This window comes from Lichenicola sp. (assembly GCF_965198575.1).
In the GTDB taxonomy this organism is placed as follows: domain Bacteria; phylum Pseudomonadota; class Alphaproteobacteria; order Acetobacterales; family Acetobacteraceae; genus Lichenicola.
This window is the reverse complement of record NZ_OZ240671.1, coordinates 2,138,372-2,196,042: the sequence shown is the minus strand read 5'-3', so window position 1 is coordinate 2,196,042 and position 57,671 is coordinate 2,138,372. Positions and strand designations below refer to the sequence as shown.

At 67.4% G+C, this 57,671-nt stretch carries 43 protein-coding genes and 4 tRNA genes (2 of these 47 running past the window's edge); 24 read left to right on the top strand and 23 right to left on the bottom strand.

From position 1 onward, the window contains the following. The 4 genes from ACOEQ2_RS10015 to grpE all read right to left on the bottom strand — a co-directional run. A protein-coding gene (locus ACOEQ2_RS10015; protein ID WP_419727844.1) for a substrate-binding domain-containing protein crosses the window boundary here: on the bottom strand, positions 1-885 show its 5' portion. The gene continues 123 nt to the left of window position 1, outside the view; only the first 885 of its 1,008 coding nucleotides appear in the window; its start codon is at positions 883-885; its stop codon lies off the left edge, out of view. Positions 886-939: 54 nt separating this feature from the next. After that, a complete protein-coding gene (locus ACOEQ2_RS10010) occupies positions 940-1,947 on the bottom strand; it encodes an ABC transporter permease (protein ID WP_419727843.1) in 1,008 nt (335 codons plus the stop codon). A gap of 19 nt (positions 1,948-1,966) precedes the next feature. Then, positions 1,967-3,448, bottom strand: a complete 1,482-nt coding sequence (locus tag ACOEQ2_RS10005) for a sugar ABC transporter ATP-binding protein (RefSeq protein WP_419727842.1) — start codon at positions 3,446-3,448, stop codon at positions 1,967-1,969. Positions 3,449-3,776: 328 nt separating this feature from the next. After that, entirely contained in the window at positions 3,777-4,274 is a 498-nt protein-coding gene (grpE, locus tag ACOEQ2_RS10000) for a nucleotide exchange factor GrpE (protein WP_419727841.1), read from the bottom strand. 205 nt (positions 4,275-4,479) lie between these two features. Here grpE and ACOEQ2_RS09995 point away from each other — a divergent pair, with 205 nt between their 5' ends. From ACOEQ2_RS09995 to ACOEQ2_RS09985, 3 genes are read left to right on the top strand one after another with little or no spacing between them, the layout of a single operon-like run. Then, a complete protein-coding gene (locus ACOEQ2_RS09995) occupies positions 4,480-5,193 on the top strand; it encodes an HAD family hydrolase (protein WP_419727840.1) in 714 nt (237 codons plus the stop codon). Continuing rightward, on the top strand, positions 5,190-7,481 hold the full coding sequence (locus tag ACOEQ2_RS09990; protein WP_419727839.1) for a glycoside hydrolase family 65 protein: 2,292 nt from the start codon (positions 5,190-5,192) through the stop codon (positions 7,479-7,481). Before ACOEQ2_RS09995 ends, ACOEQ2_RS09990 begins: the two co-directional genes overlap by 4 nt. A 55-nt stretch (positions 7,482-7,536) precedes the next feature. Next, positions 7,537-8,508, top strand: a complete 972-nt coding sequence (locus tag ACOEQ2_RS09985) for an alpha/beta hydrolase (RefSeq protein WP_419727838.1) — start codon at positions 7,537-7,539, stop codon at positions 8,506-8,508. Here ACOEQ2_RS09985 and ACOEQ2_RS09980 read toward each other — a convergent pair. Next, positions 8,505-9,719 carry an acetate/propionate family kinase gene (locus ACOEQ2_RS09980; RefSeq protein WP_419727837.1) on the bottom strand — a complete coding sequence of 405 codons (1,215 nt, stop codon included), beginning with the start codon at positions 9,717-9,719 and terminating at the stop codon, positions 8,505-8,507. The genes ACOEQ2_RS09985 and ACOEQ2_RS09980 overlap by 4 nt on opposite strands. Before the next feature lie 336 nt (positions 9,720-10,055). On the opposite strand from ACOEQ2_RS09980, the gene ACOEQ2_RS09975 reads away from it, so the two are divergent. The 3 genes from ACOEQ2_RS09975 (at position 10,056) to ACOEQ2_RS09965 (ending at position 17,549) form a co-directional block, all read left to right on the top strand. Then, positions 10,056-14,489 (top strand): chemotaxis protein CheB, encoded by a 4,434-nt coding sequence (locus tag ACOEQ2_RS09975; RefSeq protein ID WP_419727836.1) that lies wholly within the window; start codon positions 10,056-10,058, stop codon positions 14,487-14,489. 124 nt (positions 14,490-14,613) lie between these two features. Further along, entirely contained in the window at positions 14,614-16,023 is a 1,410-nt protein-coding gene (locus tag ACOEQ2_RS09970) for an alpha/beta hydrolase (protein WP_419727835.1), read from the top strand. Then, complete coding sequence (locus ACOEQ2_RS09965) at positions 16,020-17,549, top strand: GMC family oxidoreductase (protein WP_419727834.1); 1,530 nt, start codon at positions 16,020-16,022, stop codon at positions 17,547-17,549. The genes ACOEQ2_RS09970 and ACOEQ2_RS09965 overlap by 4 nt, the downstream gene beginning before the upstream one ends. An 18-nt stretch (positions 17,550-17,567) precedes the next feature. Here ACOEQ2_RS09965 and ACOEQ2_RS09960 read toward each other — a convergent pair whose 3' ends face one another. The 4 genes from ACOEQ2_RS09960 to ACOEQ2_RS09945 all read right to left on the bottom strand — a co-directional run bounded on the left by ACOEQ2_RS09960 (position 17,568) and on the right by ACOEQ2_RS09945 (position 25,770). Further along, positions 17,568-17,867 (bottom strand): hypothetical protein, encoded by a 300-nt coding sequence (locus tag ACOEQ2_RS09960; RefSeq protein ID WP_419727833.1) that lies wholly within the window; start codon positions 17,865-17,867, stop codon positions 17,568-17,570. 178 nt (positions 17,868-18,045) lie between these two features. Beyond that, positions 18,046-21,339 carry an efflux RND transporter permease subunit gene (locus tag ACOEQ2_RS09955; protein ID WP_419727832.1) on the bottom strand — a complete coding sequence of 1,098 codons (3,294 nt, stop codon included), beginning with the start codon at positions 21,337-21,339 and terminating at the stop codon, positions 18,046-18,048. Positions 21,340-21,350: 11 nt separating this feature from the next. Next, complete coding sequence (locus ACOEQ2_RS09950; RefSeq protein WP_419727831.1) at positions 21,351-24,503, bottom strand: efflux RND transporter permease subunit; 3,153 nt, start codon at positions 24,501-24,503, stop codon at positions 21,351-21,353. Between the two features lie 10 nt (positions 24,504-24,513). Further along, positions 24,514-25,770: an efflux RND transporter periplasmic adaptor subunit gene (locus ACOEQ2_RS09945; protein WP_419727830.1), complete on the bottom strand. Its 1,257-nt coding sequence runs from the start codon at positions 25,768-25,770 to the stop codon at positions 24,514-24,516. A 411-nt stretch (positions 25,771-26,181) separates the two neighbouring features. On the opposite strand from ACOEQ2_RS09945, the gene ACOEQ2_RS09940 reads away from it, so the two are divergent. Beyond that, positions 26,182-27,624 (top strand): PQQ-dependent sugar dehydrogenase, encoded by a 1,443-nt coding sequence (locus ACOEQ2_RS09940; RefSeq protein WP_419727829.1) that lies wholly within the window; start codon positions 26,182-26,184, stop codon positions 27,622-27,624. A 4-nt stretch (positions 27,625-27,628) separates the two neighbouring features. Here the strand turns inward: ACOEQ2_RS09940 and ACOEQ2_RS09935 are convergent, their stop codons facing one another. The 4 genes from ACOEQ2_RS09935 to ACOEQ2_RS09920 all read right to left on the bottom strand — a co-directional run bounded on the left by ACOEQ2_RS09935 (position 27,629) and on the right by ACOEQ2_RS09920 (position 34,629). Then, on the bottom strand, positions 27,629-29,680 hold the full coding sequence (locus ACOEQ2_RS09935) for a prolyl oligopeptidase family serine peptidase (RefSeq protein ID WP_419727828.1): 2,052 nt from the start codon (positions 29,678-29,680) through the stop codon (positions 27,629-27,631). Then, positions 29,680-30,432 (bottom strand): hypothetical protein, encoded by a 753-nt coding sequence (locus ACOEQ2_RS09930; RefSeq protein ID WP_419727827.1) that lies wholly within the window; start codon positions 30,430-30,432, stop codon positions 29,680-29,682. The genes ACOEQ2_RS09935 and ACOEQ2_RS09930 overlap by 1 nt, the downstream gene beginning before the upstream one ends. A 105-nt stretch (positions 30,433-30,537) precedes the next feature. Beyond that, the gene (locus tag ACOEQ2_RS09925; protein WP_419727826.1) at positions 30,538-31,968 is read right to left on the bottom strand and encodes a YkvA family protein; all 1,431 of its coding nucleotides are present in this window, start codon (positions 31,966-31,968) and stop codon (positions 30,538-30,540) included. A 402-nt stretch (positions 31,969-32,370) separates the two neighbouring features. Continuing rightward, positions 32,371-34,629, bottom strand: coding sequence for a primosomal protein N' (locus ACOEQ2_RS09920; RefSeq protein ID WP_419731190.1), 2,259 nt, complete (start codon positions 34,627-34,629; stop codon positions 32,371-32,373). Positions 34,630-34,721: 92 nt separating this feature from the next. Here ACOEQ2_RS09920 and ACOEQ2_RS09915 point away from each other — a divergent pair, with 92 nt between their 5' ends. From ACOEQ2_RS09915 to ACOEQ2_RS09890, 6 genes are all read left to right on the top strand, one after another. Further along, complete coding sequence (locus tag ACOEQ2_RS09915; RefSeq protein WP_419727825.1) at positions 34,722-35,468, top strand: hypothetical protein; 747 nt, start codon at positions 34,722-34,724, stop codon at positions 35,466-35,468. Next, the gene (locus ACOEQ2_RS09910; RefSeq protein ID WP_419727824.1) at positions 35,465-36,451 is read left to right on the top strand and encodes a tyrosine recombinase XerC; all 987 of its coding nucleotides are present in this window, start codon (positions 35,465-35,467) and stop codon (positions 36,449-36,451) included. Before ACOEQ2_RS09915 ends, ACOEQ2_RS09910 begins: the two co-directional genes overlap by 4 nt. 7 nt (positions 36,452-36,458) lie before the next feature. Beyond that, positions 36,459-37,472: a prolyl aminopeptidase gene (gene pip, locus ACOEQ2_RS09905; RefSeq protein ID WP_419731189.1), complete on the top strand. Its 1,014-nt coding sequence runs from the start codon at positions 36,459-36,461 to the stop codon at positions 37,470-37,472. Positions 37,473-37,526: 54 nt separating this feature from the next. Next, the gene (locus ACOEQ2_RS09900) at positions 37,527-38,456 is read left to right on the top strand and encodes a VOC family protein (protein ID WP_419727823.1); all 930 of its coding nucleotides are present in this window, start codon (positions 37,527-37,529) and stop codon (positions 38,454-38,456) included. Then, positions 38,453-38,857 (top strand): hypothetical protein, encoded by a 405-nt coding sequence (locus tag ACOEQ2_RS09895; RefSeq protein ID WP_419727822.1) that lies wholly within the window; start codon positions 38,453-38,455, stop codon positions 38,855-38,857. Before ACOEQ2_RS09900 ends, ACOEQ2_RS09895 begins: the two co-directional genes overlap by 4 nt. 62 nt (positions 38,858-38,919) lie before the next feature. Continuing rightward, positions 38,920-39,837 (top strand): aspartyl protease family protein, encoded by a 918-nt coding sequence (locus ACOEQ2_RS09890; RefSeq protein ID WP_419727821.1) that lies wholly within the window; start codon positions 38,920-38,922, stop codon positions 39,835-39,837. 65 nt (positions 39,838-39,902) lie between these two features. On the opposite strand, the gene ACOEQ2_RS09885 is transcribed toward ACOEQ2_RS09890, so the two are convergent. The 3 genes from ACOEQ2_RS09885 to ACOEQ2_RS09875 form a co-directional block, all read right to left on the bottom strand. Next, the gene (locus ACOEQ2_RS09885) at positions 39,903-41,081 is read right to left on the bottom strand and encodes a zinc-dependent alcohol dehydrogenase (protein ID WP_419727820.1); all 1,179 of its coding nucleotides are present in this window, start codon (positions 41,079-41,081) and stop codon (positions 39,903-39,905) included. Positions 41,082-41,236: 155 nt separating this feature from the next. Then, positions 41,237-42,640, bottom strand: coding sequence for an ammonium transporter (locus ACOEQ2_RS09880; protein ID WP_419727819.1), 1,404 nt, complete (start codon positions 42,638-42,640; stop codon positions 41,237-41,239). Between the two features lie 14 nt (positions 42,641-42,654). Next, positions 42,655-42,993, bottom strand: coding sequence for a P-II family nitrogen regulator (locus tag ACOEQ2_RS09875; RefSeq protein WP_419727818.1), 339 nt, complete (start codon positions 42,991-42,993; stop codon positions 42,655-42,657). A gap of 280 nt (positions 42,994-43,273) precedes the next feature. On the opposite strand from ACOEQ2_RS09875, the gene ACOEQ2_RS09870 reads away from it, so the two are divergent. Further along, the gene (locus ACOEQ2_RS09870) at positions 43,274-44,533 is read left to right on the top strand and encodes a UbiH/UbiF/VisC/COQ6 family ubiquinone biosynthesis hydroxylase (RefSeq protein WP_419727817.1); all 1,260 of its coding nucleotides are present in this window, start codon (positions 43,274-43,276) and stop codon (positions 44,531-44,533) included. Positions 44,534-44,582: 49 nt separating this feature from the next. Further along, positions 44,583-45,497 carry a serine O-acetyltransferase gene (gene cysE, locus ACOEQ2_RS09865; RefSeq protein WP_419727816.1) on the top strand — a complete coding sequence of 305 codons (915 nt, stop codon included), beginning with the start codon at positions 44,583-44,585 and terminating at the stop codon, positions 45,495-45,497. A 177-nt stretch (positions 45,498-45,674) separates the two neighbouring features. Here the strand turns inward: cysE and ACOEQ2_RS09860 are convergent, their stop codons facing one another. Beyond that, the gene (locus ACOEQ2_RS09860; protein WP_419727815.1) at positions 45,675-46,043 is read right to left on the bottom strand and encodes a DCC1-like thiol-disulfide oxidoreductase family protein; all 369 of its coding nucleotides are present in this window, start codon (positions 46,041-46,043) and stop codon (positions 45,675-45,677) included. Positions 46,044-46,097: 54 nt separating this feature from the next. Between ACOEQ2_RS09860 and ACOEQ2_RS09855 the strand changes: the two genes are divergently transcribed. Beyond that, complete coding sequence (locus ACOEQ2_RS09855; protein ID WP_419727814.1) at positions 46,098-47,048, top strand: NAD(P)/FAD-dependent oxidoreductase; 951 nt, start codon at positions 46,098-46,100, stop codon at positions 47,046-47,048. 11 nt (positions 47,049-47,059) lie between these two features. Further along, positions 47,060-47,224 carry a DUF2256 domain-containing protein gene (locus tag ACOEQ2_RS09850; RefSeq protein WP_419727813.1) on the top strand — a complete coding sequence of 55 codons (165 nt, stop codon included), beginning with the start codon at positions 47,060-47,062 and terminating at the stop codon, positions 47,222-47,224. Here the strand turns inward: ACOEQ2_RS09850 and rlmB are convergent. Next, complete coding sequence (gene rlmB, locus ACOEQ2_RS09845; RefSeq protein ID WP_419727812.1) at positions 47,197-48,213, bottom strand: 23S rRNA (guanosine(2251)-2'-O)-methyltransferase RlmB; 1,017 nt, start codon at positions 48,211-48,213, stop codon at positions 47,197-47,199. The two genes, ACOEQ2_RS09850 and rlmB, sit on opposite strands and share 28 nt — an antisense overlap. 113 nt (positions 48,214-48,326) lie before the next feature. On the opposite strand from rlmB, the gene ACOEQ2_RS09840 reads away from it, so the two are divergent. Further along, positions 48,327-48,412: transfer RNA gene (locus ACOEQ2_RS09840), tRNA-Tyr, on the top strand. Positions 48,413-48,455: 43 nt separating this feature from the next. On the opposite strand, the gene ACOEQ2_RS09835 is transcribed toward ACOEQ2_RS09840, so the two are convergent. Continuing rightward, positions 48,456-48,529 (bottom strand) — tRNA-Gly (locus ACOEQ2_RS09835). A gap of 214 nt (positions 48,530-48,743) precedes the next feature. Here ACOEQ2_RS09835 and ACOEQ2_RS09830 point away from each other — a divergent pair. From ACOEQ2_RS09830 to nusG, 3 genes are all read left to right on the top strand, one after another. After that, positions 48,744-48,820: transfer RNA gene (locus tag ACOEQ2_RS09830), tRNA-Trp, on the top strand. 90 nt (positions 48,821-48,910) lie between these two features. Then, positions 48,911-49,105, top strand: a complete 195-nt coding sequence (secE, locus tag ACOEQ2_RS09825) for a preprotein translocase subunit SecE (protein ID WP_419727811.1) — start codon at positions 48,911-48,913, stop codon at positions 49,103-49,105. Positions 49,106-49,148: 43 nt separating this feature from the next. After that, a complete protein-coding gene (gene nusG, locus ACOEQ2_RS09820; protein ID WP_419727810.1) occupies positions 49,149-49,679 on the top strand; it encodes a transcription termination/antitermination protein NusG in 531 nt (176 codons plus the stop codon). 24 nt (positions 49,680-49,703) lie between these two features. On the opposite strand, the gene ACOEQ2_RS09815 is transcribed toward nusG, so the two are convergent. The 3 genes from ACOEQ2_RS09815 to ACOEQ2_RS09805 are packed head-to-tail and all read right to left on the bottom strand — an operon-like array spanning position 49,704 to position 53,538. After that, the gene (locus ACOEQ2_RS09815) at positions 49,704-50,339 is read right to left on the bottom strand and encodes a PqiC family protein (protein WP_419727809.1); all 636 of its coding nucleotides are present in this window, start codon (positions 50,337-50,339) and stop codon (positions 49,704-49,706) included. Between the two features lie 8 nt (positions 50,340-50,347). Continuing rightward, positions 50,348-52,063, bottom strand: coding sequence for an intermembrane transport protein PqiB (locus ACOEQ2_RS09810; protein WP_419727808.1), 1,716 nt, complete (start codon positions 52,061-52,063; stop codon positions 50,348-50,350). Continuing rightward, positions 52,060-53,538, bottom strand: coding sequence for a paraquat-inducible protein A (locus tag ACOEQ2_RS09805; RefSeq protein WP_419727807.1), 1,479 nt, complete (start codon positions 53,536-53,538; stop codon positions 52,060-52,062). Before ACOEQ2_RS09805 ends, ACOEQ2_RS09810 begins: the two co-directional genes overlap by 4 nt. 176 nt (positions 53,539-53,714) lie before the next feature. Here ACOEQ2_RS09805 and ACOEQ2_RS09800 point away from each other — a divergent pair. The 3 genes from ACOEQ2_RS09800 to ACOEQ2_RS09790 all read left to right on the top strand — a co-directional run bounded on the left by ACOEQ2_RS09800 (position 53,715) and on the right by ACOEQ2_RS09790 (position 55,992). Beyond that, positions 53,715-53,789 (top strand) — tRNA-Thr (locus tag ACOEQ2_RS09800). A 547-nt stretch (positions 53,790-54,336) separates the two neighbouring features. Continuing rightward, positions 54,337-55,083, top strand: a complete 747-nt coding sequence (locus tag ACOEQ2_RS09795; RefSeq protein WP_419727806.1) for a protoglobin domain-containing protein — start codon at positions 54,337-54,339, stop codon at positions 55,081-55,083. Between the two features lie 36 nt (positions 55,084-55,119). Beyond that, the gene (locus ACOEQ2_RS09790; RefSeq protein WP_419727805.1) at positions 55,120-55,992 is read left to right on the top strand and encodes a methyl-accepting chemotaxis protein; all 873 of its coding nucleotides are present in this window, start codon (positions 55,120-55,122) and stop codon (positions 55,990-55,992) included. A gap of 182 nt (positions 55,993-56,174) precedes the next feature. Here ACOEQ2_RS09790 and ACOEQ2_RS09785 read toward each other — a convergent pair whose 3' ends face one another. Next, on the bottom strand, positions 56,175-57,671 hold the 3' portion of the coding sequence (locus ACOEQ2_RS09785; protein WP_419727804.1) for a tetratricopeptide repeat-containing sulfotransferase family protein. 489 nt of this gene lie beyond the right edge of the window; the window shows 1,497 of its 1,986 coding nt (coding positions 490-1,986); its start codon lies beyond the right edge, outside the window; its stop codon occupies positions 56,175-56,177.

Here is a 57,671-nt window from a genome sequence, read left to right as displayed (position 1 = left end):
GATGTCGGACTGCGGCTTGAAGCTCGCGCCTTCGACCGCGCGCACCGCGACATCCATCGAGCCCTGCGCCTGCGCATTGGCGTCCTGCAGGATCGACGTCATCTCGCCGGCCTTGACCGCCAGCAGCGCGTCGGTGATGCCGTCGATGCCGGCAATGGCGAAGCTGCTCACCTTCAGGTTGGCGCTCTTGATCGCCTCGATCGCGCCCAACGCCATCTCGTCGTTCTGGCCGATGATGCCGTTGATGTGGCCGGGGTAACGCGTCAGCCAGTCATCCATCAGCGTCTGGGCTTCGGCGCGCGACCAGTTCGCGGTCTTCATCTCGAGCACCTTCACCGTCGGGCACTCCTTGAGCGCCTTCAGGTTGCCCTGGCGGCGCTGGATCTGCGCGGAGATGCCGATCGGGCCCTCGATGATGACGACGTTGCCCTTGCAGCCGATCTTGTCGAGCACCGCCTTGGCCTCGAGATACCCCGAGCGGGTGTCGTCCGAGCCGACATAGGAGGTCAGCAGGTCGGTGTTCGCCTTGGTGTTGGTGCCGATCACGGGAATGCCGGCCTTGTGCGCGGCCTCGACCGCGGTGACACCCGCATCGGCGTCGATCGGCGCGAAGATGATCGCGTCGTATTTCTGGCTGATCATGGTGTCGAACTGGTTCTGCTGCACCAGCGAGTCGTAGCGGCCGTCGAACACCGTGACCTCGACGTTGCCGTTCTTGACCTCGGGGCTCTGCTTCACGGATGCGGCCCACAGCTGCATGAACTCGGCCTTCAGGCCATACAGATCGACACCGATCTTCAGCTTCTTGGCCGGATCGGCATGCGCCGCCCCGACCGTTGCGAACAGGACGGCGGTTCCTGCGAGACAGGCTTTACGGAAACTCATGGTGTTCTCTCCCTTGGGTTGTGGCCGACTTGGCTGTCGGTTCCTCGGTTGTTGTCAGTGGGCCTCGCCGCGACGTGCGGAATCGAGCATCACGGCGCCGACGATCATCAGCCCCTTGAAGATCTGCTGGTAGTTGGAGTCGACCCCGAGCAGGTCGAGCCCGTTATTCATCACCCCGATGATCAGGGCTCCGAACAACGTGCCGGTGACGCCACCGACGCCGCCGGACAGGCTGGTGCCACCGATCACCACCGCGGCGATCGCATCGAGCTCATACGAAATGCCGGCCTGCGTGAGTCCCGACCCTGTGCGCGCTGCGAGCATGATCCCGGCGAGTGCCGCCAGGCCGCCCGAGATCAGGTACACCAGCAGCCTGACCCGCGACACGTTGATGCCGGACGACGTCGCCGCACGCGGGTTGCCGCCGGTGGCATAGACCTGACGGCCGAACCGGGTGTAGCCCAGCACCCACCAGGCGATCCCGAAGACCAGCACCAGCACCAGGATCGGCAGCGGGATCCCGACCACCTCCGCGGTGCCGATCCAGCGGAATTGCGGCGTCAGGTTTGGGATCGGCCGGCCGCCGGCGTACAGCAGCGTCAGGCCGCGCGCGGTCGACAGCATGCCGAGCGTGACCACGAACGGCGGCACCCTGAAGCGCGTGACGATGCTGCCCGACACGCCGCCACTGATCAGCCCGACCAGCAGCCCGACCGCGATCGCCAGCAGCGCCGGATACGGTGCGCCTGGGATGCCGGCGATCGCGGAGCGGGTGGCGAACGAGGTGGCGACAATGCCCGCCAGCGCCGCCACCGAGCCGACCGAAAGATCGATGCCGCGGGTCAGGATCACGAACGTCATGCCGATCGCCAGCACGCCATTGATCGAGGTCTGGCGCAGCACGTTGACGATATTGCCGACGGTAAGAAAATAGTCGGACACGAAGCTGAGCACGATGCACAATGCAAAGAACGCGGTGACGATGCCGTAGCGCTTCATGTACTGCACGGCGACGCGTGCACCCGCCATCCGCTGCCCGCTCTCTATCCTGGTCGCACTCATGCCGTCCTGCATCCGTCGTTCATGCGGCGAGATGCAGCATGGTCTGTTGATCCGCGTCCGCGCGCTCGAGGATTGCCGCGATCCGGCCCTGGCGCATCACCACGATGCGATCGCACATGCCCAGGATCTCTTCCGCCTCGCCCGACACCATCACCACGGCGCCGCCTTTCGACGCAAACTCCGACATGATCGCGTAGATCTCGCGCTTGGCGCCGACATCGACACCGCGTGTGGGCTCGTCGAACAGGAACACTTTCGGCGTGGTCATGTCGAAGCGGCCGATCACCACCTTCTGCTGGTTGCCGCCGGACAGGCTGGCGACTGCAAGAGCATCGGTGGCCGTCCTGATCCCGAAGCGCTGGATCGCCGCAGCCGCCAGGCCGGATTCGCGTTTGCGGTCCATCACGCCACGCGGCGACAACGACGGCAGCATCGCCAGGCTGAGATTCTCGCGCACCGAACTGGTCAGCACCAGCCCGCTCTGCTTGCGATCCTCGGTGACCAGCGCCAGGCCGGCATCCATGGCGGCGCGCGGCGATGCGGCCCGGACCGGCACGCCATCGACCGACATCCGCCCGGTCCAGCCGCGCGACATCCCGAACAGGCATTCCATCAATTCGGTGCGTCCGGCGCCGAGCAGCCCGTAGAAGCCGACGATCTCGCCGGCCCGCACGTCGAACGAGATGTCGCTCAGCGTGCCCGGCAGCGACAATCCCTCGACTGCAAGCCGCGTCGTTTCACCCGGAACATTGGTCTTGACGTACTCGTCGCTGAGCGCCCGCCCGACGATCATGCCGATCAGCCCGGCGCGGTCGATATCGGCGACGCGGCCGCTCGACACGTAGCGGCCGTCGCGGAACACCGTGTACTCGTCGGCAAGACCGAATATCTCGGTCAACCGGTGCGACACATAGATGATGCCCTTGCCCTGGTCGCGCAGCCGTTTCACCGCGGTGTAGAGCTGGCCGACCTCGGTCTCGCCGAGCGCCGAGGTGGGCTCGTCCATGATGATGATGCGCGCGTCATGGCTGAGCGCCTTGGCGATCTCCACCAGCTGAATTTGCCCGATCGACAACGAGCGCATGATCGAGCGCGGGTCGATGACGAAGCCCAGCTGCTGCAGGAGCTGCTCGGCATCGCGCCGCATCGCACCGAAATCGACACGCCCGAACGCCGCCATCGGCTCGCGTCCGAGGAAGATGTTCTCCGCCACGGTGAGGTCGAGCACCGGGCTCAATTCCTGCTCGATGATGGCGATGCCGTTGGCGAGCGCCTGCGACGGATGGCTGAACGAGACCGGGCGGCCATCCACCTCGATGGTGCCGCCGTCGCGCTGCTGGATCCCCATGACGATCGACAGGAAGGTCGACTTGCCCGCGCCATTACCGCCGCACAGCGCATGCACCGTGCCCGGCTCGAGCCGGAAACGTCCGTCCGCCAGGGCAACCACCCCGTCGAACGATTTCGTCAGCCCGATGACGTCCAGCAACGCCGAAGACAACGGATCATGCCTCCCGGGCGATCCCTGCCCTGTTCCGGGCAGTCGATGACACGGCACTCGATGTGCCTCAGTCATGAATCCCGTGGTTTGGAACGGATGTCAACCCGGTTGGGCATCTGTGCATCGGCGTCAGGCGCAGACCGCCCCTTCTGGCGGAAATTTGACGCACAGCCCTATCGTCGGGCCTGTCCGGCGGATCCGGGAGGCACGTCTGCACGAACGTGCCGCGTCGATGAGCAAACGATCGCGGGGCGGACCACTGCAGCAGGAACCCGGGGACGGAAGCCTTGCGGCATCCGGCCTGTCACTGCGCGCAACGCTGCAAGGCTCAGTCTCCTGGCGAGCAGAAGGAAAGGCTCGCCTCCATCGGCGGCGCATGCGCGTCGGCCGGCGGTGCCGAGACGACCACCATTGCCGGACGAAGAAGCTGGCCGTTCAGCGTCCAGCTCGACGATATCGTCCGCACGACCGTGCCGGGCGCTTCGGCGGGCACGCATCGTTCGGCAACCTTCTGGTGGATGCGGGGATCGAACTGCGATCCGGTCGGGTCATCCCGCTCGATCCCGTTGCGGGCAAGCAACGTCGTCAAGCGGGCCTCCAGCTGCATCAGGGCGGAAGGCCGGCCATCCCTGCCCTCAGCCTCGGAGGCACGCGGAACCGCCTGGCCGCGATGCAGCTCCTCGGCGAAATCGATCATGTCCGCGGCGATCTTCTGCATCGGCCACTGCTCGACGAACTCCGGAACCCGGGGCTGCCCGACCGGCATCGCCATGACCGGTGACGGCCGCAGGACCTGATCATCTGGCCGCCCGAGAGTCATGTCCATGGCTGGATCCACCGTTGCGCGACCGGTGCCAGGGTCGGCCGCGGTCCAGATCATCGTAGCCGCGCGGTCGGACCGGCGAGAGCATCGGAAACTACCTAACTGGCAGTGCGGCTTGAGTAGTTTCCGAGCCTGCCGCGCCGCATCCCGATGCCGCACCGTCTCCGCTCCGGGACACGCACCCGATCAGCACCGACCCCGGGGCCTCATGATCCAGCGCGAGCGACCAGCCGCCGCTATCTTCGACGTCGACGGCGTGCTGCTGGCATCGCCGCATGAACAGGCCTGGCGCGGGGCGCTTTCGGGTTTCGCCGACCCCGCGGGCTTCACGACGGCGGTGTACCAGGCCGAGGTGGCGGGCAAGCCCCGGGTTGCGGGTGCGTTTGCGGCTCTCCGGGCTCTGGGTGTTGCGGATGCCGACCGCCAGGCGCCGCTCTATGCCGCTGCCAAGCAGGCGCTGCTCGAGACACTGATCCGGTCCGGGGCGGTGGAGGCATTCCCGGACGCGCTCCGCCTTGCAGCCGCGATCGCGGCACTCGGCTGGCCGATGGCGGTCGCCTCGTCATCCAGGAATGCGAACGCGATGCTGCAACCGGTCCGGCTGCCGGATGGCCGGTCGCTCCTCGCGCTGTTCGCCGGAAACGTCTGCGGGCGGAGTTTCCATGAGGGCAAACCGAACCCGGAGATCTTCCTCGCCGCAGCATCGGAATTGCGGGTCGATCCGATCCGCTGCCTGGTGATCGAGGATGCACCTTCCGGCATCGAGGCAGCGCGTGCCGGGAACATGACCGCCCTCGGCATCGCGCGCCTGCACGACGACACGCTGCTGCAGCAGGCCGGCGCCGACCTGGTCGTGGACAGCCTCGATGATGTCGATCTCGAGGCCCTCGCCGCCGGCCGTCTCGGCGTCCGACCGTCATGAACGCCCCACCCACCCGCGATGCCTTGGGAGCCACGCCCGATCCGGCCTGGACCATCGAGCAGCACGGCTTCGACGCGCTCCGCGACAGCTCGCGCGAGTCCAGGTTCGCGATCAGCAACGGCTTCCTGGGCGTCCGCGGCGGCCGTGCGGTGAATCGCCGCCAAGAGTGTGGTGAACATCCCCACACCCTTGTCGCCGGGCTGTTCGACACCGCGGGCAGTGACCAGCCGATCCCCGGCCTCGTGCAGGCGCCGGGATGGTTGCGGGTCCGCCTGTCGCTGCCGGGCGCGCTGCCGGCGCTGCATGTGGACGACAAGCACATCCACCAACGCACCCTCGACCTGAAGCGCGGCGCCCTGCTGACCAGGGGGCGTCTGGCAAGCCCGACCGGTCTCGCCGTGGCGCTGCGGATGCTGCGGCTCGTCTCGATGCATGACCGGGCCCTCGGCCTGCAGGTGATGCGCGTCGAGATCGAGGCCGGCGCGGGCGACCTCACGCTCGAGGCGAGCTTCGACGGCCTGGAGTTCGGGCTCGCGATCGACCGGCTCGATGCGGAGCTGGGCGTCTGGCGTACCGCGACCACCGGCCGGCGCCTGGCGATCGCCGAAACCGCCGCGCTCTCATCGGACGGCACCGTGCTGACGCCCGAGCAGGTATCGCCCTTCAGCCGGCGCTGGCGCTGGAACGCCGAGGCCGGCCAGGTGCTGTGGTTCGAGCGCATGATCGCCGTCGCCCACGCCAAGGCCGGTGATGCGGATCCGGTGGAGTGCGTCGGGACCGCGCTGGGTCGCGCAAAGGCCATCGGATGGCGGCAATGCGTGGCCCGGCACGAGGCAGCCTGGTCCGCGCGCTGGACGTGCAGCGACGTCACGATCGACGGCGATCCCGAGGCGCAGAAGGCCCTGCGTTTCGCTGCCTACCACCTGAACGGCGCCGCGAACCCGGCCAACGAGCATGTCTCGGTCGGCGCCCGCGGCCTGACCGGAAACGATTATCGTGGCCATGTCTTCTGGGACACCGAGATCTTCCTGCTGCCTTTCTACAGCCTGACCTGGCCGGAAGCCGCGCGCTCGTTGCTGATTTATCGCTATCACACGCTCGACGGCGCGCGCGAAAAGGCCCGTCGCCTCGGCTGGCGTGGCGCGCTGTATGCCTGGGAGTCGGCCGATACCGGCGCCGAAACCACGCCCGAGCATGCCATCGCCGCGGATCGGCAGGTCGTCGACATCCTGTGCGGCACGCAGGAGCAGCATATCGCCGCCGACGTCGCCTACGCGGTCTGGCAATACTGGCAGGCGACCGGAGACGAAACCTTCCTGCGCGACGCCGGCGCCGAGATCCTGCTCGAGACCGGCCGCTTCTGGGCGAGCCGTGCCGGCCTCGAGGCCGACGGGCTGCACCACATCCGTGGCGTGATCGGCCCGGATGAATATCACGAGCACATCGACGACAATGCCTACACCAACCTGATGGCGCGCCGAACGATCCGGCGTGCGATCGAGGTTGCCGCCCTGCTGCGCGCACGCTGGCCCGATTGCTGGAGCACACTCTCGACGCAGCTCGCGGTCGACGCAGCCGAGCTTGCACGATGGGCCGCCGTTGCAGACACGATGGCGACCGGTCTGCACGCCGATACCGGTTTGTACGAGCAGTTCGCAGGCTTCTTCGCGCTCGAGCCGGTGGACCTCTCGCACTATGCGGGCCGCTCGGTTCCAATGGACGTGGTGCTGGGACGCGAGCGCATCGCCAGGTCGCAGGTCATCAAGCAGGCCGATGTCGTCGCGGCGATCGGGCTGCTGCCGGACGAGTTTCCGGGCGAGACGGCCGCGCGCAATTTCGAATACTACGCGCCGCGTTGCAGCCATGGCAGCTCGCTGAGCCGGACGATGCATGCGCTGGCTGCGGCACGGATCGGCTCATCCGAGCAGGCACTAAAGTTCTTTCGCGAGAGTTCGCGTATCGATCTCGCGGACACGAATGTCGCCATCGATGGCGGTATCCATATTGCGGCGCTCGGCGGCACCTGGATCACCGCGATCTTCGGATTTGCCGGATTGTCGCTTCGGCCCAACGGACTGGAATTCCACCCGCAGCTTCCGGCCGGATGGCACAGCCTGGCCTTCCCGGTCGAGTGGCACGGACGCACCTTGTCCGTGCGGATCAGCCAGGCCGCGAGGACTCTTGAGGCGACGCTACTCCGCGGCGAGCCGATGGAGGTCTTCCTCGACGGCGAGCAACACCGGGTTTCGAACGACGGCCAAACCTCGAGCTTTCCCTGGACACGCTGACACGCCGGCGAGGTCCGCGGCGCACCGATCGCACCGATTCCGGATCGGAAATCTGATGCGTCATGCGATCACGGCAATCTCCGGTCTCGTGCTGCTCGCAATCATGGCCATTGCCGGAACGATCGCGTTCGACAGACCGGGAATGCCTCCGGCCTTAGCAAACATCAGCGTGCCATTCCAGGCAGTCGATCTCTCGGATCTGCCGCCGATCTCGCACGTCACCGCGCGCGACGGTACCGATCTCGCCTACCGGCGCTATCCCGGCAATCCGGATCGCCTGGTGATCCTGATCCACGGGTCGGCGGGCTCGAGCATCGGCATGCACGCCCTGGCAAAGGCGTTGAGCGATGCAGGGGCAACGGTAATCACTCCGGATATTCGTGGCCACGGCCAATCCGGCGCTCACGGCGACATCGCCTATATCGGCCAGCTCGAGGACGACCTGGACGACCTCATGACCAGCCTCGACAAGACCCACCGGGCCAGCGAAACCACGCTGATCGGTTTCTCCTCGGGCGGCGGTTTCGTGCTGAGGATCGCCGGCGGCCGGGTCGGGCAGCGCTTCGACCGGTTCATCCTGCTGGCGCCGTTCCTGCGTCATGACGCTCCGAACGTGCGGATCGGCACCGCCTCGGGCGGTTGGGTTTCGGTCGCGGTACCACGTCTGCTGGCGCTTTCGCTGATCAACCGCATCGGGATCACGATGTTCAACGGCTTGCCGGTGCTCGCCTTTGCCGTGGCGGCTTCCAACCCGGCCCACCTCACCACCACCTACTCGTACCGGCTGTCGGCGAATTTCCAGCCGGATGACGATTATCCGGCAGATCTGCGTCGCAATACCCGGCCGATCATGGCCATGGGTGGCGCGGACGATGCAACGTTCCGCAGCGACAGGCTGCAGGCGGCACTGGCCATCGGTAAGCCTGACATCCGCGTCGATCTCGTGCCTGGCGTCGGACATATCGGTCTCACGACGACGCCGACAGGAACAACCGCGATCGTGAAGGCGTGGTCGAGCCGCTTCTAGACCGCACCCGCCGCCACCGGCCGCCCGCGCCCGAGCGTCGTGAGGGTGTGTCGCGCGATCATCGCCTCCTCGCCGGTGGCCATCACACGTACCTCGACGGCGCTTCCCGGCAGGCTGATCAGGGCGGCTCCGGCAAAGTTGGCGGCGTCGTCCAGGCGAATTCCGAGCCATGCTAGCCGGGCACAGACCGCGGCGCGGACTGCAGGCGCGTGCTCCCCGATGCCGGCCGTGAACACCAGCCCGTCCAGGCCACCGAGCGCGCTCACCAGCCCGCCGATTTCGGTGGCGATCCGGTAGGTGAACAGCTCGATCGCATCCTGCGCACGCTTGTCATCGCTTGCGAGCAGATCACGGATGTCGGCACTGATGCCGGACACCCCGAGCAGTCCGGAGCGGTGATACAGCATGTCCTCGATGTCGGCGAAGCTGTGCCCCTGCCGGCCGAGATACAGCAACACGCCCGGATCCAGGCTGCCGCACCGGGTCGCCATGACCAGCCCGTCGAGCGGGGTGAGGCCCATGGTGGTGGCGATACTGCGGCCATCCGCCAACGCGCAGAGACTGGCGCCCGATCCCAGATGCGCCACGATCACCCGACCATGTGCCAGGTCCGGTCGCTGCCGGGCGAGCTCGCCGGCGATGTACTCGTAGGACAGACCGTGGAAGCCGTAGCGGCGCACGCCGGCTGCCTCCAGCGCCAGGGGCAGGCCGAACCGCCGCGCTACCGGTGGCAGCGTATGATGGAATGCGGTGTCGAAGCAGGCGACCTGTGGCAGATCCGGCCTGGCCGCCGCCAGCGCGTGGATCGGTGCCAGGTTATGCGGCAGGTGCAGCGGATCGAGCGGGATCAGCGCCTCAAGCTCTGCCATGACCGGCGGCGTCACCAGCACCGGCCCGACATGCGCAGCCCCGCCATGCACGATCCGGTGGCCCACAGCGGCGAGCCCGTCCTGGCCGAGATGGGCGTCGGCAAATGCGAGCAGGGCCGCGAGGATGGTGTCAAACCCGTCTCGCTGCCCCGGTGGCCAGGTCCGGTCCGCGAGCACGCTGCCATCCTGGTCGAACGCCCGGAAATGCGGGGTTTCCTCCAGATCGTCGACTGCACCGTGAGCCGTGGCCTCGACGCCTGCCCCGGACCCGCCGAGCGCCCTGAACAGGCCGAATTTGAGGCTGGAAGAGCCTGCGTTCAGCACCAGGATCGAGCTCGTCATCTGGTGCGCACCTGTCATGGTCACTGCAGCCGCCAGGCGGGCCGATCGGAAGGCGGCTCGCGGGTGGCAGCCCGGACCTGGCCGACTATGCACGGGCGGCCCGCTCGCGGCAGCGTCGGAAACTACCTACGGGCCGCAATCGCGCCGACTCCCTACCCTGCCGGCAGAATCTGGAGCTTTTTGCTTCGATGATCCGGAATGACCACGGCATCTGATCGCCGCACGACACATGTTGCGTGCTACGCTCTCCTGCTGAACGATGCGGAGCATGACATGAAGGAGGCGACCCGACATGCGGCACTCCGACGGCCTGCGCCCGTAGCTGCGAAGCCACGCGTGAAGCGGGCCACGAAGCGGCCCGGGCCACAGACCCCTCCGCTCGACCACTCCTCCGAATTCGGCGTGGTGGCGATCGGTGCGTCCGCCGGCGGTCTGGAGGCCTGCACCGCGCTGGTCGACGCACTGCCGCTCAATCACGGCCTGGCGCTCATCCTGGTCCAGCACCTCGAGCCGACGCGCGCGAGCATGATGGTGGAGCTGCTGGCGAAGCGCACCGCCACCGTCGTCGAGGAGGCGCGTGACGGCGTGCAGCTGCAACCCGACCATCTCTACATCATCCCGCCGGGCCGTGACCTGCGGGTGGCGGACGGGGTCCTGCATCCGTCCGAGCTCGACCCCCGGCCGGGGCTCCACCTTCGCTGCGACGTCCTCTTCAACTCGCTTGCGGAAGCATGGGGGCCGCGGACCAGCTGCGTCATCCTGTCCGGAACCGGGTCCGATGGCAGTCTCGGCATCGAGGCGGTAAAGCGCGCGGGCGGCTTTGTCGTCGTCCAGGATCCCGACGAGGCGGCTCATGCAGAGATGCCGGAAAGCGCCATCCGGACCGGCATCGTGGATCTCGTCCTCGAGGCGGCCGACATCCCGAACGCGCTGATCGCGCATGACCGCGTCAGGCGGCGCGACCAGGCATCGGCCGGCCCCACCCCTGGACCCGACGCCGCCACGCCCGACACCCGCAAGCCCGACGCTCATGCGAAGGACGATGATGCCCCGGTGGACGGCCTGGCGGCGATCATCGATCTGCTGCGTATCGAGAACGGCCTCGATTTCACCCACTACAAACCAGGCACGTTGCGACGCCAGATCGCGCGGCGCATGGCGCTGGTGCCGCTGCCCGCGGACAGGCTGGACCGCTATCTGACGTTCCTGCGCAAGAACAACGGCGAAGTGCTTTTGCTGGCCAAGGATCTGCTGATCCAGGTCACCAGCTTCTTTCGTGACAAGGCGGTGTTCGACCGGGTTGCCAACTCGGTCATCCCGGATCTCATCCGCGACCATCCCACCGAGCGGCCGATCCGCGTCTGGGTCGCAGGGTGCAGCACGGGCGAGGAGATGTATTCACTGGCGATGCTGTTCCAGGAAAGGATCGCGGCGAGCCATCGTGACATCAGGCTTCAGATGTTCGGGTCGGACCTGGATGCCAGTGCCATCGCCCGTGCGCGCGACGGCCTCTATCCGGACAGCATCGAGAGCGTGGTCTCGAAGGCCCGGCTGCGGCGCTTCTTCTCGAAGGAGGAGCACGGCTATCGCGTGTCACCGGACCTGCGGGCCGCGGTGGTGTTTACGGTGCAGGACGTTCTCGCCGACCCGCCCTTCGCACAACTCGACATGGTGTCGTGCCGCAACCTCCTGATCTACCTGCAGCCCGAGGCACAGGCGAAGGTCCTCACGCTGCTGCATTTCGCTCTCCGCCAGGGTGGCATCCTGCTGCTCGGAAACGCCGAGACGCCGGGCAGCCTCGATGCCAGCTTCGAGGTCATGTCGAAGCCGGACCGGCTCTATCGTCGGATCGGCCGGGCCAATACCGGGCTCAGCCTGCCGGCTTCCAGAACCGGTACGCGGGCGGATCCGTTCGCCACCACGGTGCGTGCGCCATCACGGCAACCCTGGCTGGCGGAGCTCGGCCGCAGGCTCGTGCTGGAAACCTACGCGCCTGCCTCCATCCTCATCGACAGCGAGAACCGGTGCCTCTTCACGCTCGGACCGATCGATCGATACCTGAGGCTGGCGCCGGGCCATCCGAGCCACGACGTGCTGACCATGGCGCGTCCAGGCCTCCGTCCGAGGCTCCGCTCGGCCATCGACCAGTCTCGCGCGGCAGGCAGCCGGATCGTCATCGGCGGCCGCATGAGCCCGAGCGAGACCCAGTTCTCCTTCAACGTCGATGTTCAGCCCGTCTCCGGAAATGACGAGAAGCTCCTCCTCGTGTGCTTCGTGGATGTCGCGGCGCCGGAACCGCGCCCCGCCCGCGCAGGAAGCCATGCGGCTTCGATCGTCGTGGGGTTGGAGCGCGACTTGAAGGCGAGCCGGGACGAGCTCCAGGACGCCCTGCGCGATCTCGATCTCTCTGCCGAGGACCACAAGGCCGCGAACGAAGAGGCGCGCTCGGTCAACGAGGAATACCAATCCACCAACGAGGAGCTGATGGCCTCCAAGGAGGAGCTGCAGTCCCTCAACGAGGAACTCAGCTCCCTCAACAGCCAGCTCCAGGAAACCCTGGAACAGCAGAGGACCACATCCGACGACCTGCAGAACGTCCTATACAGCACCGACGTGGCCACGTTGTTTCTCGATCCCGAGCTCCGGATCCGCTTCTTCACGCCGGCAACCAGGCTGCTGTTCTCGGTCATCCCCGGCGATATCGGGCGGCCCCTCGCCGACCTCCGATCGTTGGCATCGGACGATGTGCTGGAGCTCGACGCCAAAGCCGTACTGGGCGGCCAGGCGCCGCTCGAACGGGAAATCGAGGCCCAGAGCGGGGCGTGGTTCCGACGTCGGGTTCTGCCATATCATACCCATGACAACCGCATCGAAGGCGTGGTGATCACCTTCAACGACATCACCAGCCGGAAGAACACCTCGAAGGCGCTCGAACTCGCCAAGCGGGATGCGGAACTCGCGAACGCCGCAAAATCCCGCTTCCTGGCCGCTGCAAGTCATGACCTGCGACAGCCTCTGCAGACGATGTCGCTGCTGCAGGGGTTGCTCACCAAGACGGTCGAGGGCGATCGGACCCAGCGCCTGGTGGCACGCCTCGGCGAGACCCTGAACGCCACCACGTCGATGCTGAACACGCTGCTCGACATCAACCAGATCGAGAACGGCCAGGTTCATTCCAACGTCGTCGCGTTCGACGTCGACGATCTGCTGTCGCGGATGCGCGAGGAGTTCAACTATCACGCGCAGTCGAGCGGCCTGCAGTTTCACGTCGTCTCGTGCAGCCTGCGCATCGTCAGCGACGTGCGGCTGCTCGAGCAGATGGTCCGGAACCTGCTCGCGAATGCGATGAAATACACCTCCGCCGGCAAGATCCTGCTCGGGTGCCGTCGCCACGGTCATCTGCTCAGCCTGCAAGTGTGGGACACCGGGGTGGGCATCCCGGAACAGGAACTCGAGGCAATTTTCGAGGAATATCACCAGCTCGACAATGCCGCCCGGGAGCGCAGCCGCGGGCTCGGACTCGGGCTTTCGATCGTACAGAGCCTGGGCCGCCTCCTGGGACACAAGGTGTCGGTTCATTCGCAGCTTGGCCGTGGCTCGATGTTTTCCCTGGATGTCCTGCTCGAGGCCGGCGCTTCGGAGTCGCCCGGTGCAGCGCCTGTCGACGGAATTGCACCGCTGCCGCTGGCTGCTGACGACGCCGGATCGATCCTGATCGTCGAGGATGATTCGGACATGAAGGATCTGATGGAGCTGCTCCTGAGTGGGGAAGGCTATCGAACGTGGTCCTCCTCGGATGGGGCCGCGGCAATCGAGCTGGTGGCGAAGACGGCGATCAAGCCGGACCTGCTGCTGGCGGATTACAATCTGCCCGGCGAGCTGAACGGCCGGCAACTGGCGGAACGACTTCGCGACATCATGGGACGGGACATCCCTGTCATCATCCTGACCGGCGATGTCTCATTGGCCACGGCGGCCGAAGTGGCGGCAGGCGGTTTCCAGCAACTGAACAAGCCTGTCAGGAACGTAGAGGTTCTGGATACGATCCGAAAGTGTCTGGCGTCGGCACGGCCCCTCGAAGCCGTGCCGGGGAAGCCCGGGCCCGCGGGACACGAGACTGTCGGCAAGGCTGCGGTTTTCGTCATCGATGACGATCGCCAGATCCGCAAGACCATCCGCGCGGTCCTGGAGCAGGACGGCCACGAGGTCGAATGTTTCCCGACAGCCGAAGCGTATCTCCATCCCTATCCCAGGGATCGGGCCGGTTGCGTCCTGATCGACGCGAACCTGCCGGGGATCAGCGGGATCGCGTTGCTGCAGAGGCTGCATGCGGAGGGCCGTCAGCTGCCCGTCATCATGATCACCGGCAGCAGCGAGGTTTCCCTGGCCGTCGAAGCGATGAAGGCCGGTGCAGTCGATTTCATCGAGAAGCCGGTCGAAGCCAAGGAGCTCCTGGCAAGTGTCAGAAAGGCACTCGAGAAGTCGGCCAACTCGGACGAGCTCTCCGCGCGGCGAGAGCGGGCAGCCGATCAGATGTCGACGCTCACCTCGCGGCAGCACGAGGTCATGGTCATGGTTCTTGCAGGAAGCCCAAGCAAGAACATCGCTGCCGATCTCAACATCAGCCAGCGAACGGTCGAAAATCATCGTGCATCGATCATGCGGAAGACGGGTGCGACCTCGGTACCGGCCCTTGCGCGCCTGGCGATCGCGGCGGCCGGAAGCGGCCCTGCACACCCTCACGCCAACGTTCGCAAAGTCGTGAGGTAACGACACCCGAGAGCGAGGCCGGACATCCCCGGCCTTGCGCCGCGTCGATCGCCGGAACGCCCGGTTGATCGAGGGCATCGGGACGCCAATCTCTCCGGTCGCACAACCGGAAGTCCCTCTGCCCATGTCGTCGACGCGCCCGACACCCACCCTCGTCTTCCTGCATTTCCTGGGGGGAAGCGCCGGAACGTGGAAACCGGTCGAGGACCGCCTGGAGGGGCGGCATCCGTGCCTCAGGCTGGACCTGCCGGGCTTCGGCGACGCAAACCATCACGACGGCTACGCGGTGGCGGACATGGCGGACTGGGTCACCGCGCAGGTGCAGTCGCGCCAGCCCGGCCCTTGGATCCTGGCCGGCCACAGCATGGGTGCCAAGGTTGCGTTGCTGATCGCGCGGCGCGCCGAGGATGGCGACGCGCGACTGGCCGGGCTGTGCGGGCTGGTGCTTGCGGCGGGATCGCCCGCTTCGCCGGAGCCGATGGCCGACGCGATGCGCGCCGACATGATGAGCTGGTTCACCGGCGGCGAAGCCGACAATCGGCGCCAGGCCGACGACTATATCGGCAACAACGTCGCGTCGCCGCTGCCCGCGGCATTGCACGATGATGCCGTGTCGGACGTGTTGCGCGCCTCGCGGACTGCCTGGACCGCCTGGCTGCAAAGCGGCAGCCGTGAGAACCTGGTGCGCAGGATCGGCGTGCTACGGACAAAGGCGTTGATCCTGGCAGGCAGGAAAGACTCGGCACTCGGCGGGGACGCGCAGCGCGCATTGATGGCACCGCATTTCGCGCACTCCAATCTCGAAATCCTCGACGACGCCGCGCATCTGCTGCCGATCGAGCAACCCGGGCGGGTGACTGCACTGATCGAGGCATTCGCCGCCTCGCTCGCCGATGCGCATGAGCCTGGGCATGAGCCTGGGCCCGATCCGGTCCCTGCCCTACTCGAGTCCGACCGCATCACCAAGCGCACACGCACGGCACTTGCCGGCCGTCTGCACGATGATCCGGCCTATTCGCCGCAGGTGCTGGGCGCGCCGCAACTGGCGATCCTGCGGGCGGTGATGGAGCGCGTGCTGCCGCCGCCGGATGGGTTGTCGATCGATCTGGCCGCCAGGCTCGATGCGATGCTGACCGAGGGCACCGGTGATGGCTGGCGCTTTGCCGGCATGCCGCCGGACGCGCAGGCGTACAGCATGGCGCTGGATACGTTGGAGGCGAGCGCACAGGCCGGGTTCGACCGGCCGTTCGTGTGCCTGCCGCAGCGCGACCAGGAGAAGCTGCTCGACAGGATCGAGAGCAGCGCGATCGGGTTCGATCTGCCTGGCATGCTGACGGCAGAGAACATGGAGCATTGGTTCGAGGAATTGCGTGGCGATGCCGCCCGCCTGCTGATGGGGGATCCGCGGATGATGGCCCGGCTCGGATGCACCGCCGTCGCCACCGGCGGCGATGCGGCACTTGCCGGGTTCACGGCCTACGGCCCCAACTCGGCAGAGGACTGGGAACCGGCATTGTTCGGAGCGCCGCGATGATGCGCCGCCACGCCACGACCGATGTGGTCGATGCGGTGGTGATCGGCACCGGAGCCGGCGGTGGACCGCTGTTGGCACGGCTCGCGGCGGCGGGATTGTCGGTGGTGGCGCTCGAGGCCGGGCGCGACCGGATCGCCAACCAGCACACCCCGGACGAGATCGCCGCATCGGACCTGTACTGGATGGGCGAGCGGCTGAGCGGCGGCGAGACACCCGAGGCGTTCGGCCCGAACAATAGCGGCATCGGCGTCGGCGGCTCGACCCTGCACTGGGGCGCCTTCACACCACGGCCCGACCCACGCGAATTCACCCTGCGCACCGACACCGGCAAAGGTGAGGACTGGCCGCTGACCGTCGCCGAATTGCGGCCGTATCTCGAACAGGTCGAGCATGACATCGGCGTGTCCGGACCTGCAGAGTTCCCATGGGATCCGCAGCGCCGTTACCTGATGCCGCCGGTGGACCTCAATGCCCCGGCGCTGGCGATGCAACGTGGCTGCGCGGCGCTCGGCATCCGGACCTCGGCCGCTCCCGCCGCGGTGCTGTCACGGACCCGGATCGGCGGCGGTATCGATCGGGCCGCCTGCGTCGGTTGCGGTGCCTGTCACCAGGGTTGCCGAAACGACGCCAAGGCGACGACCGCCAACACCTACATTCCCTGGGCGGTGCAGGCGGGCGCCGAGATCCGCACCGGCTGCATGGCGGTGGGGATCGAGCGCGACCGAACCGGCCGGATCCGCTCGGTGACGTATCTGCAGGATGGCACGCTGCACGCCCAGGCCTGCCGAACCCTGTTCCTGTGCGCCGGGGCCGTGGAAACGCCGCGGTTGCTGTTGCATACCGGTATCGGCAACGCCAGCGGCCAGGTCGGGCGCAACTACATGGCGCATGTGGCGACCCAGGTCTGGGGCACCTTCGATGACGCGATGCGCATGAACAAGGGCTACCCGTCCTCGCTGATCACCGAGGATTTCCTGCGCCCGCGGGATGCCGAATTCGCCAGCGGCTACCTGGTGCAGAGCCTGGGCGTGATGCCGCTGACCTGGGCCAACGCGATGGCGCGCGGCCGCGGTTTGCGCGGACGGGCGCTGACCGAGGCGCTGACCGGCTACAACCACGCAGCCGGAATCGGCATCAACGGCGATTGCCTACCGCAGGAGCGCAACCGGCTGACACTGTCGGACGAGGTCGACGAGACCGGAATGGCCAAGCCGCTGATCAGCTTCAGCTACGGCGAGAACGAGAATGCCATGGACGAGCATGCAACCGACATGATGCGCGCAGTCTGGGAAGCTGCCGGTGCCAGCGACATCTGGGTGGCAGCGCGATCTGCGCACACGATCGGCACCTGCCGGATGGGACACGACCCGGATCGCAGCGTGGTCGACAGTGTCGGCAGAAGTCACGAGATCGACAATCTGTGGATCTGCGACAACTCGGTGTTTCCGAGTGCGATGGCGGCCAACCCGGCGCTGACGATCATGGCGCTGAGCCTGCGCACCGCAGACGCGTTCCTGCGGCAATAGACAGGCATCGCACGCGGGTCACCGTTTTGCGGTGCAGGAGGGCACGCCGGGGATATCGCCACAGGCTCGGCCGCGCAGGGCGCTGAAGGTGAACATCTGCGTTGCGTCGCCGGGCTGCGGCCTGACCGTCGCGACAATACCGCTTACCTGGTCGGCCGCACCGAACGTCAGAAGCAGATCACCGCTCCCGCCGGGGCCGATACTGCGGAAATGCAGGCCCCCGCCGGACATGGTTTCGCCGGAGGCTTGCAGCGCGTCCACGGCCTTCCGGCGCGAGGCCAGTCGCAGGCTCATCAGCAACGCGCCGGTCAGCGGCACGCATGTCACATCCAACCCATCGTGGCCGGAACACGAGGCTTGCGCATGCGACTGATCCAGTGCCGCCGAGACGCAGAGTGCCGCGATCAACAGGGTGCCGACTATTCTCATGACGATGCCGTGCCTGAGTTGTGGTTGATCCGGATCCATGGCGCGCGCGCAGCCGGGATCAATTCGTCTATATCCGCGACAGCGACAGCGGGGTCCTGGCGTGGTCGCGGCCACGGAACCGCAAGCGGTCGAGCAGCAGATAGACAGCCGGCGTGGTGTAAAGGGTCAGGACCTGGCTGAAGATCAGGCCGCCGATGATCGAGATGCCGAGCGGCTGGCGCAGCTCCGAGCCGTCACCGGAACCCAGGACCAGCGGCAGCGCACCGAGCAATGCCGCGGACGTGGTCATGATGATCGGCCGGAACCGCATCAGGCAGGCCTCGTAGATTGCGTCACGGCTGGACGCACCTCGCTGCCGTTCCGCCTCGAGGGCAAAATCGATCATCAGGATCGCGTTCTTCTTGACGATGCCGATGAGAAGAATGACGCCGATCACCGTGATCAGCGAAAACTCGGTCTGCAGCACCATCAGCGCCAGCACCGCGCCGACGCCGGCCGATGGCAGCGTCGAGAGGATCGTGATCGGGTGCACGAAACTCTCATACAGCACGCCGAGCACGATATAGACCGCGAGCAGCGCCGCTCCGATCAGCAGCGGCTCGCTATCCAGCGACTGCTGGAACACCTGCGCGGTGCCGGCGAAGCCACCGACGATATCGGCCGGCATGTGCAGGTCGGAACTGGCCTTGGCGATCGCGGCCTGCGCGGCCGACAACGAACGCCCGGGCGCCAGGTTGAACGAGATCGTGACGGCCACGAACTGGCTCTGGTGGTTGACGGAAAGTGCGGCGTGCCCGGGGCTGAAATGCGCCACGGCACCGAGCGGGATCATCGTTTCCGCACCGGTGCTGACCGCCGCACCCGACGATGCGACACTGCTGCCGCTTGCCGCGATCGCATTCTCGGCGGCGTTGCGCTGCGAGTTGTTGATCCCGTTCGCCGAACTTGCCGCCGAGCTGGCCGAAGAACTCGTCGTCATGCCGGTCACCGTGCCGGACGGTGCGTTGGTGGTGGCGCTGCCGCTTGGCGTTCCCCCGGAGGTGCTGACCCACACATGTTCCAGGACCGCCGGATCCTGCCAGTATTGCGGCGCGACCTCCATGATGACGTGATACTGGTTCAGCGCGTTGTAGATCGTCGAGACCGAGCGCTGGCCGAACGCGTCATACAGCGTGTCGTCGATCTGGTTGACGTTGAGGCCGAGACGCGACGCCGTCGGCCGGTCGATCGTGACCACCGACTGCAGGCCGTCCTGCTGCTGGTCCGAGTTCACGTCGGTCAGATCATGGTCGGCCTGCAGAGCCTGCACCAGCTTCGGCGCCCACTCGAATACCTCGGCGGTGTTGTCGGCCTGCAGCGTGTATTGGTAGGCGGCATTGGTCTGCCGGCCCCCGACGCGCACATCCTGCGCCGGCACCATGATCAGCCGGCCCGGCACATGCGCCAGCGCACGCCGCAAACGAGTGGTGACCACGTCCAGGCTGTCACGCTGGCTCTTCGGCTTGAGCGCCACATAGACGTTGCCGGTATTGGTCTGCGCGGTCGAGCCGCCGCCGCCGGCGCCGGTGGAGCCGACCACGTTCAGCACCGCCGGATCGTGCTGCACGATCGCCATCATCTGGGTGAGTTTCCGGCTCATCGCCTGGAACGAGATGCTCTGGTCGGCCTGCATGCTGCCGAGCAGCCGGCTGTTATCCTGGGTCGGGAAGAACCCTTTGGGAATGATCACCAGCAGCCACGCGTTCAGCCCGATCGTGGCGACCAGCACCAGCAGCACGAGCGGGTTGTGCTTCAGCGTCCAGGCCAACGTCACCGCATAGAAATCCACCACGCGCTGCCCGATGCTCCGACGCTGCGATTGCCCCTGATCCGGCTCGGGTGGCTTCGGACGCAGCAGCAGCGAACATAGCATCGGCGTGGTGGTGAGCGACGTGATCAGCGACATTACGATCGCCGATGACAAGGTGACGGCGAACTCGCGGAACAGCCGCCCGACGATGCCGCCCATCAGCAGGATCGGCAGGAACACCGCGATCAGCGACAGCGTGATCGAGATGATGGTGAAGCCGACCTCCCGCGCACCATTCAGCGCGGCCTCGCGGCGGGACTCGCCGGCCTCGAGATGGCGGGTGATGTTCTCCAGCACGACGATCGCGTCATCGACCACGAAGCCGGTCGAGATGGTCAGCGCCATCAGCGACAGGTTGTCGAGGCTGTACCCGGCGAGGTACATCACGCCGAAGGTGCCGATCACCGAGACCGGCACGGACACCATCGGGATCAGCGTCGCCCGCCAGTCGCGCAGGAACAGCCACACGACGAAGGTCACCAGCAGCACCGCGATCACCAGCGTCATCTCGGTATCGGCGAGCGAGCCGCGGATGCTGAGCGTGCTGTCGGACGCGAAATTGATGTCGATCCCGCGCGGCAGGGCTGCTTGCAGTTTCGGAATCGACGCCTTCACCGCATCGACGGTCTGGATGACGTTGGCGCCCGGCTGCTTGAAGATGATGACCAGCACCGCGGGCTTGCCGTTCGACAGCCCGAGATTGCGCAGATCCTGCACGCTGTCGGTGACGCTGGCCACGTCGACCAGATGCACCGCCGCGTGGTTCCGGTACGCGATCACCAGCGGCTGATAGTCGGCCGCATGCGATGCCTGGTCGTTGGTGTAGATCTGCAGCCGCCGCCCCGAGAGATCGAGGATGCCCTTCGGCGTATCCGCATTGGCGGCCGCGATCGCCGCACGCACGTCCTCGAGCCCGATGCCGTACTTGAACAGCGCATAGGGATCGAGCTCGACACGCACCGCCGGTAACGCCGCGCCGCTGATGATAACCTGGCCGACCCCGGACAGCTGCGAGAGCTGCTGCTGCAGCACGGTGCTGGCAGCGTCGTACACCTGGGCGCGGGTCAGCGTCGGCGAGGTCAGCGCGACGATCAGCACCGGCGCGTCGGCCGGATTGACCTTTCGATAGACCGGGTTGGACAGCAGGTTGGTCGGCAGATCCGCACGCGCCGCGTTGATCGCCGCCTCGACATCGCGCGCGGCGCCGTTGATGTCGCGATCCAGCCCGAACTGCAGGTTGATGCGGGTCTGCCCGGTCTGGCTCTGCGAGGTCATCTCGGTGAGATCGGCGATCTGCCCGAGATGGCGTTCCAGCGGACCGGCGAGGCTCGTGGCGACGGTCTCCGGATCCGCACCCGGCAGCTGCGCCTGCACCGAGATGGTCGGGAAGTCCACCGCGGGCAGCGAGGCCACCGGCAGCTTCAGGAACCCGAGGATGCCCGCGAACAGGATCGCCAGCGTCAGCAGCGTGGTGGCGATCGGCCGGTTGATGAACGGCGCCGAGATGTTCATGGCAGGCCGCGCTATTCCGCCGGCGCCGCGTCACCGGCCGCCAGGTTCGGACGCCGTCCGGTCAGGCGCACGGCGATGCGGTCGAACGCCAGGTAGATCACCGGCGTGGTGAACAGCGTCAGCACCTGGCTGACCAGCAGCCCGCCGACGATGGCGATGCCGAGTGGCTGGCGCAGCTCCGAGCCGGACCCGCCGCCCAGCATCAGCGGCACCGCACCCAGGATGGCGGCCATCGTGGTCATCAGGATCGGCCGGAAGCGCAGCAGGCACGCCTGGAAGATCGCGTCGCGCGGCGCCTTGCCTTCGGTGCGTTCGGCGGCCAGCGCGAAGTCGATCATCATGATCGCGTTCTTCTTCACGATGCCGATCAGCAGGATGATGCCGATCACCGCGATGATGTCGAGCTGGTGGCCGGTGAAATACAGCGCCAGCAGCGCGCCGACGCCGGCAGAGGGCAGCGTCGAGAGAATCGTCAGCGGATGGATGAAGCTCTCATACAGCACGCCGAGCACGATATAGACCGCGACCAGGGCTGCCAGGATCAGCAACAACTCGTTGGACAGCGATGACTGGAACGCCGACAGCGAGCCCTGCAACGCCGTGGTGAAACTGCCCGGCAGGTCGATGTCGTGCTCCGCTGTGCCGATTGCCGCGACTGCCGTGTCGAGCGAGGTGCCGGGTGCGAGGTCGAACGAGATCGACACCGACGGGAACTGGCCGAGATGCTCGACCTGAAGCGGATCGCTGCGGGTCGAGACATGCACCATCGCCGACAACGGCACCTGGCCCAGCGCATTGGTGGTGGTGGTGCTGACGGTGGCCGCGGTGCTGGCGGCGGCCGAGGGCAGATAGATCGACCCGAGCGCCTGTTGCAGCCCGGCCGCGCTATCGGTCCTGGCCTGCAGGATCACCCGGTACTGGTTCGACTGCGTGTACAGCGTGGTGACGATGCGCTGGCCGAACGCGTCGTAGAGGGCATTGTCGATGGTGGCGGGCGTGATGCCGAAACGCGCCGCGGTCGGCCGGTCGATGACGATGTCGAGCGCGCGCCCGGCGGTGTTCATGTCGCTGGTGACGTCGACGTAGCCGGGCATCGCCGCCAGCCGCTGCACCAGCTTCGGGACCCATTCGGTGAACAGGCCACCGGATGGGTTCTCCAGGAAGAAGTGATACTGCGCCCGGCTGACGGTCGAATCGATCGTGAGGTTCTGCACCGGCTGCATGGCGAGCGTGACGCCCGGCACCGCGCGCACCCGCTCCGCCAGGTCCGCGATCACCTGGGTGACGACCGGCCGCTGGCCGCGCGGCTTCAGGTTGATCAGGAAGCGACCGCTATTGAGCGTATTGTTGGTGCCGTCGACGCCGATGAAACTCGACAGGCTCTGCACCGACGGGTCGCGCAGGATCGCGTCGGCCATCGCCTCCTGCCGCCCGGCCATCGCCTGGAACGATATGTCCTGCGCGGCAGCCGAAATGCCCTGGATCGCACCGGTATCCTGCACCGGAAAGAACCCCTTGGGGATCACCACATACAGCGCGACCGTCGCCAGCAGGGTCAGCAGCGCCACCAGCAATGTCAGCGCCTGGCGATCCAGCACCCAGTTCAGCCAGCGCCCGTAGCCGGCGATGATGCGGTCGAACCCGCGCTCGGCAGCGAGGTCGATCCGGTTGCGGCCCTCCTCCGGGCGATGCTTGACCAGGAACGCGCACATCATCGGCACCAGGGTCAGCGAGACGACCGCGGAGATGATGATGGTGACCGCCAGCGTGACCGCGAACTCGTTGAACAGCCGCCCGACCACGTCGCCCATGAACAGCAGCGGGATCAGCACCGCGATCAATGACACGGTGAGCGAGATGATGGTGAAGCCGATCTCCTGGCTGCCGTTGAGTGCAGCCTCCAGCGGCGCCTCGCCATCCTCGACGTGACGCGCGATGTTCTCGATCATGACGATGGCATCGTCGACGACGAAACCCGTCGAGATCGTCAGCGCCATCAGCGAGAGATTGTCGAGCGAGAACCCGAGCAGGTACATCACCGCCAGCGTGCCGACCAGCGACAGCGGCACCGACAGTGACGGGATCAGCGTCGCCGGCAGCGTGCGCAGGAACACGAAGATCACCAGCACGACCAGCACGACCGCCAGCCCGAGCTCGAACTCGACGTCGTTCACCGACGCGCGGATCGGCGTGGTCTGATCGCTGAGCACCCGCACATCGACCGCCGGCGGCAGCGTCGACTGGATCTGCGGCAGCTTGTCGAGGATGCCCTTCACCACCGCGATCACGTTCGATCCAGGCTGGCGCTGGATGTTCAGGATCACCGCCGGCGTCCGATCGGCCCAGGCGGCGAGCTGGTCGTTCTCCGCACCGTTGACGATGCTGGCGACGTCGCTCAGCCGCACCGAATGGCCGTTCTTGTAGGCGATGATCAGGTTGCCATAGCCGCCGGCATCGGTGATCTGGTCGTTGTCGTTGATGGTGCTGCTCTGCGCCGGCCCGTCGAAGCTGCCCTTCGGCGTATCGACATTCTGGTTGCCGATGATCGTCCGCACATCGTCGATCGCCAGCCCGTACGCCGACAGCGCCCGCGGATTGATCACCACCCGCACCGCCGGCCGGTTGCCACCGCTGATCGAGACCAGCCCGACGCCCGGCTGCTGGCTGATCTTCTGCGCCATGCGGACGTCGGCCAGATCCTCGACCTGGGTCAGGCTGAGCGTCTTGCTGGTCAGCGCCAGGGTCAGGATCGGCGTGTCCGCGGGGTTGACCTTGTTGTAGATCGGCGGCGCCGGCAGATCGGACGGCAGCAGGCTGGTCGCCGCATTGATCGCCGCCTGCACCTCCTGCTCGGCAACATCCAGGCTCAGGCTGAGGGTGAATTGCAGCGTGATGACCGAGGCGCCGCCGGACGAGATCGACGACATCTGGCCAAGGCCGGGCATCTCGCCGAACTGCCGCTCGAGCGGGGCGGTGACCGACGTGGTCATCACCTCCGGGCTGGCGCCGGGATAGAAGGTCTGCACCTGGATCGTCGGGTAATCGACCTCTGGCAGCGCCGAGATCGGCAGGAACCGGTAAGAGATGATGCCGACCAGCAGGATCGCCGCCATCAGCAGCGTCGTCGCCACCGGCCGCAGGATGAACAGTCTCGAGGGGCTCAAGCGCGTGGGCTCAGGGGCTGGGCGAGGCAGGGGCGCTCGACGCGGCGGCCGGCGCACCCGGCTTGCCGCCCTTCCTGGGACCGGCGACGCTGATCTTGCCACCGTTGCGCAGGCGATCCAGCCCGTCGGTCGCAACCTTGTCGCCGGCCTTCAGGCCGTCGGTGATCTGGATCAGGCCACCCTCGGACGGCCCCGTCTTCACCACCTGGACAGCCACCGTATTGTCCGGCTTCACCAGATAGACGAAATCGCCCGGCGCACCGTGCTGCACCGCCGCCTGGGGCGCCACCACAACGCCCGACAACGTCTGCAGCAGCAGGTGCGCATTCACGAACTGCTGCGGGAACAGCGTGTTGTCGGGGTTCGGGAAGGTGGCGCGCAGCTCCACCGTGCCGGTGGTGTTGTCGATCTGGGTGTCGACGGCGGCCAGCGTCCCGGTGGCGAGCGCCTTCGCGTCCGAACGGTCATAGGCGGTCACGGGGAGCACGCCCTTCGCCATCTGCTCCTGGACCTGGGGGATATCGTCCTCCGGCAGCGTGAACAGCACCGAGATCGGCTGCAGCTGGGTCACCACGAACAGCCCGCCGGTGTTGGTGGTCTGCACGTAGTTGCCCGGATCGACGAGCCGGATGCCGACCCGCCCGGTCACCGGCGAAACGATGTGGCAATAGACGAGGTTCAGCTTTGCGCTGTCGATCGCCGCCTGGTCGGCGATGACGGTGCCCTCGTATTGCTTGATCAGGAACAGCTCGTCCTGCGCCTGCTGCACCGCGATGCTGTTCTGGCGGTTCAGCAGCTGGTAGCGGGCACTGTCCGCGCGTGCCTGGGCGAGCAGGCCCTCGTCGTGCGCGAGCGTGCCCTGCGCCTGTTCCAGTGCCACCAGGTATGGCCGCGGATCGATCTGGGCGAGGAACTGGCCCTTATGCACCAGCTGCCCCTCCTCGAAGCCGAGCGACTGCAACTGCCCGTTGATCTGGGTGACGACGGTGACCGTATCGAGCGGCGTCACCGCCCCCAGCCCGCTCAACGTCACCCGGATGTTCCCCGTGCCGATGGTCGCGACGGACACCGAGGTCGGCGCGCCGCCTGGCCCATGTGCACCGGCCTTCGACCCGCCGGCCGCCTGCTGCCCCGGATGCGGCACCTTGCCGGAACCGAACATCCGCCAGGCCACGACAGCCGCAACAAGAAGCAGCACGACCACGACCACCATGGCGATCCGGCGTGAGCGCCTGGGACGCGTCGTGTCCACGGGTGGCAGGCTCATGCCGCCAGAACTCCGGCGCCATGCGCGCGAGCCGCAATCGAACCCAAGATCGTTCCGCCCTCATCTATTGCCCAGCGATGCGTGGTGCCAGATCCTGCAATCAGTGCCTAGTCACGACGCAGAGACATCGCCTGCCTTGCCAGCAACCGGAAGCGGAGAGTGCGATCCTGAACGAATTTTTAGACATTGCGACACTAATGGGCGCCAACACTTCTTTACATTCTCTTCCCGACATCACGAGCAAGTTTGCCGCCTGACGGAAAGGCCTCAATCGACCGGACCTTGCGAGCGCCAAGAAAAGCGGGGACTTCGTGGGAACCGGCTTCAAATACGATCCGTTACAACAAAGCGATGCGCACCGTTCGTCGCGACCCGGCTCTGGAAGCGGTGACAACGCAAGGACGTCGCGCCATGACCGACACCAGGATTGTGTCCCTCGCCGCCTGCCTGGCGATCATGGGACTGCCATTCGCCGCAACGGCGATCGCTGCACCGGCAGAGCTTTCCGAACCGTTGCTGCCTGCCCCGACGGTTTCCTCGACAGTGATCGACCTGCAGTATTTCGCGACGTTGCCGAAGCACGCCGACGGCAGTGCTGCCCGCGTGGAGTTCCTGGGCCCGGCGCCAGACCAGAGCACCGACCTCATCGTCACCGACATGGTCGGCGTGATCTACCGGGTCAGTGCTGACGGCACCACCATCACCCCATACCTCGATCTCAGGAACCAGGGGCTTTCCATCATCTCGGACAGTGGCGAGGAAGGCCTTGTCGGAGTCGCGATCCATCCGAATTTCGCCGGCAATCCGGCGCTACCGGGGTACGGCAAGTTCTACACGGCCTACAGTGCGGCCAAAGGCAGCGGAACCCCCGATTTCCTGGCCAACGACGACGCCGACCACGACCAGGTCATCCGCGAGTGGACCGCCACGAACCCGTTCGCCGCCACCTTCAGCGGCACCTCGCGCGAGGTCCTGCGGGTCGGGAAATACGCGTCCAACCATAATGGCGGCGTCATACGCTTCAACCCGAACGCCACGCCCGGTACAAGCGACTACGGCAATCTCTATATCGGCTTCGGCGATGGTGGCGGCGGAAACGATCCGCGCGGCAATGGCCAGAACCTGAGCAGCCCGCTCGGCAAGATCCTGCGGATCAATCCGCTCGCCGGACCGAACGGCGCAAAATACACGATCCCGTCGGACAACCCGTTCCAATCTGTCGCGACCGCCGGCCCGCTCGTCTGGGCCTACGGGCTTCGTAATCCGCAACAGTTCAGCTGGGAGATCGGCGGTCGCGGCCGCATGTTCATCGACGATATCGGCCAGAATCAGGTGGAGGAGGTCAATCTCGGTGTCCGCGGCGGGAATTACGGCTGGCAGATGCGCGAGGGCACGTTTGCAACCGGCGCTGCTGTCGGCAGTGCCGGCGGCAAGAACGATTACGGCGTCTATCCGCTCCCTGCCAACGACAGCACGTATGGTTTCCTGTATCCGATCGCGGAATACGACCATAGCGATCAGGCCCGGGACGGTGGCACCGTCGCCTCCGGCATCGGCAGCGGCTTCATGTATCAAGGGTCGGGCCAGGCGGCCGAGAACGATGTCTTCTACGTGTTCGCCGATTTCGTGCAGGGCCGCTTGTTCGCAATCGACGCCCGCCCGGCTTCGCTCGAGGCCACCACCGTCTACTCACTCGGCATACGCTACGACGGGATCACCTACCAGTCGTTGAGCACATCGCCGCTTGGAGAGGGAACCCGCTCCGACGTGCGAATCGGTGAGGACTCGCACGGCGGACTTTATGCTCTCCTGAAGGGCCCCGGTGCCATCTACAGAGCCCTCATCTCGAACTAGACGATCACCCTTTCGAGGTCTTCGGGGTGAGATATTTCGCGAACCACGCAAGCATGCGGCGACGCGCATCGGCGAGGTCTGCGGGATCCCTCATGCCGTGGCCCTGCCCGGCATAGACCACGAATTCCGTGGGCACGCCCAGCGTATGCAGGGCGTGATAGAATTCCTGCGTCTGCGGCATCGGACACTCTACATCCGCGTCGCCCACGAATTCGAACGTCGGCGTGTGCACCTGCCGGATGTACGTGATCGGCGAGGACTTCGCGTAGATCAATGGATCGTCATAAACCGACGCGCCGAAGAACGGCAGCATCCACTCGTCGATGCCGTTCTCGCCGTAATAGGACTCCCAGTCCGACACCCCGGCGCCGGCAACCGCGGCGGCGAACCGGTTCGTCTGCGTCACCGTCCACATCGTCATGTAGCCGCCATAGCTGTAGCCGGTCAGGCCCAGGCGATGGTCGTCGACCGGCGCGATCCGCTCCACCGCGTCGATCCCGGTCAGGATGTCGCGCAGGTCGCCATGTCCGAAGTCGCGGACGTTGGCCTGGGTGAAGGTCTCGCCCTGGCCGAAGCTGCCGCGCGGATTGGGCAGGAACACGCGATACCCGGCCTGCAGCAGAAACAACGTCAGGCCACGCTGCGAGAGATAGATCGGCGTCGATGCAGCCGACGGGCCGCCATGCACCGACACGATCATCGCACCCGGCGGCATGGCACCCGCGGGCATCCCGGCACCGGGCGACAACAGCCAGCCCTGCACGTCGGAACCGTCATTGCGCCACTCGACGCTGCGCACCGAAACCGGCACGTGCTGGCTGGCATTTGCGTGTGTCAGGGCATGCCACTGCCCGATCGGGCCGGCCTCGATCTCCGGCGCGGTGGTGAAGTTCTGGTGGATGGCAGCGCTGTTGCCGCCGCCGCAGGCGATGCCGTCGCCACCGCGGGACGCTGACAGCGTCTCCTCGCCGGACCAGATCACATGCTCGGCCCCGCCGCCCAGCGTCATCAGCTCGGCCTTGGAGCCGGCCAATGCGGTTGCCGTCAGCCCGCCGCCGCACGCCCAGGACAGCGCCGTGACGCTGGCGCGCAGGTTCGGCGTCAGGTTCTGCAGCACCGAAGCCGCCACCGGTGCGGCGCTCCCGCCAGTCCCGACCTGGTCGAGCGCCAGCCGGAACACGTCGCCGCCGGTCGAGCCGAAATCGCTCATGATGCCGCCGATGAAGGCAACCGACGTGCCATCCGGCGACACCACCGGATCCGCCAGCTGCTGACGCTGCGGCGGGCTGTAGAGCACCCGCGCCGCACCGCCATCGAAGCCGTACAGCTTGGCGACCCACCAGTTGTTGTCGCCGTTGCCGTGCGCCGCGGTGCCGACGAACCGGGCATGATCCGGCTGCGCCTGGTCGGGCTGCCAGTCATATTCATAGACATAGAGGTCGGCCGGCGACTGGTAATGGAGCGCGCCGTCGGCAATCGTGCCGATGCGTTGTTCGTCCTCGCTCTCGCCGATCTCGCCGGTCATCTTGGCGGCCGCCTGGGTCGCCCCCGGCTCCTTGTGCGCGCCGGCGGTGGCCAGCACCGCCAGCGTGCCGCCCGGACCGTAGCGCAGCCCCTCCAGCGTGCCGTCGAAAGCCAGCAGCTGCGACAGACCGGCGCCCGACGCGTCGACCGCATACACGCGGCGCCGGTGGTCAGTCTTGTGCGGGTCGGGCTGCTGCAGCACGAACGCCAGACGGTGGCTGTCCATGGACCAGGCCAGCGACGACGGCACGCATTCGGCACCCTTGCACGGCAGGCCGACCGTCACCGGCTGACCCTCGCCGGACACGCTGCGGATCACGATCCGGAAGGTCGGCTCCGCGTTCTCATCGGCCGGCAGATCCGCCTCGAGGCTGGCCACATGCGCGCCATCCGGAGACATCGCGACCTGCGTGAACAGATGCTGAGGCGGCGTGGTCGGCGCCGCGATGGCTGCCACTGCCGCGCCCACCGCCGCAAGCGGGCTCGCGATCAATATTGCGCCCAGAGGCGCGGCGATCCTGGTAGCCCGCATCAAGGGCCTGGTGTCCGTGAGAGGGTCGTCATGTCGAGGCTCCTGTCGCTGAGCTGGTAACCGAAGAGATCCATCCACGCCCCGAGCGCGGTTTCGATCCCGTGCACCTGTGCCGGATAAAGCAGCCTGCGCCAACGGCCTATCTCGCCTGTCCGGCCGGCATGGTGCCGGTGCCAGTGCGACCTGAGGTCGTAGATGTCGCCGCGGGCGTCGACGATCGTGGTCGGCTGCCGATCGAGCTGGCCGATGAACCGCTCCACCGCCTGGCGCCGGTTCGCCTGGAAGATCGCGTTCCGGGCTTCCGGCCGCAGCACCCCACCCATATGCCCGGCCACGCCGTCGATGGTGCGGATATCGTCGATGAAGCCGAGCTCGTAATGCAGCGTCACCGCCTGCGGCAGCCGGCCCAGCAGCACGCACGCCTCGGCCGCGCGGCGGACGTTGAACAGCGCCTGGCTGAACGAGAAATTCTGGTACTGCATGAGCGACACCACCGCGTCACGCGGATCGCGCAAGGTCACCAGGATCGCATCCGACGCAGCCGCCACCGCCTCCACGCCGCCGACCGCCTGGTGTGCCTTCACGATGTGGCGCACGCCGCGCGCGGAGAGCCCCTCCGTATCGCGCAACTGGAACACGAACCGCTCGTCGATGACGCCGTGCGGATCGAGCTCGCGGGCCACCGCGCGGGCCACGTTGTAGAGCCAGGTCGAACCGCTCGCGAACATGCCCTGGCACCACAGAACGCTCATCAGGTCCGTCGTCCTGCATCCACCGGGGTGATCCTAGACGGAAAGCCGGCGCCGTCGAACCCGCTCCCGATGCGGCAGCGCCGCGAGCCCCCGGACATCGGTTCGTCAGGCCGGCTCGGGTCCCGGTTCGGACACGTCGAAGCGAGCCAGCGCCGCACGATAGATGCAGCGGTCGAGCGACGTCAGACGGTCCAGTTCCGCGGCGATCTCTGCCGTGTGCGGCTCACGCAGCACCGGACGGAAATCCGGCGAGCGATCGGTATCGGCCCCACGATTGAGCCGTGGCGCCTCCCGCAGCGCCTCGACGCCAAGCATCATGCCGAGCCGGGCGAACGATCGACTTGCGTGCTCGGTAATGCCGACGAAGTCGATGCTCGCGAGTGCGGCCAACGCCTGGTCCAGGACAGCCTCCTGCTCCCGCAGCGGATCGTGACCCGGCTGGGCGTACAAGCCGAGCAGGCGACGGACGTAGAAGCTGTCGATGAAGTTCACGATAACCGGATCGTCGCTGCGCAGAAATTCAAGCAGTCCCAGCCGATGCGCCGCACGCACCTGCGGGTTCTCGTCCGGCTGGCCGAGCAGGGCGGGATCGAGCGACCGCCAGAAATAGTACAGGGACAGCAGCCGGTCCGCCGGGGACCTGAGCATCGTGAAAACGAAGCGGCCGGGGTCGAGCCGGCGCAGCGATGGCAGGTCGTAATGACCCCAGACCAGTGGATAATATCTGATCCGCTCGAGCGCGTTCGGCGTGAACGGCGTCACCAGATGCGGCGGCGACCCGCGACACGGATCGGGATCGATCTGGCCCGGGTGGAACTGGCTGCTGATCACCGCCAGGAGCGATGTCCCGGCGGTCTTTTCCAAATGCAGAAAACTGATCGGGCGTCCGGTCCAGACCCTGAGCCGATCGGCGGTGAAATCAGAGTCACGCGAGTCGAGACCGCGACGCAGCCGACCCTGATAGCTTTGATCGGCGAGCAGCCAGGAGGTCAGCATCGTCTGCGTCAGCACCGGCCGGGCGTCCGGCACGGCCGCGAGAGCACGCATCAGCGGCGGCAGCACGACATGGCGTTGCCGGAGTCCCTTGCGGAACGCCAGCCGCTCGGATCGCCGGGCCGGGCGCCCGAGTGCCAGGCGAACGACCGGTCGGCAAAGCAGCATGCCGAACAGCGTGATCAGCTGCAGCCGGCCTTTCCAGCCGAGTGTATGCATCTGGTTCCGAAGCCGGCCCGCGGCGTCGTCCAGCGCACGCCTTGCTTCCGCGTGGTCCGGCGGCAGCGTGGGGCTCCGCAGCAACGCGACATAGTCACCGGGGATCGTGATCCAGGCGAGCGCCGCACCCGTCAACACGGCGGCCACGTTATCCGCATATCCCACCAGGAAGATCCGGTTGGGGATCAGGTCGACTGGCAGAAGCTGGTAGAAGGCGCCTGCAGCAACGAAACATTTCGGCCGCAGGCAGCCGTTGGGCATGACCAGCGCCCTGCCCAGAAGGTAGGTATTGAATGCGACCCGGCGTGCCAGCTGCCCCGACAAGCTTCCTCCCGCCTTTCCCGCAGCACCCGACGCCGCTCGCAGACGTCAGGACTTTGCAAGACCGAGGCCATATGATCAGGAACTCGGGACAGGTGCCTCTGACAAAACAGTGAGTTCTTGGTGCCGGAATGATCCCGCAACCGGAAATGGCTCCCGCTTGCGTCCTCCGCGCACGCCCGTTCATCGAAGTTGTAAAAGAGGAAAGTTCGTGTGCTCGCCCCAGAGCATTGGTTCAGCCTGGATGGTACGCGAGACGCGACCGATGCATCGGAGCACGCGATGCTCACGATACGACGAAACGTAACAGCGTCATCGGATCGTGAGAATTCGCAATCCATCGAGACGATTTCGCTCCGCCATGGAGCAAGGCTCTCGCCATCCCACGTTGAACGCCCAAGGCTGCTACAGGAACGAGACCGGATCGATATCGACATCGACCTGTACGGACCGCGGGAATTGCAGGCCGTCGAGCCAGCGCCTGAGGATCGGCTGCACCGCAATCTCGCGCCGCGTGCGCAGCAGCAACCGCCGGCGATGGCGCCCGCGCAGGATCGCCAGCGGCGCAGGTGCCGGTCCCAGCACCTGCACGCCCTCCCCTGACGGCGCACTGCGACCGAGCGTCTGTGCCGCCGCATCCGCTGCATCAGCCGTATCGGCACTGACGATCAGGGCCGCCAACCTGCCATAGGGCGGCCACCATCCGGGCCGCCGCTGTGCCGCCTCCTTCTGCATGAAGCTGGCGAAATCGTTGGCGATCAGCGCCTGCATCACCGGATGGGTCGGGTTGTAGGTCTGCAGCAGCACCCGCCCCGGCGCCTCCGCCCGCCCCGCGCGACCCCCGACCTGGTGCAGCAGCTGCACCGTGCGTTCCGCCGCACGCAGATCCCCGCCGGCCAACCCGAGGTCCGCATCGACCACACCCACCAGCGTCAGCCCCGGAAAATGCCACCCCTTGGCGACGATCTGGGTGCCGATGATCAGGTCCACTTCGCGATCGGCGATCTTCCGAACTGCCTCGGCCGCCGCATTCGGCCCCGGCAGCGTGTCGCTCGCCATCACCAGCAGGCGCGCATCCGGGAAGGTCAGCCGCGCCTCCTCGGTGATGCGCTCCACCCCCGGACCGATCGGCGTCAGGCTGTTCTCGGCGTTACAGGCCGGGCAGTGCGTCGGCACCGCCTCGGTGTGCCCGCAATGGTGGCAGGCGAGTTGCCGGCGGGCACGATGCTCGACCAGCCAGGCGGTGCAGTTCGGGCACTGGATGCGATGTCCGCAGGTCCGGCACAGCGTCAGCGGGGCATAGCCGCGCCGGTTCAGGAACAGCATCACCTGCTCGGCCGGCCGACCGTCCGGTGGCTGCATCGCCGCCCGCGCCGCCTCGATCAGCACCGGGCTCAGGAACCGCCCGCGCTCCGGCGGATGGTCGCGCAGATCGATCGCCGCCACCCCGGGCATCGTGGCGCCGCCATGCCGAACGGCAAGCGTCAGGTGCTGGTAGCGGCCGCTCTCGACATTGGCGAGCGTCTCCAGGCTGGGCGTGGCCGACACCAGCAGCACCGGCGCCGACGACAGCCGGGCGCGCACCACCGCCATGTCGCGCGCATGGTAGGTGACGCCGTCCTCCTGCTTGAACGCTGTCTCGTGCTCCTCGTCGACGATCACCAGCCCGAGGTCGGGGAACGGCAGGAACAGCGCCGACCGCGCGCCCACCACCACCTGCGCCTCGCCGCCGGCCACCGCGCGCCAGGTGATGCGCCGCCGCTTCGAGCCGAGATCGGAATGCCAGACCGCCGGCTCGACGCCGAACCGCCTGACGAAGCGCTGCATCCACTGCGCCGACAGCGCGATCTCGGGCAGCAGCACCAGCGCCTGCCGCCCCTCCGCCAGGCACGCCGCCACCGCCTCCAGATACACCTCGGTCTTGCCCGATCCGGTGACGCCGTCGAGCAGCGCCGCCTGGAACCGCCGCCCCTGCACCAGCCCGCGCAGCCGCTGCGCCGTGGTGTTCTGGTCGGGTGACAGCACCGGATCCTGGTGATCCGGATCCGGAGTGCCGAATGCCGCCGGGCCGGCGATCGCCACCTCCACCAGCAGCCCCGCCTCGGCCATCGCCCTGACCACGCCGGTGCCGACCTCGGCCGCGCGTCCCAGCTCGGCGGTGTTGCGCGGGGCGCCATCCGTCAGCGCCTGCAGCACCCGGGCGCGGGCGGGCGTGACGCGTGCGGTGGCGGAGTTGCTGCCCGAGCGGACCCAGCCGGTGGTCGGCGGCACCGGCTGCGAGGCGTTGGTCCGCAACGCCATTGCCAGCACCAGCCCGGGCGGGCTCAGCGTGTAGCCCGCGACCCAGTCGACGAACCGGCGCAGGCTCTCCGGCATCCGCGGCACGTCGAGCAGGGCCGCCACCGGCTTGAGCTTGGCATCGGCGACCGATGGCGGTGGCGGCGTTGCGAGATCCCCGGGCAGCCCGACCGGTGCATCCCAGACCACACCCACCTCGGCGCGCCGGTTGAGCGGCACCATCACGACGTCGCCCGGCTCCAGTGCCAGCGCCTCCGGCTGCGCATAATCGAACGCCCCCTGGAACGGGTACGGCAGCAGCACCGGCACCCGGGAGGCGCCATTCCGGACCGGCTTTGTCGCGGCGGCGGAGGCGTCTAAGCTAATCGGCGTGATGTGTTTCTGGGACAGGGATCGATCCAGTTCGGCCGCTTCGGGCAAGCCATCCGGCCGCCCCGAGTGTGGGAGCGATCGTCGCCATGGACAATGATCCGCCGCCGGGCGACCAGGGCGAAGCCGGCCGGGTGGCACGCTTCCTGACCGACAATCCTGATTGGCTGGCGACCCGCTTGGATATCTACAGCCTGTTGGCACCCCCGCGTCGGGTCCATGGCGAGATCATGGCCGACCACATGGCGGCGATGATCGACGCGGCGCGGCAGCAGGCAGCCGACATGACGGCGCATGCCCAGAGCGTGCTGAAGGCCGGACGTGCGGCAGTCGGGCTCGCCGAACGCGTCCGCGCTGCGGTGCTGGCTCTGATCCGCGCCCCGGATGTCGGCGAGTGGGTGACGAGCGACCTGCCCGGCCTGCTCGGGATCGACTCGGCACTCCTGTGCATCGAAGGCGGCCCTGGTCGGCAGCGCGGCATGACATCGCGACTGATGGCACGTCGTGTCGCCGCCGGAACCGTGGCGCGCCTGCTCGGGCGGCACGACGTGCTGGTGCGAACGACGCCATCCGATCCGATCGAATTGCATGGCGAGGCTGCCGGGCTGGCCATGCAGGACGCGCTGCTGCGTGTGCAGGTCGAGGGACAGCCGCCGATGCTGCTGGCACTGGCCAGCCGGGACATGGCGGTGCTCGAGGAAGGACTGCCGGCCAGCATGACCGGTGGCAGCGCAGGCGGTGGCGGCCGGGCAGCGCTGGCGTTCCTCGGCGAGGCCCTGGCGGCACGGATCGAGACGCTGGCCGCCGCCAATCGTGCCCCGAGCCCCGCCTGGTGACACCCGCTCCGACAGGCAGTGTGCTGGTGCAGGAGTTCCTGGACTGGCTGGCGCACGAGAAGCGGGCCAGCCTGCACACCATCGCGGCCTATCGCGGCGACCTCCGACGGTTCGTGGACTTCCTCACCACCCATCTCGGCGGTGAGCCGGACCTGGCAGCACTTGCCGGGCTGCGACAGGCCGACTTGCGCGCCTGGCTGGCCGAGGAGGCGCGTCACGCCACCGCGGCCCCCGATTATTCGCGCGACAAGGCCAACCGCACCCGCGTGCGCCGGGTCTCGGCGATGCGCAGCTTCTACCGGCACCTGGCCCGGCAGCACGGGGTCGACAACGCCGCACCCGGATTGCTGGCCTCGCCGCGGATTCGCGCTCCGCTGCCGCGTCCGTTGCCGGTGCCCGCGGCGCTGGCGGTGCCGGACGGGATCGCCGACCTGGCGCACTCGACGATGGCCGCCAGCCGCGACACCGCCCTCTTCACGCTGCTCTATGGCGCCGGCCTCCGCATCGCCGAGGCGCTGTCCCTCGATCTGCGTGACCTGCCGCGCGCCGGGAACAACGCCGTCCTGCGGGTCCGGGGGAAGGGAAACAAGGAACGCCTGGTCCCGCTGCTCCCCGCGGTGCTGGCGGCGCTGCAAGCGTGGGCCTCGCAGCACCCGGCCCCGGCCCCGGACGCGCCGCTGTTCCAGGGGGTGCGCGGCGGACGGCTGGATGCCGCGGTGGCGCAGAAGGCGATGCGCGAGTACCGACGGCTGGTCGGCCTGCCCGACAGTGCCACGCCGCACGCGCTGCGGCACTCGTTCGCCACCCACCTGCTGGAAGGCGGCGCCGACCTGCGCTCGATCCAGGAGCTGCTCGGCCATGCGAGCCTGTCCAGCACGCAGCGCTACACCCTGGCGGACGAGGGGCATCTGCTGGATGTCTGGCGACGGACGCATCCGCGGCACGGCATGGATCTGGGCGGGGGAGAATCGGTCGATGGCTGATCAGGCAATGGGCAGGCGAGCGCTCTATCCGCCGATCGAGCCGTACGCCCACGGCATGCTCGATGCCGGCGACGGCCATTCCGTCTATTGGGAGCTGTGCGGCAACCCCGACGGCATCCCGGTCGTGTTCCTGCATGGCGGCCCTGGCGGCGGCTGCACACCGACACAGCGCCGGCTGTTCGATCACGACCGCTACCGTGTGCTGCTGTTCGACCAGCGCGGCTGCGGCCGGTCGACGCCGCACGCCTCGCTCGAGGCCAACACCACCTGGCACCTGGTCGCCGACATCGAGCGGCTGCGCGAGATGACCCGCACCGACAAATGGCTGGTGTTCGGCGGCTCCTGGGGCAGCACCCTGGCGCTCGCCTATTCGCAAGCCCACCCCGAGCGTGCCACCGGGCTGATCCTTCGCGGCATCTTCGGCATGCGCCGGGCGGAGCTGCTCTGGTACTACCAGGAGGGCGCATCCTGGCTCTTCCCCGACAAGTGGGAGCGCTTCCTCGCACCGATCCCGGAGGTCGAGCGCCACGACCTGATCGCAGCGTACCGCCGGCGGCTCACCGGCGAGGATGCCGCAATCCGGATGCAGGCCGCCCGCGCCTGGAGCCTGTGGGAGGGCGAGACACTGACGCTGCTGCCGGATCCGGCGCTGACCCTGCAACATGGCGACGACGCCTTCGCGCTCGCCTTCGCCCGCATCGAGAACCACTACTTCACCCACGGCGCGTGGCTCGAGGACGGCCAGCTGCTGCGCGACGTGCCGCGCATCGCGCATCTGCCGGGGGTGATCGTGCAGGGCCGCTACGACGTCGCCACCCCGGCCCGCACCGCCTGGGAGCTGCACCGCGCCTGGCCGAACGCCGCCTTCCACCTGATCGACGATGCCGGCCACGCCACCACCGAGCCCGGCATCCTGACCGCGCTGCTGAACGCCACGGACGATTTCGCCGCCGGCCGGCTGCACGCTCCCGATCACGGCCAGGCCAATCATGGCGCGCCGGAAACCGGTTCGGTTGCGTAGCGTAATTCCAGTAGCACGCTCCCCGACAGGCAGCGGCGGCGCAGGAGATCGATAGTGCAACGACACGATGCCGACAGGCTGGGTAGGGCAATCGTCGTCGGGCTGAGTCTGGTTCTCTCCGGCGCCACCGCGCTCTCCGCGCCTGCTGCCTCGGCGGCCGACCTGGCACCGCTTAACGTGCCGGCCAGCACCGAGCATCACCCCGGCAAGATCGTGTTCGCCGAGCTCGTGACGCCGGACATCGCCGCCGCCAAGCAGTTCTACGGATCGCTGTTCGGCTGGAGCTTCCAGGATTTCGAGCAGAGCCAGGGCAGCTTCACCCAGGCCTCGCTCGACGGCCAGGTGGTCGCGGGCATGTTCCAGCGTCCTCTGCCGACCGGGCGGCGTCCGAACTGGATCTCCTTTATCGCCACCTCCGACCTCGACGCGTCCGAGGGCCTGGCAGTGCAGGCCGGCGCCAAGGTGCTACTCCCGCCGCACCAACTCGCGGAACTCGGACGCGAAGCGGTGTTCACCGATCCGCAGGGAGGGGTGTTCGCCATGCTGCAATCGACGAGCGGCGATCCCCCCGATCTGCTTGCAGACCCGGGCGACTGGATCTGGAGCTCGCTGATCACCACGGATCCGACCAAGGCGGTCACTTTCTACAAGACGGTGTTCGGCTACGACCTGTTCAACATGAGCACGCCGCAGGATCCTGCAACCGCGCAGCACATGCTGATGGCATCCGATAATTTCGCCCGTGCCAGTGTCAATTCGATCCCCTCGAGCTGGGTCGGAGCCCGTCCGCGCTGGCTGGATTACATCCGGGTCGACGATGCGACGGCAATGGCTGCCAAGGCCACGAGCCTGGGCGGCAAGGTGGTGCTGTCGCCAAGGGTGGATCGACATGGCGGCAAGATCGCCATCCTGGCTGATCCGCAAGGCGCCTTGTTCGGCGTGATGGAATGGCCGACGGACGCACCGGCGGGGAACGCGAAATGACCTCGCATCGCGCGAAGCGGCCCGCACTCATCTTGGCATTGGCGCTCCTCGGAGGCCTGTCCGCCTGCGTCGGCGGCTATGGTGGCGGCTATGACGGCGGCGGCGGATATGGCGGCGACTACTACGATACCTCGGGCGGCGGTTACGGCGGTTGGGGTGGCGGCTACCTGGTCGGTCCGTATGGCGGCGGCGATCGTGGGTTCGACCATCGTGGCGGCGGTGGCGGCTTCAACCGTGGCGGCGGCGGCCGGGGCTTCGGCGGGGGCCGTGGAATGCCCGGGATCCCGACCGGAGCGCGTGGCGGCGGCGGCGGCCACGCGGGCGGTGGCGGTGGCGGCTCCCATGGCGGCGGCGGCGGTGGTGGTCATGGTGGCGGCGGTGGTGGGCACGGCGGCCGCTGAGGCTGGTCCGCAGGACCGATCGGCAGGGGAAGACGCCTGAAGCCACGAGGCCGACTGTCGTGGTGACCCGATTTTCACGGATCCTGCCGGCACTCTGCATCGTCTCGATGTCGTGGAGCCCAGCCGCAGAGGCGCAGAACTGCCAGGGTCGGCTCGCAACTCAGGCGCCGCTCGACGACAATGACGGCTTCATCAACATGCCCGTCATGATCGGAGGTCGGCCGGTCACCATGCTGGTCGACACCGGCTCGGATGCAGGGCTGTTCACCGCTCTCGGAGCTGCAAGGCTCGGCCTTCACCGCGACGGCTCCCGTCAGACGGTCATGCAGGGCACGGGCGGGGTCGGCAGGACGGTCCCGAACGTGCGCTACCTGGATCTCGTGATCGGGGCCCTGCGACTGGGCGGTGGCAGCATGCCTGCAGGCGGGCTTCCAGGGATGCCGATCGTGACGCCACCGGTCGTCGGTCTGCTTGGCGCAGACGTACTGTCACGCTTCGATGTCGAATTCGATCTCCCCCGGCACCGGATCAGCTTCTGGAGCATCCCCTCGGATGCGGCGACATGCGCTTTCCCGAATGGCTGGGGTGGGTCGTTCGACACCATCCCGCTAACCCGGCAGGGCAGCCGATTGACGTTCACGGCCATCCTCGACGGACAGCCGATCAGTGTGCTGGTCGACACCGGAGCCCGCTCGAGGATCCTGTCCAGGCAGGCGGCGATCCGTCTTGGAGTGGATCCCGAGATGCTCGATGGGGATCCGGGCGGCATCACCGCGGGTGTCGATCTGCACGAAGCGAGCTATCACTGGCACCGCTTCAGCCGCCTGGTGATCGGCAGCGAAACCCAGCGCCACCCGGTACTGACCGTGGCGCCGCTGGACGAGCCGGTCGACCTTCTGCTCGGGGCCGACTGGTTCGCCGACCGGGACGTCTTGATCAGCTACGCGACCAACCGGATGTTCGTCCGGCACGATCGCTAAAATCCGATCGAATCGGATCTTCGACGTGGGGAGCCGACCCGGCCGGCCCCCCGAGCCGATTGGGATCAGCCGTGCGGCTTGAACACGACCTTCGTGCAGTCATCCTTCTTGTCGCGGAAGGTCTCGTACAGGGCGGGACCGTCCTCGAGGTTGGTGGACACGTGGCTGATGATGAAGGACGGGTCGATCTCGCCCTTCTGGATGCGCTCCATCAGCGGCTGCATGTAGCGCAGCATGTGCGTCTGCCCGGTGCGCAGGGTCAGTCCCTTGTTCATCAGGATGCCCATGGCGATCGGCCCGGCCATGCCGGCATAGACGCCCGGCATCGACACGACACCGCCCGGACGGCATGCCAGCACCGCCTGGTTGAACGCGTACGGCCGCTCCATGCTGACGGTCGCCGACATCACGGCCGAAGTCGCCTTCTGCGCCAGCGTATCGGCGCCGTGCGACTCCATGCCGACCGCCTCGATCACCGCGTCCGGACCGAGCCCATGGGTCATCTCCATGAGGGTTTCCTGGACGTTCTGGTTGCCGAAATCGATCGTCTCCGCACCGGCGGCCTGCGCCAGCGCCAGCCGCTCAGGCACCGTGTCGATCGCGATCACCCGGCCGGCACCCAGCAGCAGGGCCGACTTGACCGCGAGCACGCCGATCGGGCCGCAACCGAATACGGCAACCGTCTGGCCAGGTTGGATGTCGCAGTTTTCCGCGGCCATGTAGGCGGTCGGGAAGATGTCGCTCAGGAACAGCACCTGCTCGTCGGTCAGGCCCTCGGGAACGATGATCGGGCCGACATCGGAATACGGCACGCGCAGGTACTCGGCCTGGCCGCCGGCAAAACCGCCGGTGATGTGCGAGAAGCCGAACAGCCCGGCGAGCGGGTAGCCGAAGGTCTCGGCCTGCATCTTGCCGTTCGGGTTGGTGCGCTCGCAGCAGCTGAAGTTGCCCCACTTGCACTGGCGGCACTCGCCACAGCAGATCGTGAACGGCACGACGATGCGGTCGCCGACCTTCAGCTTCGTGTTCTCGCGGCCGACCTCGACCACCTCGCCCATGGTCTCGTGGCCGAGGATGTCACCGCATTCCATGGTCGGCATGAAGCCGCCCATCAGATGCAGGTCCGAGCCGCAGATCGCGCAGGCCGTTACCTTGATGATCGCGTCGTGTCCGTCCTGGATGATCGGATCGGGAACCGTCTCGCAGGTGATCTTGCCGCGGCTCTGCCAGGTCAATGCCTTCATGTCGGTCTCCGGTCGCAGGCCCTAATAGGGCGTTGAAGGCCGAACTACGTGACCTGCCGCCTGGAGTTGCCATCACCTTTCCTGTGAGCACCGCCCAAACGAGAAGGGGCGGCCCGAAAGCCGCCCCCTCAAGTCAGACAAGTGCGTTGGTCAGATCAGCCGAGACGTTCGCCGTGCAGGGTCATGTCCAGGCCCTCGACCTCGTCGTCGCGGCTGACGCGCAGCCCGATCGTCAGGTCGATCACCTTCAGCAGCACGAACGACAGCACGCCACTCCAGATCAGCGTCACGCACACCGCCTTGCCCTGGATGATGAACTGCGCGAACGAGCCCACCGTGCCGCCCGGCGCCGCATCGGTGGCCGATAGCGGCCCGAAGGCGAACACACCGGTGAGCAGCGCGCCGATGATGCCGCCGACGCCATGCACGCCGAAGCAATCCAGGCTGTCGTCGTAGCCGAAGAGGTGCTTGAGCGAGGTTGCCGCGAAGTAGCAGCCGACGCCCGCGGCCACGCCGATGATGATGGCCGGACCCGGCAGCACGAAGCCCGAAGCCGGGGTGATCGCCACCAGCCCGGCCACCGCGCCGGAGATGATGCCGAGCACCGTCGGCTTGCCCTTCACGATCCACTCCGCGAACATCCAGCCGAGTGCTGCCGCCGCGGTGGCGATCTGGGTGACCGCCATCGCCATGCCGGCCCGTCCGCCGGCGCTGACCGCGGAGCCGGCGTTGAAGCCGAACCAGCCGACCCAGAGCAGCGAGGCGCCGATCACCGCGTAGGTCAGGTTGTGCGGCGACATGTCGTCATGGCCGTAGCCGGTGCGCTTGCCGAGCACGATCGCGCACATCAGGCCGGCGATGCCCGCGTTGATATGCACGACGGTGCCGCCGGCGAAGTCGATCGCGCCGAACGCCGCGACCCAGCCGATCGGGCTCCAGACCCAGTGCGCGATCGGTGCATAGACCACCAGCGACCACAGCACCATGAACACGCACATGGCGGAGAACTTCATGCGGTCCGCGAAGGCGCCGGCGATCAGCGCGGGTGTGATGATCGCGAACGTCATCTGGAACATCATGTAGACGCTCTCGGGGATCGTCGTGACCGTCGGATTGGACGATCCGAGCCCGAGGGTGAAGCCGATATCGTTGCCCTTGGAGATGTTGGCGCCCATGCCGTTCAGCATGAGGCGCGAGAAGTCGCCGATGTAGGGATTGCCGGTGGTGAAGGTCAGGCTGTAGCCGACCACCGTCCAGGTGATGGTGACCAGGCAGCAGATCGCGAAGGCCTGCATCAGCGTGGCCAGCACGTTCTTCTTGCGGACCATGCCGGCGTAGTAGAGCGCCAGGCCGGGCACGGTCATCAGCAGCACCAGCGCGGTGCTGGTGAGCATCCAGGCGGTGTCGCCGCTATCCAGCTTGGGCGGCGGCGGCGGGGGAGCCGCCGCGGCCATTGCCGGATGCGCGAGACCGAGCAGCGCGAACGCCACCAGTGCGGGGGCGACACGCGTGCCGACCGAGCCGGCCCTGGCACGAAACGACTGGGACGACAGGTTCATGGGCAGGGCTTTGCTCACAGTGCGTCCTCGCCGGTCTCGCGGGTGCGGATGCGGACGGCCCGGAGGATCTCGGTCACGAAGATCTTTCCGTCGCCGATCTTGCCGGTATGTGCCGATTGCAGGATGGCTTCGACCACCTGGTCCACCATGTCATCTGACACGGCGACTTCGATCTTCACCTTCGGCAGGAAGCTGACGTGATACTCGGCACCACGATAGATCTCCGTCTGCCCCTTCTGCCGACCGAAACCCTTAACCTCGGAGACCGTGAGGCCCTGAACACCAAGCGGCGTCAGTGCCTCTCTTACGTCATCGAGCTTGAAGGGCTTGATGACTGCTGTGACGAGCTTCATCGCACCTCTCTCTAAACTTTTGCTTGGCCCCGACGGCTGATCGGCACATGCCGGGCCGGACGAATCCCCTGTCTCCAACGCCGCGCCGGAGTAGCCCCGATTTGGCACGCTATCGATCCAAGAACCATGCCACTGATCACCGGGCGCGAATCACGTCGCCGGCTGCGACACGGATGACACGATCCTGCTCGAAATCCATGCAGATCGACGCAATTTCGTGCCGCTTTCGCACTGATCCTGCGCAACATCGCGAAAGCCGCGATGCCCCTGGTGTTGCGTCATGAGCGATACGGTCCTGGACGTTGCGGTGTGCGTGGTCGGCGCCGGCCCGGTCGGCGCCACCCTGGCCTGCCGCCTGGGCGCTGCCGGGATCCCGGTCGCGATCATCGACCGGGCTTCACTGCCCCCCATGGAGCACCCGGATTTCGACGGCCGCGCCTACGCCATCGCCGCCAGCTCGCGCCGGCTGCTCGAGGCTGCCGGGGTATGGGACCATCTGCCGCTGCCATCCGGCCCGATCGAGGGCATCAGGGTCTCGGACGGCAAGCCCGGCCTGCCCGCCTCGCCGCTGTTCCTGCATTTCGACCATCGCGAGATCGGCGAGCCGTTCGGCTGGATGACCGAGGCGCGCAGCCTGCGGGTGGCGCTCAACACGACACTGCACGCGACGCCCGGCATCCACGTCGTCGCGCCTGCTGAGGCCACGGTCACTCGCACCGAGGCAGGTGCCACGATCCGCACCACCGACGGACAGACGATCCGGGCCCAGCTGGTGGTCGCCGCGGAAGGACGCGAGAGCCCGCTGCGTCGCCAGGCCGGGATCGCGGTCACCCGCTTCGGCTACCGGCAGAGCGGGCTGGTCTGCGCGATCGCCCACGAGAAGCCGCACCACAACCACGCGCTGGAGCATTTCCTGCCCGGCGGCCCGTTCGCGCAGCTGCCGATGGCCGCGACCGAAGGCGCGCCGCACCTGTCCGCGATCGTCTGGAGCGACGACAACGCCACCGCGCGGCGGCTGATGGCGCTGGACGATGCCGACTACGCCCGTGAGATCCAGCGCCGGCTCGGCTCGCATCTGGGCGCGATCCGCCTGGTCGGGCGTCGCTGGCTGTATCCGCTCGGCGCCTTGCACGCCCACAGCTACCGGGCGACCCGGCTGGCCCTGGTCGGCGACGCGGCGCACGGCATCCACCCGATCGCCGGCCAGGGGCTGAACCTGGGCTTTCGCGACATCGAGGCGCTCAGTGGGCTGCTGATCACGGCCCAAGCGGCGGGCGACGACCTCGGCGATCCGGCCCTGCTGGCCCGCTACCAGGCTGCCCGTCGCCCGGCCAACCTCGCCATGCTGGCCGCCACCGACCTGCTCGACCGGCTGTTCAGCAACGACAACCCGGTCGTCAGGCTGGCGCGCGATCTCGGCATCGCCGGCGTCCACCGCATGCCGAGGCTCCGGCGTGCCTTCATGCGGGCGGCGATGGGCGGCGGCGGCCAGGCGCTTCCGGTCGCACCGGCCAGAGGCGAAGCTGGACTCGCAGAGTGAACCGCCGCTCACTATCTGCCATCCCGAACGACCCGGACGCGGACCGATCATGATGGATAGCACCAGCCTCCACCCGGACAGCGAGTTGGCACCCGATTTCGACGCACGCTCGAATGAGGCGGACCGCGCCCCCGACGCCACGGTCGTGGCAACGGTGGGTACGACCCTTGGCTCGATCGATCTCGCGGCCTTGTGGCGCCAGCTGATCGTCGAGGCTGCCTGCTGCGGCGATCCGATCATGAGCCGGCTGCTCGGCACCAGCATCCACCGCCATGCCGACTTCCCGACGGGACTGGCCTGGCTGATCGCCCGCAAGCTCGCCGATGCGACGGTGCCGGCGGAAGCGCTGGCGACGATGGTGACCGAAGCCCACACCGCCGACCCGGAGATCGTCGCCGCCGCTGCGTCCGACCTGGTGGCGATCAAGGAGCGCGACCCGGCCTGCCCGGACCTCGTAACGCCGTTCCTGTATTTCAAAGGCTACCAGGCTTTGCAGATGTACCGGGTGGCGCACTGGCTTTGGAACGAGGGCCGCCGCCACCTGGCGCAGCACCTGCAGAGCCGGGCCTCGGAGCTGTTCGGGCTCGACATCCACCCCGCCGCGCGGATCGGCCGGCGCGTGCTGATCGACCACGGCACCGGCATCGTGATCGGCGAGACGACCGTGCTCGAAGATGACGTGTCGATGCTGCAGGGGGTCACGCTCGGGGGCACCGGCAAGAGCGTCGGCGATCGCCACCCGAAGATCCGGCGCGGCGTGCTGATCGGCGCGGGCGCCAAGATCCTGGGCAACATCGAGATCGGCGAGGGTGCCAAGATCGGCGCCGGCAGCATCGTGCTGGAGTCCGTGCGCCCCTATACCACCGTCGTCGGCAACCCGGCCCGGCTGGTCGGCACCCGGCATTCCAGCATGCCGGCGTTCACGATGGATCAGTCGCTCCCCCCCGTCGACTACATCATCTGAGAAAACGCGTGCGAATGCGCTGTGCCGGCGGTCCGACGCGACCTTCTGCGCTTTCGGTGCTCACCGCCGACAAGGCCGCTCCGCTCCGGTTCTCGAAGAGCACGCCGGCCGTGCCGTGAAGGCACGCCACCCTCGCTCGGCACACCACGTTCGCACGCGTTTTCTTCCAGACTCGCTTCAGCCAGGCGGTGCCGGCTCGAGGCGGCGGGCAAGGCGCTGCATGCCGGGGCGGAGTTGCAGGAAGCGGTCGTACAGGCGCTCGAGCAATGCCAGCACGCGACGATTGCGGGCCAGCAGGCCGATCGGCCGGAGCACCGGGATCGCGCGCCACATCGCGGCGAACGCCGCCGCCCCGGCCAGTATCTGGCCGTTCTCCAAGGCGTGGAACCGGGCCAGCAACTCGCGGCGGTCGCGTGGGCACACGGTCTCCTCGCGACTGACATCGACGAACTCGATCGCCTTTCGTCGGTCGAGCCGGCGCATCAGGGCGATCTCGCGCCGGCAGAGCGGGCAACCGCCATCGTACCAGATCAGCAGATTTGACATGGACCACACATGGGCCCGGCGGCGGCCGGGCGACAGGCCATTCGGGAGCACATCATGCGGATCGCAGTGATCGGTGCCGGACTGGCCGGGCTGGCCTGCGCCGCCGCACTGCAAGCCGCGGGCGCCTCGGTGACGCTGTTCGACAAGGCGCGCGGCGCCGGCGGCAGGCTCTCGACGCGCCGAATCGACACACCGTCCGGCGAGGCGAGCTTCGACCACGGCGCCCAGTACTTCACGGCGCATGACCCCGCATTCCAGGCCGAGATCGATCGCTGGGCGGCGCTCGGACTCGCTGCACCCTGGCCGGCAGCAGGCGCCGATGCCTGGGTCGGCACGCCCACGATGAACGCGCCGGCCCGTCAACTTGCATCCGGGCTCGACGTGCATCTGTCTTCCAGAATCGACGCGCTTCGGCGCAACGCTGAGCCCGACCCTGCCTGGTGGCTCCGCATCGACCCCGACGAACATGGCCCGTTCGATGCGGTCGTCGTGGCGGTGCCGGCTGAGCAGGCGGCGCCGCTACTCGAACCGTGGGACAGCGACTTCGCCGACCTCGCCGGTGGCACCCGGTCGAGAGCGTGCTGGACGGTGATGGTGGCGTTCGGGACGGGTCTGTCGGAAACGTCGGATGTCCTGCAGCACCACGGGCCGATCGGCTGGGCCGCGCGCAACTCGGCGAAGCCTGGCCGCACCGGGCCTGAAAGCTGGGTGATCCAGGCCGAAGCGGACTGGTCGGACGCCCATCTCGAGAACCGGGCGGACACCGTCCTCGCGGAGCTGCTCGCAGCCTTCGAACAGGCTCCCGGCGTCGATCTGCCGGCACCGCTGGCCGCCACCGCCCACCGTTGGCGCTATGCCCGTTCGGGTGATGCCGGAAAAGGCTCGTTGTGGAATGCGCGGCTGGGCCTGGGCGTGTGTGGCGACTGGCTGCTGGGGCCACGTGTCGAGTGCGCCTGGCTCTCCGGCACCCGGCTAGCTGCGTCGATGCTGGCGGGTCCAGCCTGATGCCGCGCGGCGTGGCGAAATCCGACCTGCCGAGCAAGCTGTGCGCCCGCTGTGGCCGCCCGTTCACCTGGCGCAAGAAGTGGGCGCGCGACTGGGCGCAGGTGCGCTACTGCTCCGACGCCTGCCGCAACGCCCCGGCCAGCAAGGATCAGCCCGGCGTCCGCACCATCTCGTAGAGCGCCACAGCCGCGGCGTTGGAGACGTTCAGGCTCTCCATCGTGCCCGGCATCACCAGCCCGGCGATCTCGTCGCAGGTCTCGCGGGTCAGCCGGCGCAGGCCCTCGCCCTCGGCGCCGAGCACCAGCGCCACCCGGCGATCCTTAAACGACGCGCCATCCAGCCTGCTGCCGCCGGCATCGAGCCCGACCGTCCACAACCCGGCCGCCTTCAATGCCACCAGCGTGCGCGACAAATTCACCGCCCGTAGCACCGGCACCACCTCGAGCGCGCCCGACGCGGCTTTGGCCAGGGTGCCGGTCTCCTCCGGTGCGTTGCGGTCCTGCAGGATCACCGCCGCGACCCCGAAGGCCGCCGCCGAGCGCAGGATGGCGCCGACGTTGCGCGGGTCGGTGATCTGGTCGAGCACCAGGATCAGGCCCGGTCGCTGCAGCACCTGGTCCAGTGTCGGCGTCGCCAGCGGGTCGGCCAGCAGCGCCATGCCCTGATGCACCGCGTCGCGGCCGAGCAGCGCGTCGAGGCGTGAGCGATCGGTGCGTTCCGCGGCGAGCGGCAGAGGCCCACCCAGACGCGCGGCGAGACCGGCCTCTGCTTCGTCGGTCAGCAACAGGCGACGCAGGCGGCGCTGCGGATTGGCCAGGGCGGCGATCACCGGATGCGTGCCGTAGAGCCAGTTGGCCGCCCCGGCCGGCTGCGCACCGCCCAGATTACGATGCTGGCCCCGCCGCTGGCCGCCACGTGACGGCTCCGGGGTGGCCTCGGTGCCAGCGTTCTCTGGCCGCTTATGCTCGAGCCGGGCCTGCTGCGAGGGCGCACGCAGCGTCGGTGCCGACCGAGCTGCCGGCGGCCTATCCGGCTTGCCCTGCCCGGCTTCGGGGCGCTCGCCACGCGGCCGCTCGTTACGGGTCGCATCGCCGCGAGCGGGACCTGGACGGGTGGAATGGGGTGCTGGCGGCTTGGCCGGACGGTCTGGGGTTCTGGAGCGCATTGCGCATGTTACGACCAGTCGCCGTCCGCGTCACCGCGCGTGCGAAGCCTGCTCGCAGCGGCCTGGCGTATGTTGACAGAACCGGCGTTCGGCCGTAGGTGCCGTGCCCGGCCGGAAGGGTGCCCGAGTGGCTAAAGGGGGCGGACTGTAAATCCGCTGGCGTACGCCTACGTTGGTTCGAATCCAACCCCTTCCACCAACTTCCGCGCTCCTGCCGAGCATCGCTGAAACCGGGATCGCGCTGGAGCGGACGGAGGGAATCGAACCCTCCTCGGTAGCTTGGAAGGCTACAGCATTACCACTATGCTACGCCCGCTCGGCACTCATGCGCAGCGACGTGTTAGCGCCTTCCAGTCGCCCAGGGCAAGACCCACCGTCGGCCGGGTGACAACGTCCCTGCCGCATGCAGGCTCTTGACTTCCGGGGCCGCTCATCCTCTTTACGCCCACTGCGCCGGGTTCACCGGGCGACAGGCCTGGGGCGCGCCGTTTCGGAACGTCCAGGGTCGATCGCGGTGGCGGCGGCGCTGCAGGGGTGTAGCTCAATTGGCTAGAGCGCCGGTCTCCAAAACCGGAGGTTGCGGGTTCGAGACCCTCCGCCCCTGCCAGCCGCCCGTCCATGCTGTATGGTCGTGTCACGGTGGCGGCGTTCTCAAAGGCGTCGTGCGGCTGGTCTATCGGTGTCGAGAAGGTGCGGCGTGGCTGTAAGTCCTGCAAAATTCCTGCGCGAGGTGCGCTCCGAGGTGACCAAGGTCACCTGGCCGACGCGTCGCACAACGCTGATCACCACCGGCCTGGTGGCGGCAATGGCGGCACTGACCGCGATCTTCTTCTTCATTGTCGACCAGGTCATCGGGCTTGGCGTGCGGGCCCTGTTCGGCCTTGGTAGTTAGCCACAAGCCTCGCTTGCGGAAATCGGAGTTCTAGGAAGAGGTCATGGCGAAGCGCTGGTACGTCGTCCACGTCTATTCGGGCTTCGAGAAGAAGATTGCCCAGCAGATCAAGGAGCAGGCCCTGCAGAAGGGTCTGGCCGATCATATCGACGAGGTGCTGGTGCCGTCCGAGGACGTCGTCGAGGTGCGTCGCGGCCAGAAGGTCAACTCCGAGCGAAAGTTCTTCCCCGGCTACGTGCTGGTGAAGATGGAGCTGACCGACGATGCCTGGCATCTGGTCAAGGACACCCCCAAGGTCACCGGCTTCCTCGGCAGCAAGACCAAGCCGAGCCCGATCCCGGACTCCGAGGCCGAGCGGATCATGAAGCAGACCCAGGAAGGCGTGGAGCGTCCGCGCCCGTCGATCCTGTTCGAGATCGGCGAGCAGGTGCGTGTGGCCGACGGCCCGTTCACCAGCTTCAACGGCACCGTCGAGGATGTCGACGAGGAGAAGGGCCGCCTCAAGGTCAGCGTCTCGATCTTCGGCCGCTCCACCCCCGTCGACCTGGAATACGGCCAGGTCGAGAAGGTCTGAGGCTCGACGCGTTGTAGCCGCGGTTCAGGCCCGCGGCTGCACCGGCATGGTCTGGGTGTCCGGGGCGATCGGTCCCAACGCACGCGCCTCACGGGCTGCCTCGTCCGCGACCTGACCCAGCAACTGGCTGAGTGTCGCTGCCAAGGCTGCCACGTCGGTGCCCTGCGGGCTCGCCACCAGATGAATCACGTGGCTCTGCGCCGGGCCTGAATCCGGACGCTGAACCGACAGCAGCGCGTTGATCTCGGCATGGCCTGCGCCATCCTCGGCGAACTGCGAGATGTCGAGTTCCACGACGGCCTGTGCCTCCGTCGAGATCGATCCCGCCTCGGAAAACACGCTGGTCCCCGGCAGCCGCTGCTGCAGGTCGATGACCAGGCTGCGTCCGATCATGTCGGCCAGCGGCTCGCCCCAGGCCGCGTCCGGCGCCAGCTTCAGCTTGTTGTCCTGGTCGTTGCGGACGATGTAATCCCGGTCGAGCATCGTCGCGACCGACGGCGTGCGCACCTTCAGCGTGACCGGACCGCCGGCCTGGGCAACACCCGGCGCGGCGTTCAGCGTGTAATACGCGGGCTCGGACGACCCGCAGCCGGCCAGCGACAGCGCGACCGACGCGAACGCGCCGACCAGGGTGGTCGCACGCACGTGACGCAGCCTCATGAACGGCCTCATGGTTTGCCTCGGCCGAGCAGCAGCGAGGAGGGGTGGCGGCTGAGATAATCGACCAGCAGGCGGATCGAGCGGGCCGTCTCGTTCAGCTGGTCGAGCGTCTGCTGCACGCTGTGGTGGAAGTCGGAGTTGCCGCCATAGGACGTCAGCAGCGTGTTGGCATGCGCCACCGTCTGGTCGAGCTCGTCGGCGATGTGCGGCAGCCGCTGCATCAGCGGCGTGATGCCCTGGTCGGCATGGCTCGCCAGGTGCTGGACGCTCTGCAGCGTGCTCGACAGCTGCTTCAGCGAGTCCTTCAGCTCCGGCCCGTTGACCGTGCTGTCGGTGTGGGCAAGCAGGCTGTTCAGGTTGTCGCCGATCTGCACCAGCGGCATCGCGGCGATCTTGTCGGCGACCGTCGACAGGCTGTCCATGATGCCGTTGATGCCACCCTGCTTGCTCGGCAGCCGGATCGCGTTGCCTTCCATGGTGATCTTCTCGGGCGTGGCGTTCGGCACGAACGAGAACGAGATCACCGTCGAGCCGGTCAGGATGTTGCCGCTGTCGGTCTCCGCGCGCAGCCCGTTATTGACCAGCGCCTGGGTCACCTCGGTCATCGACCCCTTGCTCATCTCCTCGTCGGAGAAGACCCGCTCGGGCTGGATCTCCATTGCCACCCGGACCTGTGCGTCGCCGGTGTCGCGGTTCAGCATCAGCTTGACGTCGGTCACGTTGCCGACCTGCAGGCCGAACATGTCGACCGGGCTGCCGATCGCCAGGCCCTTCACCGAGCTCTTGAAGTAGCTGACGATCTGCAGCCGCTCATGGTAGCCGGCGGTGTCGGCATCGTCCTTGCTGTCATAGAGCTTGAACACCGCCTTGTCCGGGGCCTCGGTCGCCTCCTTGTCGCGGCGCTCCTGCGGCAGCCCGAACGCGACGCCGCCCGACAGCACCGCCTGCAGCGATTCGACCTGCAGATGCAGGCTGCCACCGGAGAAATCGACACGGATGCCCGACACGTCCCAGAATCGCGTGTCGGTGCGCAGGTAGTGGTCGTACGGCTCGCGCACGAACACCTGCACCGGGATCAGACCGCGGCCACCCGGCGGCATCGTGTAGCCGAGCACCTCGCCGACCACGACGTCGCGGAAGAACACCGGCGCGCCCTCGCTGATCGAGCCGATGCTGCTGGTGGTGAGCGTGTAGGTCCGGCCCGGCTCGTCGGAACGGACGCCCGGCGGGGATTCGAGCCCCTTGAAATGGTCCTGCGGCTGACCGCCCGGCGACCCGGGATCGACCGCGATGTAGGCGCCGGACACCAGCGTATCGAGACCCGACACGGTGGCGCCGCTGAGCCGCGGCCGGACCACCCAGAACTGCGCGTTGCTGGTCAGGAACGGCTTGGCCTGCGCGTTCATCCGCACCCGCACCTCGACCCGCTTCAGGTCGTTCGACAGCGCGATGCCGATGACGGTGCCGAGCGCGACCGCCTTCTCCTTGACCTGGGTCTGCCCGGCGGTGAGGCCGTCGGCGGTCTGGAACTCGAGCGTGATCTCCGGACCGCGGCGCGACAGGGTCTGCCACCCGAGATAGGCCGCGATCGCCACGACGACGATCGGGATGACCCAGATCAGCGAGAACCGCGCCGGCCGGATGGTGGCTTCCGACGCCTGGTCGTCCGCGACGGCAGCCGCGTCGTGCGCCGGCTTGTCGGGATGCTCCTGCTGGCCGCTCACGCGCCGACCGGCCTTGCGCCGGAGGTGCCGCCGGACGCTGTCTCGCCCATGCCGAGCTTGACTTCACGGGCGACGGCGACACCGTTCAGCCCGGCGGCGTCCCACATGAGGCGCGGATCGAAGCAGTCCGCCGCAAAAATCGTGAAGACGACCACCGAGGCAAAGGCAAACAAGCCGGGTTCTCCGTTGATGTTGGCGATGCTGCCCAGATGCACCAGCGCCACCAGGATCGATACCATGAACACGTCGATCATCGACCAGCGGCCGATGAAGTCGATCAACCGGAACAGCCGCGCCCGGTCGACCAGCCGCCTGGCCGACCCCCGCCAGGTGCACCACACCATCAGCACCAGCCCGACGATTTTCAGCACCGGCACGGTGATGCTGGCAAAGAACACCAGCAGCGCCAGGGGTAGCATGTGCGCCTCGTACAGCTCGCGAACCCCGTTCAGGATGGTGTGGCCGCCGCCCCGGCCGATCTGGATGATCGTCATGATCGGATAGAGGTTGGCGGGCACGTAGAGGATGATCGCGCAGCTGACCAGGAGGATGCAGCGCAGCAGGCTCTGCGGCTTGCGGCGGCGGACCACAGCCTGACAGCGGGGGCAGTTGCCCAGCACCCGGTCCTGCGGCAGGTCGCGCTCGGCAGCGCAGACGAGACCGCACGACATGCAGCTCACCATCCTGCGGGCCGGCGGCAGATCGATCTCCGACGCATCGACGGTCGAGACGATGACCCGGCGACCATTGGGCCGGCGGGCAAAGCGGGCGACCGGACGCTTGTGCCAGATGAGGTCAATATCGAGGGTGGAGTCCGTCGCGGCCATGGTGACCATCAGGCCCGCCAGCGCCCACACGGCGACGCCCACCTCGACGTGGGCCAGGTCGATCAGCTTGGTGTAGGCGACGAACACGCCGAGCATGTACACCTCGATCATCGACCAGGGCCGCAGGTGCTCGTAGCGCCGCATCAGTCCGGGCGCCCAGTGCGGCAGCTGCGGTTGTGCCGCCGCCACCAGCACCGCGAGCATGAGCCCGATGACGATCGGTGGTGCGATGACGGTCGCGAACAGCACCAGCGCTCCCACCACGCCCCAGCCTTCCCGCATCAGCTCGAGCGGGCCGGTCAGCAGGGTCACGGTGTTGGTGCGGCCGAACAGGTCGAAGGTCATCAGCGTCTGGCTGATCGCCAACAGATACAGCACGGCCGACGCCAGGCAGAAGGCGAGCGGTGTGGAGACCGGCGGGTTGGTGCGACGCCGGCCGATCTGGCCGCGGCATCGGCGGCAGTCTGCGACGTGACCGGGCTTGAGATCCGGCACGTGCTGGAAATAGCCGCAGCTCGGGCATTCGGCGAGCCCGTCGAGGATATGCAGCCGGGCGAGGTCGGTGACCGGACGGCGCGGCTTGGGGTGCAGGCGCAGGCTCTTCAGGGCTGGCCGCCGGGGCAGTCTGCTCTTGGGAGCACCGGTCACGGGGGCCTGCGTGGGAGGAGCGGGTTGGTCTGGACTCATGCCGACGATCGCCTCGGTCAGGATAATCGGCGCCGTCGGGCCGGCGCCTCGTGGTCGTGCAGCCGCAGAGCGCGACCGACCCTGCGAGGCGGCATGTTGCGGGGATGCTCAGGGTTTTGTATAGGCCACCCACGGCTGCCGACATAGCTCAGGGGTAGAGCAACTGATTCGTAATCAGTAGGTCCTCGGTTCAATTCCGAGTGTCGGCACCAGTCAATCAATGAGCTGCTCAGGTTGGCCGCGGAACCGGATCGGGCATCGCGGAAGCCCGTCGATCGAGCTACTGCTATCCAGCTCGCCCTGAACAGCATGCGCCGACCTACGGCAGGACGAGATGGGGCCTGAGCCAGCAGGATGGGCGACGAACCCCAGTCCGGGTTTTCCGTCAAGCCTCGCCCGGACATGCTCCTGTCGCTCGGCGTGCGCTGCCCCCTTTCAAGATGCTGACGATCTTCGCCGTCGCGGCAGCAAGGGAGCGCTGCTGGCCTGATCAGACCGACTATCGCAGCATACCGTGGACAGGGCACGACAGGCGCTATGCCGCAGGGAAGCGGGATCCAGGGCATCCGCTAAACGACTGCGAGCTTGTCCTCGGGGCGTCCATCAGGCAAGCCGCAGGAGCCCGATCTTACCTGTCCGCCGACCTCGGGTTGATTCAGCCCCGGCAGGAGCCGCGCTTCATGGTTCATTAATCGTTTCAGTACATTCTGCCCCAGGAGGCTGTGATCTTACAGCCACCGTCGAGAGCAAACCCGCCTCATGACCTTCAGCGCCGATCAGGAAAAGCGAGTAAAGGCTTTCAATATCACGCCGATGGACATCGCCATCCTGAAACGACAGGCAGTCTTTGCAAAGCAACGACTGCCCAGGCTGCTGGAGGAACTCCATGGCGCCTTCTCCAGCTGGCCGACCATGCAGGCAGCCTTGATGAACCCGGCCGTGCATGCGGTTCGCGTCGCTCACTGGACCCGTGTGGTCTCGGGAGAACTCGATAGTGGCTTCATCGAGTCCGCCGAGGCGTTGGCCTCGATCTTCTACAAGTTCGAGGTGCCCGGCTACGCGGTCGCGATCTGCCATGCGAGCGTCATGAACGGAATCGTCAAGGACCTCGACCTTGAACACGTCGGCCGCCCCGGCATACGGATTTTCAGCGGCCGAAAAGATGCAGAGAGGCTGGCACTCCGTTCGGCGCTCAGCAAGGTCGCCTGGCTCGATCTCGAGGTTCTTCTGGAAACCTATACCAGGGAAGAGCAGGGCAGCCGCGGATTGGCGCTGAACAAGATGGCGGAGACGATCGAGCGCGAGGCGGGGCTTGCCGTGGAGAGGGTCAGCGCCTTGACCGGAGACATGTCGATCACCGCCAGCGCCATGTCGGCGACCGCGGGGCGCACCGGGGAGAACGCCGCCGAGGCAGCCGTCGCAGCTACGCAAACATTGGTCACGGCTCAGACAGTTGCCAGTGCGGCGGAAGAGTTGACCGCCTCGATCGGCGAGATCATGCAATAGGTAACCAACTCCAGCACGTCGGCGCAGAAAGCCGTAGTGGCAGGGCGCCGCGCCCGAGAAAGCATCGATGCCCTGTCGAAACAGGCCGAGCAGATCGGGCAGGTCGCAGGCATGATCGCGGACATTGCATCCCGGACCAACCTGCTCGCACTCAACGCAACCATCGAAGCAGCACGGGCCGGAGATGCCGGCAAGGGATTTGCCGTGGTCGCCAACGAGGTCAAGCAACTTGCCACGCAGACTGCCCGGTCGACCGAGGACATCACCCGCCAGATCAGTGCAGTCCGGCAGGCAACGGCGCACGCAGCCGGTGAAGTCGGGCAAATGGTGACGATGATCGGCGAGATCGACAGCATCACCACATCGGTCGCAGCCGCCGTCGAGCAGCAGGGCGCCGCGACCGCCGAGATCGCCCGCAGTGTCGGCGAAACCGCGGGGGCGGCGAACCGGATGTCGCAGCGTACCGACGACGTGCGTGGCGCCGCCGGCGAGACCGGCAAGCAGGCCGAGGCCGTCCAGCAGACGGCGGGGGTGCTGGAAACCGCCGTGTTGCAGTTGCGCCAGGTGGTGATCCACGTGGTGCGTACTTCGACCGACAGCGTCAACCGGCGCGCACATGAGAGAGTCGCGGTCGACCTGCCGGCGCAACTGCTGATCGCCGGACGCCCAGCCACCGAAACTCAGATCGTCGATATATCGGAGCGGGGCGCCCTGTTGCGTGGCAAGCAGGGCACGCTGGGGGCCGGGACGCGCGGCATTCTGTCCCTGGACGGGTTGGAGCTGCCCTTGTCCATCATCGGAATGCGGAACTCCGAGCTCTTCAGTGTGCAGTTCGCTCTGGACGATGCGCAGCTGCCGGTACTGAGAACTCTGATCCGGCGATATGAACAAGGTGTGCAGGCAGCATAGCATGTCGGATCCGGACGTCGCTCCTGTTCGCAGGGCCGTGTCGGGTTGTAGGCCCACAGCGGACCTCGCCAGCAGCCCTGCTATGACTTTGTGACGCATCGGGCTCTATGTACCCGCCGCCATCCCGGTCGGTGCATCCGGCTCCGTTCACCGTCCAGGTCAAAACTTCAGCGCCGATACCGTTACAGCTCGTAGTCCCGAAGCACCCCTGATTCCTCGAGCGAGGCGATCAGCGGCTCCAGGTGGGTAGCGTACTCACGCCAGCGACCGATGCCACGCGCGCTGATCGGCTGGCGCACCTGGGCGCGGCTCACCGTCCGCACGCGGCGCTCCAACTCATGAAACGTCTCGCAGTTCGGATCATGCGGCAGGTCGAGAAACTTCAGCACCCGGCTCAATGTCCCCGGAAAGTCATCCACCCAGTCGGCTAGCCGCACCGTCATGACCGGGTTCGGCAGCACAGCCTGCCAGTGCGCCATGAGCCTGCGATGCTGGCCGATATACCAGCCGAGATCGGCCAGGTCGTGCGCGTAGGGATGATGGCCGTAGAACCGGAACGTGAAGATCGAAAGCCCGATATCGCGTGGATCGCGGTCGCAGGAAATGATCCGGGCTGCAGGCAGCATCAACGCCACCAGGCCAAGATGAAGGACATTTCCCGGCATCTTGTCGACGATCCTGCCGGCCGATGGTGCCAGCGCGTGGAGTTCGCGAAGATAGTCCGCGGCCACGGCGTCCAGTTGCGCAGTATCGAGTTTATCCGGATGAGCGCCGAGCGTGGCTTGCATGTCGGCCAGCGCGCTCCGTTCACCGGCACCATGGACGTCGCGATGTGCTGCCAGGATCTGCTCGATCAGGGTGGTCCCGGACCGGGGCATGCCGACCACGAACACCGGCGAGGGGTCCCTGTTGGTGGCGATCTGGCCATGCCGGAGCCGCACCTGGTCGAACCTCGCGATCGTGGCATCGACCAGGTCGGCATGCGCCGTGCGGGAAAACGGCTGGAACCGGCTGAGCTTCCGATGCCCGGCCACCCAATGCGGAAATGCCCGGTCCGGCTCGCGGAGCTGCGCCCAGAAGCGGGCGAGATCGTAGTGCGTCATGATGCCGTGCTCGGGGAGCATCGACGCGCCAGCCGTCTGCATGGCGGCCTCCATCGCGCCAGCATGCAGGCGCGCCCGGTCCGTCTCGCCCTCCGCCATCGCCAGCCGGGCCAGGCGCCAATGCAGCAGCGGTGCGAGCGCCGGCGATACGGTGCCGATGGCGTCGAGTTCGGCATGCGCATCGGTCAACCGGCCCAGGCTGATCAGGGCCAGCGCCCGCTGCAGCATCCAGTGCTGGCGCACCATCGCATCGCCCGGACCGGCTCCTTCCAGCAGGGCCAGCGCTTCGGTCGCGCGATCCTCTTGCAGCAGGTCGGCCGCGAGGTTAAGCCGTGCGCCGGGGAAATCTGGTTTGCGTTTAATGAGCGCTCCAAGCAGGTTTTCGCTTGCCTCGGACTCGCCGCTCAGTCGCATGAAACCGCCGAGATTGCTGGCCGCGGCATGATTATCCGGATCGGCATGCAACGCTGCTCGCATCGACCGTTTCGCGGCCTCGATGTTTCCGGATCGGTACTGGGCAACTCCAAGATTGAGCCACGCTTCCGCAAAACCGGGTGAAAGCCGTGTCGCCTCCCG

Coding starts and splice junctions, on each gene's coding strand:
- ACOEQ2_RS10010 (WP_419727843.1), bottom strand. CDS start 1,947: ATGAGTGCGACCAGGATAGAGAGCGGGCAGCGGATGGCGGGTGCACGC.
- grpE (WP_419727841.1), bottom strand. CDS start 4,274: ATGGACATGACTCTCGGGCGGCCAGATGATCAGGTCCTGCGGCCGTCA.
- ACOEQ2_RS09995 (WP_419727840.1), top strand. CDS start 4,480: ATGATCCAGCGCGAGCGACCAGCCGCCGCTATCTTCGACGTCGACGGC.
- ACOEQ2_RS09990 (WP_419727839.1), top strand. CDS start 5,190: ATGAACGCCCCACCCACCCGCGATGCCTTGGGAGCCACGCCCGATCCG.
- ACOEQ2_RS09985 (WP_419727838.1), top strand. CDS start 7,537: ATGCGTCATGCGATCACGGCAATCTCCGGTCTCGTGCTGCTCGCAATC.
- ACOEQ2_RS09980 (WP_419727837.1), bottom strand. CDS start 9,719: ATGACGAGCTCGATCCTGGTGCTGAACGCAGGCTCTTCCAGCCTCAAA.
- ACOEQ2_RS09970 (WP_419727835.1), top strand. CDS start 14,614: ATGTCGTCGACGCGCCCGACACCCACCCTCGTCTTCCTGCATTTCCTG.
- ACOEQ2_RS09965 (WP_419727834.1), top strand. CDS start 16,020: ATGATGCGCCGCCACGCCACGACCGATGTGGTCGATGCGGTGGTGATC.
- ACOEQ2_RS09955 (WP_419727832.1), bottom strand. CDS start 21,339: ATGAACATCTCGGCGCCGTTCATCAACCGGCCGATCGCCACCACGCTG.
- ACOEQ2_RS09945 (WP_419727830.1), bottom strand. CDS start 25,770: ATGAGCCTGCCACCCGTGGACACGACGCGTCCCAGGCGCTCACGCCGG.
- ACOEQ2_RS09940 (WP_419727829.1), top strand. CDS start 26,182: ATGACCGACACCAGGATTGTGTCCCTCGCCGCCTGCCTGGCGATCATG.
- ACOEQ2_RS09935 (WP_419727828.1), bottom strand. CDS start 29,680: ATGCGGGCTACCAGGATCGCCGCGCCTCTGGGCGCAATATTGATCGCG.
- ACOEQ2_RS09930 (WP_419727827.1), bottom strand. CDS start 30,432: ATGAGCGTTCTGTGGTGCCAGGGCATGTTCGCGAGCGGTTCGACCTGG.
- ACOEQ2_RS09915 (WP_419727825.1), top strand. CDS start 34,722: ATGGACAATGATCCGCCGCCGGGCGACCAGGGCGAAGCCGGCCGGGTG.
- pip (WP_419731189.1), top strand. CDS start 36,459: ATGGGCAGGCGAGCGCTCTATCCGCCGATCGAGCCGTACGCCCACGGC.
- ACOEQ2_RS09895 (WP_419727822.1), top strand. CDS start 38,453: ATGACCTCGCATCGCGCGAAGCGGCCCGCACTCATCTTGGCATTGGCG.
- ACOEQ2_RS09885 (WP_419727820.1), bottom strand. CDS start 41,081: ATGAAGGCATTGACCTGGCAGAGCCGCGGCAAGATCACCTGCGAGACG.
- ACOEQ2_RS09880 (WP_419727819.1), bottom strand. CDS start 42,640: ATGAACCTGTCGTCCCAGTCGTTTCGTGCCAGGGCCGGCTCGGTCGGC.
- ACOEQ2_RS09875 (WP_419727818.1), bottom strand. CDS start 42,993: ATGAAGCTCGTCACAGCAGTCATCAAGCCCTTCAAGCTCGATGACGTA.
- ACOEQ2_RS09870 (WP_419727817.1), top strand. CDS start 43,274: ATGAGCGATACGGTCCTGGACGTTGCGGTGTGCGTGGTCGGCGCCGGC.
- cysE (WP_419727816.1), top strand. CDS start 44,583: ATGATGGATAGCACCAGCCTCCACCCGGACAGCGAGTTGGCACCCGAT.
- ACOEQ2_RS09860 (WP_419727815.1), bottom strand. CDS start 46,043: ATGTCAAATCTGCTGATCTGGTACGATGGCGGTTGCCCGCTCTGCCGG.
- ACOEQ2_RS09855 (WP_419727814.1), top strand. CDS start 46,098: ATGCGGATCGCAGTGATCGGTGCCGGACTGGCCGGGCTGGCCTGCGCC.
- rlmB (WP_419727812.1), bottom strand. CDS start 48,213: ATGCGCTCCAGAACCCCAGACCGTCCGGCCAAGCCGCCAGCACCCCAT.
- nusG (WP_419727810.1), top strand. CDS start 49,149: ATGGCGAAGCGCTGGTACGTCGTCCACGTCTATTCGGGCTTCGAGAAG.
- ACOEQ2_RS09815 (WP_419727809.1), bottom strand. CDS start 50,339: ATGAGGCTGCGTCACGTGCGTGCGACCACCCTGGTCGGCGCGTTCGCG.
- ACOEQ2_RS09795 (WP_419727806.1), top strand. CDS start 54,337: ATGACCTTCAGCGCCGATCAGGAAAAGCGAGTAAAGGCTTTCAATATC.